Here is a 56,365-nt window from a genome sequence, read left to right as displayed (position 1 = left end):
TCTATCAATGCTCAATCAATTTCAGATGCTTTAGGTGTTTAAACTCCGTTATTGAATGGCATGCTCAAGGAGTTAACCTACATCACTTTGCTAACTTCAAAGAATTCTCTTGGTGTGAGTTATCTATTAAGGGATATTCCTTTGCTTCAATCACATAGATAGAATGTAAAAATGAAGCTACCGTGGCATTTTTTTGCGATGACTTATCGAAGCTAAAATTACTGACGGAACCCATCAAGAACGGAATTACCTAGCAAGCTATTTAACAAAGACGTCGTGAGGCTACATGAAATTTAGGTACTTTAGAGATCCAGAAAACTTTGCGTTTAAAGTTGATGAAATATCAAAATGCACAATCTGCGATAAAGAAGGTTTGTGGTTTTATGCAGGCGGCTATTATGGTCCCAATGAAATAGATTGCATATGCGATACCTGCCTTTCCGAGGGCAAACTCAAGAAACTTGAAATTAAAACAAACGAGGCCACTCAAGGTAGCGTAGAAGAAATAGAGACAATTGTGTACAAGACACCGAGTCTACCAACCTGGCAAGATCTAGATTGGCCATTTATTAACAATCAATATTGTGTCTTCGAGTGCTTAGCTTCAAAACAAGATTTTGAAAATAAAGATGAGTTCATAAGTTCATTTATGGATTTTGATATAGAAAATACAGATTTTGATTGGCTTTGGGATGTTCTTCCTGAGAAGAAAATTATCAACCACAAAGAAGGCAACTATGATGTTTCAGTTTACTTGTTCACTTCTAATGGCAAAAAATATTGCACTTGGGATGCGAATTAAAATCACTGCACACGATTGCCGCAAGCTGTCATGTTTTTTGTGGAACAAGAGCAGAATATGCGCTACTTGCTACGCAAGTTGGAATTTTAAAGAGCGTGATCGTGCCTATATGCCAGAGGAGTTACGGTGAAATACTTTTTGTGCGTGATGTGTTTGATTTCATTCGTTGCACTGTGTGAGCAGCCAAGTCATGTTTCATTCACTGTATCTTCTTTTAGTTTTAAAGAGCCTTGGGAACACTACAAGGCTTCAATTTTTAGTGATGGAACGACATTTCTGATAATCGAAGACGATGCTGCTATAAGCCGAGCGTACAAAATCGAAAACAAGTCAGAGACTTTTTCAGAAGTACTGCGGATCTTGGACAATCATCAATTCACAGAATTTTCAGATAGCTATGGCATGAATCCAGACGGCGTGGACCCACAGTGTAAAGAACTATGGAGCCATAATGGTTACAGTTTTCTAACGCTTCAATATGTGGGTCAGCAGAAAACAGTGCGCATAAATCATGGCTGTAAGGGGTTCAAAAGAGAGGAGGAATTTAAGGCTCTTTCCAGCAAAGTAAAAAATATAATGGGTTTAATGAGCTATGTTGGCACATAACAGAACAAAAAGACGTCAGAGTCGATTAAACTACTGCATGTCTCAAGGAATGAATGGAATTCACAGTAAGTAGAAAAAAAATCCCACTGTATTGGGTAGTCAGTAGCTTAGTCGTCACTTTGGTAGTGTCTACTATTTCTATGCTCTATTGGAATTACACTTATGTACCCCAGCCAAATGTCGATTGGCGCCCAATCGATGATTTGTTTGGCATGATAACTATTTTGCCCATCGGCTTTCTATTTTCGATTGCTTTGCCGTGGGGATGGGCTAGCACTCTAGGTATGGCTCTATCATTTTGGTTAAGCGACACAAGGCCACTCTTAATCTCAATAATAAGTTGTTTCGTTTTTGGCCTGTATTGGCCAAAATGGTATGTAACTCTGATGGGGGTATAAACAAATTAACACACTCGCTTCGCGTACTGGGACGCAAACGCAATACCACATCGCCATTTTCGCAGCAAAGACTCACCCGTTATCGGGATTTTATAAACCAAAAGGATGATTTTTACTTATGGATGACGCTCCTAATTTTGAAAACTATTCATATGATGAATTGCTTGAAGCCAAACTAAACATCGACAAACAACGGTACCCTGATAGGTACAACATAATCAGCGAGCTGTTATCAAATTTCGACGAGCAAAATGGCACTAGTTCTGAAGAAACTCTCTCTAACGCTGACCGCTATTCAACGTTTTGGCCTCGATGTTGGGCAGCTTTTATCGACGGGATTCTATTTGCATTTGTTATTTACATAGAATGCCTAGTTTTTGGCGTTGAGTACGCTAGAGAAAATAGTCTCATACAAGCGTTAAATGGCGTGCAGTTGTCTGTTTACTTCATCATCATGCATGGGGTGTATGGTCAAACTCTAGGAAAAATGCTAGTTGGCGTCCAAGTCCTAAACTACAAAGACGAAGGAAGAATTCACATTCCTCAGGCATTTAAAAGAGAGTCAGTCAATCTAGCTCTGAACAGTTTTTGGGCGATTTTAGTCGTCGCCATCACTATTGAAATGAGTATGCACAATGCGATTTCACAACCGCTTGTTTTTTCTTCTATTCTCTTGGGGATATTCTCATTTTTATGGACGCTATCTGAGTTTGTAACGATGTTGTTCAATAAGAAGCGTAGAGCTCTTCATGACCTAATAGGAGGTACTGTAGTTGTGCGTACATGAAGAGTCACTCAAGCTCGTTCGTAAACTCTCAGGGCCAATTAACAAAGTTTTAAGTTTGCGTATTACCCACAAAAAGTGGCTGAGAGGTTGCCCTGGTTGTTAGTGTTATACGATCACTTGGATATAAGTTGTTGTGAATAATTGGAGCAAACAAACTTTCCAACCGCCCCCAAACTCAATAGTTTGGGCCGTTTTAAAAAGGCGATAGGCTTCACTGTGATTTTAGATTCCCGCAGTCCTCTTACTATTTTTTCAATCGTAATATTAATGTTATTACTTGTTGGCATTTGGGTAATTGGATATTCAATCAGTGAAAGCGAAAGGAAAAATGACACACTTAAACTGAACGTGCAAAAGTGGGTTTCAAATCAGCCTTCGCTATACCGCTATAAAGTTTCATCTGGTTGTATGTGGATACACTCATACAGAATTGAAAAAACTGAATTAGGCTTAGTTTCAACACCAGCGGAAAAATCCCCTGTTATTAAACCAATAAGCATAGATGACTTATTTGACGAAGTCAGAAAGGCAAATCTAATGTCGCACAAGGTGTCCATTGAGTATCATCCATTTTTTGGCTTCCCCACCATTATTAACGTAGACTGGGAAAAAGAAGTCATCGACGATGAGTGCTTTATACAAGTCAGTGAGTTTGAAGTTTTAAACAGTAGTAGAGATTAACAAAACGCTCATTTCGCAACACGCTGCGTGGAGAGCTAAGCATATAGCACAGATAATCATAACAACTTACCCAGAGTCATTAGAAAAAGACGTGATTCAAGTAACACTTATCTACGGTTACGATATTGGTATTACATCTAATTGGAACAGTTTTAACCACGTATTTAATCCTCAAGATCTCAATGCTTTGGAGTAGTCGCGAGCATCGAACGATTTCAGGTGTAAATATTCAAGATACCAAAAAGGAAGTTTTATGAGATATTCAAAAGAAGAGATGGAAGCGGCACTGCAAGAGCTCAATCAAAAGCAAAAACCAGTTTTCGGTTTGCTCGGGGCGCTTATCGGTGCTTTTGTTGGTTTTGTAATATATATGCTGATCGCTGAGATGGGAGTCGCAATCATATTGATGCTTGCCGTTCCCCCCGCTGCAGTTGGTTTTATTGCGCGCTTCACAGGCCAAATGTTTAAGTTAAAGTACCGGCTTCCTGTGGGCATTATCGGTGGCGTGTTACATATCATCGGCTGCTATATGCTCGGGCTTAATCCCCTTTTCTATCTTTTTACACCTGTCGCATTTGGTATTGCGATAACACTAAGTAAAATAACATTGGAACGGATTCATGTGTTGGCAATTACCCAACAAGAAATGGGCAAACTCAATATTGAATAATGTTGTCACTGTGCTTCGACCACATAAACCAGACTTCTTTAACGATTCTCTGCGAGTACTATCGTGCATTTTGCACTTTCATTGCTATAAAGGTACATCTTGAAATTCAGCTCACCCATTCAAGCTAGAACATTTTTAAAATCACTCGGGGCTTGTGACCGACTTATTACACATTTGCTGTTAGTTGGTGAAGCAGCCGAGGAATTGATCACCTTTTTGTCGTCGTACCCCTTAGATCTGGATTACGATTTTATAAAGATTGGTGTAGCAATACACGATGCAGGTAAAATTGAGTTCACGAATGAACTCGATGGACCGGGCAGTGAACATGAACCTGCTGGAGAACAACTGCTTCTCAAACACGGTATCGATAGCAAAATTGCCCGTTGCTGTTTATCACATGCTAGGTACAACGAACTTGAGTGTTCGCTCGAGGAGCTGCTAATTGCACTTTCAGACAAGCTGTGGAAAGGCAAAAGAATCGAACCGTTAGAAACGCGAATAATTCGGCTCATTGCAGGCAAGCTCGGTAAAGACTACTGGGATATATATTTAGACTTCGACAGCTGCTTTGAAACAATTGCCCTAGGAGGCGATGCCAGATTGGCTCGTAGCCGCTAAAAATAGTTAACCATTCATCACGGAATACCTGTTTTTAGTCACTAACCCATAGAGAATATGCTGGAATATCGGCCAAGGAGAGAGAATGTCGGGCTCAAAGATCGAGTCATTCCCATCAGAGGTTATCAGTAAACTTCAATATTACGTCTATCGATTAATCGACCCGCGGAATGGAGAAACCTTTTATATTGGTAAGGGGCAAGGAAATAGAGTTTTTACCCATGCCGCAGGAAACTCAGCAAATAACGAATTAAGCGACAAGCTTGCAAGAATTCGTGAAATACAATTGGCCGGGTTTGAGGTATCCCATGTTATTCATCGACACGGTCTATCCGAGGAGACCGCTTTTGAAGTGGAAGCGGCACTAATAGACGCTTATCCTGGCATTACCAACATAGTGAGTGGGCATGGCAGTAACGACTACGGTGCCGCACATGCTGCTGAAATCATAAAAAAATACGCAGCCGAGGCTGCAGAGTTTCATCACAAAGCGTTAATTATTTCAATCAACCGAACTGCGCTAGAAACTTCAGTTTATGAGGCCACACGGTACGCTTGGCGTATCAGTGTAAACAAAGCCTGCGAAGCTGAGGTTGTCCTTGCTTCAGTCCGCGGAGTCATAGTCGACGCCTTTGTCGTGAAAAACTGGATGCCAGCCAATTCGGAAAACTTTCCTGGCAGAGAACCCGTCGAAGGGCGCTATGGATTTATCGGAGAAAATGCTCCACCGCAGTTGAAGGCAATGTATGTGGGCAAAAGACTACCAGATACACTTCGAAAAAAAGGTTCATCAAACCCAATAAAGTACACTTGGTAACAGTTCAGAGGTGCAAATCATTGCGCCCGGCCAATTGTCATTGAGAAAATCACCAAATCACAATAAGGAAGCGTGTTTTAGCATGGAAAGATTCAACGGATTCGTAAAGTTAAGACCGTCATCACGAACAGCCATGCCGTTGGCATTCTTTTTATTGTCGTTTTATAGCTCGGCCATCAGCGCTCAAAACCTGTGCCCGCTCAATGACAATGTGGCAGAAGATATGAGAATTGAGGAATCAGAATTCAACAAACACAACGCCGAGCAAGCCGCGCTCTACTTATTACGCATCGTTCAAGATGAGAACACACCACACGAGTGGTTTTCCATCCCCAATGCAACAAAATTCATTCGTGGCTACGCCCTGAGGCGAAAAGCAATATTAGTTGATGCTCCATCTTTAACAATTGACCAATTTTGTCAGTTTTATGCCGAAGAAGGCTGGTACTATGACTAAGTGTTGGGTATAACCAATAACTTGCTAGTTGTGCCAAGGATGCGCAAAACCCATGTTCAAATTTGTATTTTTCATTACCGCACTTTTATCAATCACTTGTTTTGCAGGAGAATATGCGGAGCAAGCAAACGAAAATCCATTCATGAATGGCGAACTTAACCCCTTGTACGAAGGTGAACTCACGGCGTTAGGTGGCACAGTCATAACCCATATTGAGTTCGAAAGTAATCATTTTTATCAACTCGACCTCAAAATCGAAGGCATCGAGCCGATCTGGGTAACGAGTTTCATACAACCTGCGGGTAAGCCAGTAATTGAAAAAAATGATCGCGTGGTATTCAAAGGATACATCTCAAAATCAGCCAGCCTAGACTCCACGGGAAACCTAGGTGAGACTATTAAATCGAAAACCCTATTGTTAGCAATATATGTCCAGAACCAAGGACCCGAATAAACAATATGACAATGGAACACTTGTGGCATGGATTTCCAGCAGGTTGTTTACCCACTTTGATAGTAAGCTACCTATACACTCACTAACCATTCTTTATTAAAAGGACTTTGATGAAACAACTTACCAGGCTTATCCTCTTGCCTCTCCTATGCGTCACGACACACGTTTATTCCGCAGTTAGCAGTGGAGAGTTTAATATTTCTTCTGTTGAAGTCACTGACACCTTCTTTACTGTTTACTCTGCGTCTGGGCCGGTTTCTAGCGACAACTGTGAAGACAATGCAAAAATCGTTTTTTGGCGCGATGACTATCCAAACGGATATGACTCGATGTTGAGTAGTGTGCTAGCGGCACACATGGGCGACAAAAAAGTGAGTATGTGGCTAAATGGCTGTAAGTCAGGGCCATGGGGTAAGACACTTCCTCATGCCGAGTCAGTTGTTGTGACAAAAAACTAGAGTAAACCCGGGTCATATGCGGAGCCCAAATTACAACAAAACGGCAACTAAAATGGCGCTAGACATAATCTTCAGTGGCTATTTAACATCAAAACCGAAAACTACAACGATAACAAAGAGAGCTTATGATCATGGATAGAAAGTTAATTTTAGGTAGTCTAAGTGCGTTACTGCTCACCGCCTGCAACTCTACACCCCAAAGTACGGTAACTCACTATGAGGCAGATGAAAATTTAGCGTCTTCTCAACAAATTGAATGTGTTCCTGTCACTGAGCTTTCGAATACGAGCAATCCGGTTGATATATTCGGAGGGCTAAATAGTTGTTTAAACCAACAAGACTACAGCAACGCTGCACAACTTTATTTTGCTGGTATGTCATATGGTTTTTTTGACACTAAACGCGTTTCAGACAAGACGGCTCATCAAGCCATCAGTGTGCTGCGAATGAACGTATTTGGAGCACAATCTCAGGATACGTTGGCCTCATTTCAGGCCGCACTTGAAAATGTAACGAGTGACAACAGTAACATTTGCCAGCGCCTCGCTGAATTAGGTCCACCAGCTTACAAGCCTACCTACATGATTCAGCATGGAATGGCGGCGTTCACTGGCCAAACGACCAAAGACGGATTAGTAGAAAATTTTGACTCGAATACAGCATGGCAAGACACATTAAACACCGTTTTGAAGTGTCTCGACAATGACTAGGCTCGCCTAATAACTGTGTCGTCGAGTCCGATGAAGCGCACGCAACCTCACCTACACGAATGCCTGTGCTGAAGATAAGAAGCCTTATTGGAAACGTAAATGAACTGACATAGGCTTTAGCGATAACGAGATATATTGATGAGTGACCGCAATAGATGAGTTTGAATCAGCAAGGCATTGAAAATGTTTCGGAGAGTGTTGTACTTGTCGAAAACGAATACTACGACGGCCCTCGTACAGGAATAACTATATTGCACAACACACCATACAGGTTCATTTCTGATTTTGACAATAACATTGGTTATCTCGATACTTTTAGTTTAATTCCAATATCGAACTCAGAATTGGAATTAGAAATAGAACAGTGGCGAATCTTCGTAGACTGGAATAATGACTACGAAAGCGGGAAAGTGGCATCAACTTCCCATCCTGGACATGGAGGAATTTCACCAAGGTGGGATGAGATTGAAAAGTGCTTACAGCGACCGAGAAAAGATAGAAATGGGCTAACTCTCAAAGCTACAGCTGAATTCAAACATAATGGACAAGCAAAAAGGTATGATCACGGCGGGCCCTGTTACACCGCTTCATGGACTTTTTTGCACGACTAACCTCACTACTACGTTATTAATAACATTTGGAAAAAACATGGACAGTTTTAACAAACACGCGAATACACTTTTACTCTCTGCTTGCATGGTCTTGGCTTTGATTGGCTATGGCTCGTCGATATTTTTGGCAGGATTCGAAGAGGTTTTCACAAAGTTCGAAGTAGACTTCCCATTTTGGCTAGCTTGGGTTATGCCCTCTTTTCATTACTGGCCACTCACGGCAATTATCTACCTTGCACTGTTTATCATTTCATTTGTTGCGCCACTTAAAAGCTCAAAGGCATTTAATCGGTTCTCTGTAGGTTTTTCGATAATGGGCTTTATGCTGTCAGTATTGCTGGTGCTATTTACTATGCTCACCATCTATTGGCCTTTAGCCAGTAATACTCAATAGCGCTAAATCTAAAGAGCATGTTGCTGTCCATTCAGGCTTCAGAACACATCATAAAAGGAGAATCATGGACTCTTTTGAATACCAGATTGTAAAAATTAACGGGTTATTTAAGTTTCGCGCAACAAAAACATTGGAAATCGAAACCGCTTGTACTGAACTCGGTGCGGAAGGATGGGAATTGGTTTGTGTAAACTACGATTGGCTTTTAGTGTCTTACCAACTCTTTTTCAAACGGAAAATAAACAACTCTTCGGAAACTTTCTCGCCGCTAACAAGAGACGAGGAAAGTGTCGTTTTTAATTAAACTGGCAAATTGAGGATACGGTCAATGCAAGATAAAACTCGGTGCGAATCGTGAATTTAGTATTGTTACCAGGCATGGATGGTACGGGCGAACTATTCGAGCCCTTTACTGACATTCTACCTTCAAGTGTGAATGCCCTTGTTGTTCCGCTACTGCAGGAAATAGGGGCATCTTATCAAGCGCAAGCCCGATATGTAGCACCAAAGATACATGGCCCGTCCATCATAGTAGCCGAGTCCTATTCTGGTATGGTGGCTTTAGCGTTAGTGAAAGAGTTTCCAGAAAAAGTAGAGAAAATCGTATTTGTTGCGAGTTTCTTGAGTTCGCCTTCTCGGCTATCCAAGCTGGCTGGCAACATACCACAGCCGTTAATCAAGCTTGCAAAAGAGCCGAACTGGTTGCTAGAAAAACTGTTATTTGGACGGGGCGATAAGCAGTACTTACGAGAGAAATTTAAGCAGGTGATGTCTTCTATTTCTCCAGCTCTGATACAGTTCCGGCTTAGACAAATTTCGAGTATTGGTGCGCCGGAGGTTGAATCGACAGTGCCGAGCCTCTACCTTTTGGCTAATCAAGATACATTGGTGTCGAAAAGCGTTGTAGCCATATTTATCGACACGTTCAAAAACGTTATCGTCAAAGAACTTGATGGGACGCATTTTTTGCTTCAAACCAATCCCAAAGGAGCGTGGCATGCAATACAAGCTTTCGTGGAAACGCCGGAATAAATTAACGTCACTACCTCTCCTGCTTGGTTGTACAGTCACCTTGAAACAGCCAACGTTATAGCGCAGTTTGTTATGATCTCAAGTGGAATGTCTCAGCCGAGAACCCAAAAGTGCACTCGATGTGGTATGCATTACAATGAGGATGACATTGCTTGCCCGTATTGCGTCGGTATGACCAATGAAGAAATCATTAGCCAAGTCCATATCAAAAACGCGACTGAAAGAGAAAAACACGCAAAAATCGGCAAATATTTTGTTGTCGCCGCAATTGTCATCGCTATGCTAATGCTAGTACTGCGCTGGGCGATAGCTGGCAGTATTTGAATGGGCAAACATGCCCACAATACTGGGTTGATGGGTGTATTGTGGGCAAGGTGTATTCGGTCTATTCAATTGCGTTTTAGGTATTTGCCTAGACGTCATATTTTTTCGAATATTGTTTGAACAAAAAACCAACGTAAACCGGCAGTGTCCAAAACGGCGCCAACATCATGAAAGCCAGTATTGGCCCAACTTTTTTCGGTTCTGGCGTCAACGCCGAGATGATGCCGTATCCGAATAAATAAGGCACGGTTAAAAATGCTAGGGCGAACAAACTAAAGACCCAGGCTGAGGGTTGGCTATTTTTCAAGTATAAGTATGTACTAGCGGCAAACACCATGGCCCACAGGATAGCCGGGATGTTGATAAACATACCGAATTCCAAATGTTTAATACCACTTTCATGCCAAGCTAACTGCCAGAATTCACTGTTAAACACAATCGTGTGAATCTCACCGTCCAATAACAACTGCCACAAGTATTCAGAGGGTTCACTGACATTCGATAGCCACCCTACAAATACAATAATTGTTGGCAGTAACATCAAACAAAATATGATACTCAGCGCCTTTAGAAATTGCGTTGTTTTCACCATGGCTTTTTGTCCATCCCAGATTGCTGAGGCAGTTTGGCGTAGTAACCAAGCTGAAGTTTGTAAGCCCGCTTGCGATCGGTCTTGATATTCCTCTTCCATATCACCTATTAACTCTTCGCGATATGCGGGATTGCTGAGGCGCGATAAGAGCCACACCGCAATTTTGGGTAGGGTTCCCATCGGTTCGGCTTGCGTATTTAAATTATGCATAACAATTGCCCTCGACTTTAAGCGCAACACCTTCCCACATTGTATCCATGGCTTGCTTTGTGTGTTTGAGAGCGGCTTTGCCTTCGGCAGTAACAGTGAAAAAGCGTTTTGGTCGGCCACCGCGTTGTGAAGTCGCATCACCAAGTTTAGACACAACCAGCCCTTTTTTCTCCATGCGTTCCAATGTTGAGTAAAGCGCGCCTAGCGCCACATCTCTAGCAATATCCGACAGCAATAATTGGCGTATCGCCGCACCATAAGCGTTGGAGTCTAATTTCAATAATGCGAGCAAAACGATATGTTCAAACTCGCCTAGTGATTTTGGGTTCATCGTGACCTCCTTAATTTTCCTACAATGTAGTTATTGATAGATATAGTTGCAACGTCTATTACTACATTGTAGGAATTTATAGGTATACGAACGTATGTAAATTCATAACCAAATGGGATGGTATAAGATCAGTGCATTGTCATGCTAGTCGGCGCGTTTACCGTTTTGTACCGCAGCCATACCCAACCGAAGTCCTTCACTCTGATCGATGGTAAACTCGCTGAGTTCGTGAGTTTCACCATTCGTCCCTGTACTGCGAAACACCACTGACAGCATCACATCTTCCACTACGTCTTTGGTATGTGGAAACCTCGCATCGATAAAGTACTCACACTTCTTCGCATTGATATCGACGATGAACTGATTGTGTTCTCTTATAGTGATTTCTGGCATCAACCCCGTTTTGCCTGTGGCATCGAGAGTTTCACTGGACGCGATGTATTCCCCCACCAGTTCATTCACCGCGGCTTTGAACAAGCTTTGATTGTGCTCAGTGTCGCAATTCAGGTGAGAGGTCCCACAACCTGTCAGCGCCAGCGCTCCTGCACAACACAACAACACGTTTAAGGAGCGAATAGAGTGTACTGACATGTGAAAACCTCTTAAAAAACTGAAAAATAAGACAATAGAAGATGATAACCGACACAAAGACTACCACAGCGGCGTCACGGCTTTGAGCAAAATAGATTAAGCAGTGTTTTATCAACGGACAAAAGATAGCGAGAGCCAACAGCCCTCGCCGCCTTTTACCCTTGCATCACTTTACCCGCCGTCCAATCGCAAAGCCACCGCAGAGGATCAATAGCCAATACTCTAGGCTACCACCAGAACTTGAAGGCGGAGGATCCACAGGCGGTATTGGCGGGGCAACAACCTCATTAATCTGTATGCTTACCGTAGTATTCGCACTTAGCTCACCGTCTGTAGCGGTAAGCTCAAAACTGTAACTACCCGCCGTATCCACGCTACCCGAAAGCTCGGCACCATCACCGAGTACAAGTCCAGAAGGCAAACCCGAGGCCGAATAGGTTAACGTATCGAGATTCCTATCAATGAACAAATCGGCCAGCGTTACCGCGAGTGCTTCACCTTCATTAAGGTCAATACTTACGCTCTCACCGACAAATTGTGGTGCTATGTTCTCATCATCCGACAACGTCAGCTTGAATGCGCCTCGTCCATAGGTGAAAGCAAACAAGGTGGTTTGTCTGTTTTGTCTCACTCTAACGAGTTTTTCTACGGGTGTATTTGGAAAACCAGCACCAAACGGTTGCCACGTTTGTCCTAAATCTCGACTCACATACACCCCCAAATCCGAAGCAACATATAATGTCGATTCATCTTCAGGCGCTTTGATTACATCGTGAGCTGGGATATCCGGAAAGCCATTGTCTCCCACACTGTCGATATTCTGCCAGCTGACGCCGTTATTGTTACTGTACAGCACGTGTGGTTCGCCAAAGGTTGACACCGTGGCAAAGGCGACTTGCGCGTCGAACAGATGGTAGTGGATAGATGATATAAACCCGTCAGACACCTTTTCTCTTGCCATTTCGTAGGTCGCGTCTGCGTTTAACGCCGCATCGTGCCGATAAACAAACCCATCACTACTACCCGCTAAAACGTAATTAGAGTCATTCGGTTGTACCGCAATGGCTGACAACCAATCCAGCACGACATTGTCGTAATTCGCTGTCGATATTGGCTGCCATTGTTGCCCCCGATTATCCGTTCGCCACAATGACGAGGCTGACAAAAACAAGCGTTCGCCTTCGTTGGGATCCACCAGATAAGGCGTGATAAACGGCGCTCGTTCAGTAATCGTAGCGTTAACATCCGTCGTTGTTAGGTCATCAAGATTTAAACGGTTGATGTTGGCAAACTGTGAGGAAATATACACTTGTCTAGAATCGGTTGGATCAAACGCCACATAAGCGCCGTCACCTCCACCAATTGGCTGCCACGCTTCACCATTAACACTCATGTAAGTACCGTTATCTTGCATACCGCCAATCACGATACTGCCATCAGGCGACACATCGCCATGGTAAAACTGGTTTACTGCGTAATCATTGTTAGTATTACGCCACACGATATCGCTGCTTAGCGGATCACAGGCCGCTTGGGATGTTGTGGCATTGGGGTTAGACGTAACAAACAAACCACCGTCGTTGGCATTGAACATCCGGGTTTCAGTCACACCATCATAATTGGGATGAAACACCACTAAGTGATGATCAGCGTGCACGTAACTTGGTGTTGTCGTACCTCCAAATTGTGGGTTAGCCCACCAGTAAGATGCAATACCAAACGTCTCGCCACCGTCATCCGAACGCATCAAGTCCAATGCCCCTACCCACAAACGCTCGTGGTCAATTGGGTCTATGGTCAGTAAGCTGCTGAACCAACCTTGACCAAAAATACGCTGTTGGTCGAACTCATTCGCAGGGCAATTAAACGCCGTAAGTGGCATGGATAGTAACAAACGGCTAATGAGATTTGGCGAATTCAAATCCGTGACTAAACGGAAATTTTCGCCACCATCGTCAGAGCGGTACAAGCCTTTTAAAGCATGCGGAATCGCTCCCAATTCGTTTTGCGCAGCTAACATGTAAACCGTATCTGGTTGTGATGGTGCAAAAGCGATTAACGTGCGGCCTTGGTCTTCGTCGGCCAACACTTCCTGCCATGTATCTCCGCCATCGATACTTCTAAACACGGCTGATGCTTGGAAACTACCGCAAGAGGCCATAATGACATTTTGTTCATCTGGCTTGACCTCAATTTCGAGACAACCACCCACTCGGTCGCGTTGGTCAAGGACATTTTGCCAGCTCGTCCCCAAATCCGTGGAACGCCAGATACCTGATCCTGTTGCTGCCAAGATATGGCTGCTTTGACCCACTCGAATTCGGTTCACAAATCGAAAATCAGGGTTATCCAAAGTCAATGCGATGGCTGACCAAGATGCTCCTGCGTCGTCACTGACGAAAATTCCATTACCCTCAACCCCTCTGCTTCTGGTTATCGGCCTGCCGACATACTGCCCTTCTCCGGTGCCCGCAAAAATCATGTCAGGGAAATCGCTGGGGATGGCTAACGTCACTACGGCTAAGTTTTCGATATCGTCAGTCACGGGACGCCACGAGGCACCCGCGTCTTCAGACTTAAATACACCACCAGAGACACCTGCAGCAAACATGATGTCGGGATTATCAGGCTTAAATGTGAGTGCTCGTGTTCGCCCACCTACGTCAAATGGGCCGATTGACTGCCACTGTTCCATGGCCACATTTTTGGCTTGCTGTGCAGAGAAAAAGCGCCGCTTTCTTGCCACGGCTTCTGTTATTGCCGGCTGAGGGAGAACCTCTTTATTGAGGTTGACTCGCTTGGCAGAGTAAAAGTACCCAGCGCCTTTAGGTGACAGCCCTATTGGTTCTTTTGAGAATGCGGTGTGATTATCTGAGTCAGTCCCTTGATATTGAAACAACGCTATCAAAGCCGTGACGATGACAATACCCGTCGACATAATGTATTTCTTTGAAGGTAGCAGCATGGCAATCCCGTTTGCACCAAGAAGTCGTGCAAATAGATATACAGGATTTGTCAGTTGAGATCATCACAGCGGCTGTGACAGTAAAATATTAATGTAAAGATTTGCGAAATTGCCCAGGCGTACAGCCAACTGATTCTTTGAAGGAACGGGTAAAAGGCCCCACAGAAGCAAACCCACTTTCTAACCCTACGACTAACACCGACCAGTGAGACTTGTCCGAATCTTTTAGCAGTGATTTGGCATGAGCAATACGAAACTGATTGACGTATTGATTAAAATTCTTCGCGTCGAGTTGGGAGGTCAGAACTCGGCTAACCCGATATTCAGATACGCCCAATTCCCGTGCGACATCGGCAACTTTCAAATTGGCTTGCAGATAATGCTTTTGATCGATGAGCCACGCTTTCAGATCGGATGCGAGTTTTATGTCTTCCTGATTAATGGCTTGCTCGACGACGGGACTATCTTCGGCTTTCACTGTATTCGAATCAGTGCCCCGGGTACGCAAAAAGATTAGGATTTGCGCCACCAGCATCATAAACAATGCAGCGTAACAGGACAGCCAAACCCGCAAATTTCCATCGAACAGCTCGGCAGGTAGCTGCGGCGCTATCAAGGACACAGAACTCACCGCTAGCGCAAAGGCTGAGAGGTAAAAGCCCCGCTGCATCTTATCTCGAGGCGAAGCCGTTGACCAGCCACGGCAGCCTTCCCAAAAGCTCAATACGATGATGGTGGAGGAAAGCAGCGTTAACACCTCTTGGATAAAGCCTTTGGCAAAAACCAAGCTGTCACTTGTAATGGCGTAGTTCGCCATTGTGAAACTCAAGCCTTGGCGGCTAATCAAAAGCACCGCAATTAACGCAGCAATCAGGACGTGAATTTTGTTGATAGGGTTGTCGGTGCGAAACAGAGCGCGAGTGATAAGCCAAGAACCATTGCACGTTACACACGCACCCATGCCGATTAAATAGTGATAGTGGCCAATGGCGTCAACACTCAATCGCTGTGCCGCAGTCATTGCAATTGAGCCACAGAAGATAGCGAACAAAATATGGACAAGCTGTTTTTGCTTCACCATCAATTGGCCAATCATCAAGCCCAAACTGACGCACAACAGCAATAAGTTACTTTCGGTTAAGCCCATAACGGAATCTCCTCAATCACGCCGCTATCTTAGCAATGACAATTGCTGCTAACCAAATCAACAAATGTATCGGTTTGTTACAGCATTTTTGTGCGCCGAATTCTGAATTCGGCGCGTTTCGGCCTTGTTTTATCAGCACTATGGAGAAATACACGAAAGAATGTACAAGGAAAAATTATGTCATCTATTGCGGTTACTCCACTGCGTGCGCTGAACATCAGTGTGAAGCTGTGGTTTCTTTTTGCCTTAACCGGGCAGCTAATGTTTGCGATATACATTGCATTTCGTTACGGGCTACCGGTGATCACTGGTCACTTAGAGCAGATGAATTTATCCACCCATATTACCGGTTATGTGGACGGTGATACTTCAGGTAATGGTATGTTGCTGATGCACATTTTCGGCGCTGCCATTCTGAGTACTTCAGGTATGTTGCAGCTAGTGCCATCATTGCGAACGCGCTATCCCAACGTGCACAAAATCAACGGCCGACTGTTTATGGCTTTAGGCTTGCTCGGCGCACTTAGTGGTTTGTATTTGACTTGGCTTAGAGGGACTAGACTAAGCGATATTGGTGCTATTGGAATTTCACTTAACGGAGTACTTATTATAGTAGCGATTTATTATGCTTGGCGTTACGCCATACAAAAGAATATCGCTCAACATATGCGCTGGGCAGTGCACGCCTTCTTTTTGGTCAATGCCGTATGGACACTGCGTTTGTTCTTGATGGCGTGGTATCTTACCACCCAAGGGCTGGGCAATAACCGAACACTTGATGGGCCTGCTGATATTGGACTGTCCTTCGCTTGCTACCTTTTACCGATGGGTTTAGCCGAGTTGTATTTTTGGGCAAAACGCCAACATGACTCTAGGCGACAATGGTGGGTTGTAGGCGCAATGAGTCTGGGGGCGATTATCACGTTAGTGGGCGTAACGGCAGCCATCACTGTCATGTGGTTACCGAGAATAGGTGTGGCAATCAACGCCTTATCAGCATAGCCATCATCGCTCGTTATCAGTAACGCTCAACTAATGGTTGGGCGTTAATCCTTTAACATTCTGATTAACGCCTTGCCCAAGCGCACATTCAGTGCGCCTGCCGCAACCGCTTCTGCTGAATTCTCGACAAGTTTAGCGCTGATTGAACCGCTGATTTGATTGGTAATTTCATCGGTAGCAATATCGAAAATACTTTGCGCCGCCACATTTTGTGCTAGTACTTTTAGCAAAGTCCAATTGCCTAGCGTCGCTGGCCTTAAACCAAACACCAGGGCTACTCTGCGAATGGTACGTAAGCTCACCCATACGATAGACAGTGTTTGTATCAACGCATTAGGGCTGATAAAGCTTACCGTACCTGCCATCATGGATTCTTTTTTCAAGACTTCATTCGCTTTTCTTTCGACACCCTGAAGCACTTGGGTTTGATACAACCCCATGATCTCTGTGGCAGACATATCTCGGTTGAGCGACGATTCAAACTGGGTATAACATCGATAAGCGTAACTGTTTTGGGTAAAACGTCCTGCGTGTTGTTTCAGCGCTTGGCGCAACGCTTGGCTATCACTGATTTTCTCGATGCTGGCGATAGACTGTTTCGGGCTAACAAATGTTTTTACTTGGAAATAGCCTTTCACTTCACGAGTCATCAACGCTAACAAGCTGGCAACGAAACCCGCTAAGACCGTACCTAAAAGAGACGCCGCAATAGGGTATTGGGCAAACCCTGTGACTATGCTTTGTACCGCGCTAAAAATCATGTACCCAAACAGGAATACCATCCCCAATGACAATGTTGCCCCCCACAATCCCATGCCAGTTTGGCGCTGTTCGTACTGCCAAGGTTCATCGGGTAACTTGGCGGGCATAGCCACGCTTTCGGGTTGTTGCTCGACGGGCGTTTGGGTAATTTTGGCGCGATAAGGTGATTCTGTCTGGTTGTGCATTTTTGCCTCCTAGTTCGCCAGCAAAAATTGAAATAAACGGTCCAAGCCTCGACCGTTTAACATACGGGCAAGGTGGTCTTTGGGTACATGCGCATCGAGGGTGGGAAAGTGCTCATCAGCGGCCATGTCTTGAAGCGTTGCGGGGATAGACTCAAACTCCGCTTCGATGTATTGCCCTTGTGACGATACAAATCGCAAGGCATTTTCATTGCTGCCTTTGTCCGTAGCTTGTATTGCCGATACCAAGAAATGTTCAAATTCAACAGATTGTTCTGCGAATTTTGCCCTTGCGCCTTCGGTGAGTTGAGTCAATAGCGATAGCATATTGCGCTTTTGGCTATGAGGCAGTAAATCCATTTTAGTGCCAACAAATGCCACTTTCGCAATCGCATTTTTGCGCAAAATTTTGCGACTAAACCAGTTTGGATTGCCATAAACAAACGTATCGGCTAGATGGCTTAAGGTCTCTTTCAGCTGATACAGGTGCTGCTTACTGTGATTGAGCCCCGCAAACAAGTCGACCAAGATAATCTGTTTGTCACACTCTTTAAAAACATCTCGTTTCAATGTCGTTAGCCACTCATTTTGAAAAGCTTGATATCGAGCTTGAAACGCCACTAACCAAGGATGAGACACGTCACTGGTCACTTTTGCCGGCAAGGGCGTAAAGCCACCAGCGCCCCAGTCAAAACCACTGTTCTCAAGTAAAAAGCTACCCGGCTGTAAAAGCGATAAACCCGCCTGCTTGGCATTGATTAAATACCCTCGATAACACTCTACCAACGCTTGAATCGCAGCTTCTGTCGGTGCTTGCTCAAAATCAAATTGCCGCGCAAATTCATGCCATGGCTGGGCAAAAGCAAGTTGTGGGTCACTCGCCTGTTGAGCCCACGCCGAATCAGACCACTGTTCATACGTTTTATTTAACATGGGTAAATCGGTGATCCACTCGCCAGGGTAGTCAACAAATTCGAACACCACATCGGTATAGGGCAGCACATACTGTTTTAGTCGATTGGTTTGTTTTAGCCTGACGATCAACTTAAACCCAAAAATGTGTTCAGTAGGTGAAGGCCACTGCCCTGCTTCCAACATAGCCAAATGCTCATCCAACGGAAACGCTTGATGTCCCTCTAAAGCTTCTATTCGCATCGACTCAACAAGTTCAACAGGTAAATATTCCAAAAGAGGGAGGCAGTTATAATTGTGTTCGCTGCGATACTTTAAAATTGTCATCAAACTCGTAAACAGCATAGATTTACCACTTCGACTCAGCCCTGTGATAGTAAACCTGTGTGTTTCTTTCAAAAACCAGTCATCCAATTGAGCCACGCCGAGGCGCGCCAACTTTTTTACCGGTTTTTTCATTTTGTTCAGCAATTGACTCATATCTCAGTTAACTAAGGCTATTTAGGTTTGACCAATAAACTAGACATAGTCATTAACACAGTCAAAAACAACTCGTGTTTACGGTTTGTTACACCTTTATCCAGTTTCTCTGGCTGAGTATTTACCAAAACTATTGACCTTGAACGCGCAATAACGGTCAATAGACAAGAGCGCTCAAATGAGCATGGAAAACAAGGACAGGCAATGAATACCGAAACGCGTCAGGCGTTAATTGATACCAGCTGGGATATGCACAGTAAAGTGGAAGAAAACTATCTGGCCAACCTCGCCAAAAAGGGCGACCCGCAATGGTTGGAGAAGCAACGCCTTTTGTTGGCAGATATGGCACTGCACTTATTGCAAACAGCGCTCAAGCCCGACGACATTGACACGTCAAAACTCGCCAATAACGTACATGCTATTTTAACGATTTCCGACCATTTTTTACCTCATGCAGAACTGCGTGAGGCGACAAAAAAACTCTATAAGGATGCGCCATGATAGTGGTCTATGGCATTGATAGCCATCTCAACCCAATAAAGGCGCAGTTATCGGATGCGATACACCATTGTATGCAAAAGGTGTTGGGCATGCCCGAAGACAAACGAGCGCATCGTTTTTTTCCTATGTCCAAGGACGATTTTTATTACCCAGGAGGTCGAAGCGACGCGTACACTGTTATTGAAATCAACATGATGGCAGGCCGTGAGCCCGACACGCAAAAGCGATTAATTAAAGCCCTATTTGAACATATAGAAAAGACACTTAACATCTCACCTGTTGATATTGAGATCACGATACAAGAGCAGGCCCCGTATCAATGGGGATTTCGGGGTATGACAGGCGATGAAGCGAATGACCTAACCTATAAGATCAAGGTCTGAAAAACACGTATCAAACCTGCGACCTTAATAACCGACACACAAACAAGGTTAGCCATGGGAGCCAAGCTCCCGTAAGCAAATTTGAGAGAGATAACAACCATGAAGCATGCCTATTTACGCTACGTATTTTCTGCGCTGATAATGGTATCGACCTATACCAGTGCGACTGCAAAACCCAACCTTTTGGACGAGCTTGAAAACTACCAAGTTAACTCGCCTCGAATGATAAGTTCTGGCTTGCCTACCAATGACCAATTTGCGCTATTGAAAGCCAATGGCGTCACATCTGTCATCGATCTAATCCCAGGCGATAGGAGTGCAGAAGCTGACTTTTTGCGGCAATTAAACCTCAATTACGTCAATATCCCCGTAGATTGGCACAATCCAACCCTAGCGAACTTTCAACAGTATGTCGCTGCGATGCAAGCCAGTTTTAATGAGCCTACTGGTATTACATTGACACACTGCAAATTGAATTGGCGTGGTGCGGTCTTTACCTATCTCTATCGCACCACTCAACTAGGCGTTGATGAACAAGAGGCAAAACAAGACTTGCTTGCGATTTGGCAACCCGATGAAACATGGCAAGCGTTTATCGATAAAGTAAAATCCCACTATACGCCCTAAGTCTTAGAGGTTGAGACGCCCCGTTCGACTAAGATGAAGGAATGATGTCTTCAATTTGAGCAGGATTAGCAATGTCACTTACCCTCGCTTTCGACGTTTACGGCACGCTGATTAACACGCACGGCGTGGTAGCGGCGTTATCGTCCATGGTCGGTACTGATGCCAACGCATTTTCGACACAATGGCGTGACAAGCAACTAGAATATGCCTTTCGTCGAGGTTTGATGAATCAATATGTCAGCTTTGCTCAGTGTACTGAGCAAGCCTTAGACTTCACATGCCAGCATTTTAAAACCCCGTTATCGCCATCCCAGCGCCGTGAGTTAATGGCGAGTTATCAAACACTGCCACCGTTTGACGATGTACGCCCAGCATTGAAAACGCTGCAGACCAGAGGAGTCACGCTATGTGCCTTCTCCAATGGCACAGCAGAGGCCGTCGAACAATTGCTTAATCATGCTCAGATCCTTGAGTTTTTTGACGATATTATCAGCGTTGATGATGTGCGGACCTTTAAGCCGAGTCCGGACGTGTATCACTATCTCATGCGTCGACGTGATAGCGTTGCCGACAATACATGGTTAATTTCGAGCAACCCCTTTGACGTCATTGGTGCCAACGCCTGTAATATTCAGACCGTTTGGGTAAAGCGGTCTGAATCTCAAGTGTTTGACCCTTGGGGGGTCAATCCCACCAAAATCGTTTCATCACTGGCGGGCATCGCCTCTATCAATTCGCCAATAACGTAGCGTTGAACTCTAGCCGGTTTTTTAAAGTCCCGGCTTTATCGACCAACTCAGTTTGAGAAATATCGCCTTGTTGATATTGAATCTCAAAGCGAATCAACGCGGCAATTTGTTCAAGAACTTTGATATAAAGTGCTGGATGCGATCGTGAACGATGCAGATTGATAACGAGTTCATTTAGATCACTCAAGGTACTTTCCGAAAGATTTTTGCTCACGATATTTTGAGTCAGCAAACTATCGATATACACCGGATATGGCGGAGGATTCTTGCTGTAAAATTGTGGCTTTAAAGCGTCCTTGTCATCGAGCTCCTGATAGAATTCGACCAACGCCTCGCTGTATTGATGACAGGTCTCGATAGACGCAATAGAAGCGTGCAACAACTTCACTACATCAGCCGTCTCTTTTTTGGCTTGCTCATAGTTTGAAATCAAAATAGCGATTAACACGCCAACGAGTGTCGCGATAAGGGTGAGAAAAAAATTCACCCCAAGGCTATAGCGCTCAGTGACGGTACGAAACCTCGGTAAAAAAACAAATGCACTGACAACAATTAGGCCAATGGTAATCAAGGCATAAAACATCTAAATCTCTTTATTCTTAATTGAAAACAACATGTTACGTAATGAAGAATACCAGTCTTTGAAATGGAAACCCACAATACTGTGTATAGAGGCCGAGTTTGCCTGTGATTTAACGAGCTTTTGCTATAGTAAAAGTAGGGCCGTGAACTAGGTGAGAGGCAATGTATCAAGAAGACGCAGCTGAATTTATTGAAAATGCCTCTGTGGGTGTCCATGCGGTGTCACCTGAAGGCATTGTGGTGTACGCCAATCAATGTGAGCTCGAGACGATGGGCTTTAACAAGGATGAATATGTGGGCCATCACGTTTCGGAGTTTCAGTTGGACAAAGAATGTCTTCAAGAAATGATGGAGCGATTGACTGAACTGGAAACACTGAAAAATTACCCAGCCATCGTACAGACCAAAAACGGCATCAAATACATTATTTATAACTCGAGCGTGTATTCGGAACACGGAGAGTTCATTCATACTCGGTGCTACGGTACGGAAGTGGAAAAAGAAATTTACGACGCGTATTACAAACTGTGGAAAGAAGCGCGGCAGTGTGGATAGCCGAGTGAAAAAGCAGGCTTCTGGAAGCCTGCTTTTCGGTTTTACACGGTTCGAGTTGCTATCGCAGGGGCAATACTGGCGGCTTTTTTGGCTGGGCCAAATGCGGCAAAAAGACCAACCAACCACAGCACAATCATCCCCACAGGGATGTATGTCCAATCAATGGTGTCCATTTCAAAGTTATTCACCAGGATGATGTTGAGTCCGACCGTCATAGCCGCCCCCAACAAAACGCCAACTGAAGTGATCATAAAGTTTTCAATCAAGAAGTAACGCACGATATCAGTTTGGCTTGCACCCAACGCGCGACGCGTGCCGATTTGTTTCTTGCGACGACTGACGCTGAAACTCGCTAAGCCAACGATACCCAACCCCGTCACTATGGTTAAAATCACCATCACCGTGGTGAGGATTTTAATCATGGCACTGTGCTGACGGTAACTGCGCTCGCGAGTCTCTTCAACCGAGTTCATATTGCGAATGATGCGGTCTTTGTTCCCTGACGCCAACGTATCTTCGATTTGCGGCATGAGTTTGTCACGCATACCCGGTTCCGTGCGAATATAATAGCGTGTCGACGTAAAGTTCATAAGCTCTGGGGCAAGCATCGCCTGTTCAAGGCTGCTCCACCCTACCCAAGGTGCCTGCAATTTGTCGATAACGCCTTTCACCAAAATGGGCTGTACTTCGCTAATATAAATGGTTTTACCCACAACTTGTTGGAAGGGAATATCGGGAAACAACGCTTCTGCCAGTGCTTGCGTGATAATAGCCGTGCTCGCCCACTTACTGTCTGAGGGCTCACGCCAGCGCACGTCTGTGGGTAAAAAGTTGTCCCCTGCCAACAATTCTACATCCAATGCTTCAAGGCCGTGCTCATCCACCATGTAGATAGCAGCACTTTGATCGTCTTTCCCTTCACCGGGTTCTACTTGCAAGCTCATTGACCAACCACCACCACTGATCGGAATGGCATTGATTTGCACAGCATCTTTAACGCCCGGGGTTTGACGAATCGTATTTAGGTCTTCTTGAACCACGGTTTTCGCATTGAAATCCGTAGCAAAACCAGTACTTGTGAGATAAAAGCTATTGGCTTCGTCAACGCCACTTGCACGGCCCATTAACTCGCTTCTCTCATTAATGATAAAAATGGCATTAACGATAATTGTCATGGTCACAGCAATCTGGATTGCTATGAGTATGGCACCCACTTTGTTTCGCGTCATCGCTCGCAAAATAGGGCCAATTTCTAATCGACTAAACATACCTTACACTCCCTATTGCGTTTTGAGTTGGCTGGCAGGTGCAATGTTACATGCTCGCCATGTTGGATAGAGGCCTGCGGCAATACTGGAAACTAACGCCAAACCGAACGCTATCATGACCAACGTGATATCCAAGCCGACTAAGTTCTGAACAAACTCACCATATAAGCTCTTAATCCCTTCAAGCCCCAGCATAGCTAGTCCAAGGCCAGCAATTCCGCCAGCTAAACCTATACATGCCGTTTCGATGAGATATTGAATAAAGATGTCTTGCTTGGATGCGCCAACGGCACGTCGCAGCCCGATTTCCGACGCTTTTCCATTAAACTTAGCTAGCAATAACCCTATGGTATTGAGCAAACAAACAATCAAAAACATAAAGGATAGCCACAGCATAATCTGGGCATCATCGGCCACTACGTTTTCATATTCCAACCAGGCCATGACGTCTGAAAGACGGTTGTTGAGCGGCCGCGGGAAACGTCCGAGAGACTTTTGCTCGTTGACATAATTGTCGAGAAAATTCATGTATGCCAAACGGTCACTGTCTGACGGTAATTCCACCCAAAACTGATAGTTCACACATTCAGAATTTAAAAATGCCTCGAACCCCTCACCTTCTGGCGTTTTCCAGCAATTAACGTTACCACCTGAATTAAGTTCTAACGGCTTTTTCAATTTGAAAGGCATGAAGACGTCTTCGGTTTCATCGAATGCGCCCGTGGTGACGTCATAGAATCGCGGCACTAATACCCACTCATCTAAAACGCCGACGACAGTAAAAGTGCGGCCGACAATTTTAATACTGCGACCTACCGAGTTTTCACCGCCAAATACTCTGTCGTTAATACGTTTACTCAACACTACTACTTGGCTGAGGTTATCGTCGTCTTCGCTCGACCAACCCGAACCATATAATAAAGGCGCGTCAAACATTGGGAAAAAGTCCGCGAACGCAAGACGAATACTGGCCATAAAAGGCTTTGCATCTGGGTCGTCGGGTTCGATAACACCACCTGATGATGAAATTGCCGTTTGACGAAACGCCGACTTGGCCGCCATTAGATTGTTCGCTTCGGTCCAGGTGACTTGGTCTGGCGGATCGTTGGGATCGCGAGCCGCATCGTGAGGGCTCCAGCTATCTAACTGAACATAGTACAAACGATCACTCTTTTGTGGGATCGGATCCGCTGACATCAAATAGGTCACTGTAATTGTGGTCATGCACGCACCGATACCAAGCGCAATCGCCGTCACCATCAGCGTCGACAAGATGGCATTGCGCTTAATGCTTTTCAGCGCGAGTCGCAAATAGTATGCAAACATATTGCCCCCTAGCCGTTCGCCAATTGTTGAATCGGTGCGTCAGATTGATCACTGACTTGGCCATCTCGCACAAAGATATTGCGTTTACATTGCTGGGCCAATTCGGGATCGTGGGTGACCATGACTATGGTTGTGCCCTGCTCATTAATCGATTGTAAAAGGCCCATAACGCTGTGGGCCATTTTAGTATCGAGATTCCCTGTAGGTTCGTCAGCCAGCAGAAAACGTGGTTCGCCTGCCAGTGCGCGAGCGATGGCCACCCTTTGCTGTTGTCCACCCGATAGCTGCGACGGTAAGTGTTTCATTCGATTGGCTAAGCCCACGACATCTAAGCTGTGTTCAATGCGCTCTTTGCGCTCGGCTCGACTGAATCCGCGATAGCGCAACGGGACATCAACATTGTCAAACAAGTTCAGGTCGGGGATCAGGTTGAAACTTTGAAAGATGAATCCAATTTTTTCATTTCTGACTTTGCTTCTGGCTTTATCTGACAAATGGCTCACACACTGGCCATCTAATTCATACTTGCCACCATCAAACGTTTCCAATAGCCCAGCAATATTCAAGAAAGTCGTTTTTCCTGAGCCCGATGGGCCGGTAACCGCAACGAAGTCGCCTTCGTCGACTTGTAAGTTAAAGTCTTTGAGCGCATGAGTTTCGACAAGATCTGTGCGAAACACTTTTTTAATGTTCGACATAGTAAACATGGAGTTCTCCTGGTCAGGGCGTTGTGCCAATGACATTGTTAGTTTTATTGAGTGATTAGCACTTGTTCAGCGCCTTTGAACTGGTCGGTCGCAGAAACCACTATGGTGTCACCAGCCGCTAAGCCGGCTACAACCTCGACATTGGCGAGACTGCGAGCACCCGTTTTTATTGCGGTTCGATAGGCGATATTGTCGCGAATGACATAGGCAATTCGGCCGCTGCCGCTTTCGAGGAACTGCCCGCGTTGTACCATGAGTACGTCGGCTTTATTTTCCATCAAAATACGGGTGGTCAAACGCTGGTTTTGACGTAATCCGGTGGGAGCTACTATCGGTAATCCATTTTCATCGAGGGTGGCAAAACGCACCCGACCGGTAACTTGATTGTTTTCGATCTCAGGCGAAATAGTTACCAGTTTAGCGAGGTGCGGTTTGCCATTGAGGGTGACATCAGCATCCATTCCTATAGACAGGTCATCGGCGTAACTCTCTGGGATCTGGACTTCTAATTCGAACTCAGATAAATCCACTACGCTCAGAATTGGTTGATTTTGCGTTACTTGGTTTTTTTGCTCTACGGTCAAATTACCGACCAAACCAGTAACAGGTGAGGTCACCGTAAGTTCGTTGACTTTGCGGGTCAGCTCTTCGACTAACAAAGATTGGCGTTGAGCTTGTAACTCACGAGTTTGCACTTCAAACGCTAAACTCTCTTTGTTGAGCTGTGCGTCTTGCTCGGCGTGTTGATGAACAAGTTTGGCATTTTCAAGGTCATCTTGAGCCTTTTCATAGTCTATTTGGCTGATGGATTTACTCTCATAGGCCTTATCCGCTCGACGCTTTTCTCGTTCTGCCGCTATCAGTGCAACCTTGGCCAAATCCACGGCTTTTTGGTCCTCAAGACGTTGTTTTTTGGACTTAATCTTCTCCCTATCTAGTGCCATTTTCAGCTCTTCAAAGCTCGCGCGCTCTTGCTTGAGCTGATTGGTGAGTTCTGGGCTTTCAATGGTTGCTAGTACTTGCCCTATCTCAACGGCATCGCCCGCATCCACCCTATACGTAATGGTGCCTTGAGCAGGGCTATACAGACGCGGGCTCACAGCCGCAACCACACGGCCTTGTACCGACAAGTCTCGTATGAAGTCACCACGCTCCACACTGGCAACGAGTAGCCGATCTCTTGCAACAGACATGTCGGCGCTAGACCAATTGGTTACAGCTGGCGCCAGTGTGGCAAACAACACCCCAGCAGCAACGACCAATGCGCCAACCAGAATAATGGGTTTATTATTTTTCGGACGAGCAAGAACGGTATCTTGCCCACTTGTATCTTCAATTTTCATGACAAATCCCTGAGATAAAAACAATCAGAGATCTAGTCGCAGCAAACAACAAAAGAGTTTAAAGGCTGTACAATATTTTTTATGCCGTTACACTTTTACGTCGCCAGACGAGGTAAAAAATCAGTATTTATACAAATAAATCATACAGTTAATGTAGTGCAGTTTTTTTCAGAAAAAAGTGTAACAACAGGGACACATCTTCGACTTAACAGGGACAACCATGCGTCAATTCATACTACTCATCGCTTTTTTAGCCTTTTCAAAGGCAAGTTTTTCAGACCCACGTGTTAGCGAAGATCTTCCTTCGACAATCAATGCCAACGATAAATTTTTGTTTTACTCTCATGGTTTCATTGTTGAGGGCACCAATACTAACCCTGTACACCCTCGATGGGGTGAGTATGACTTTCCAGCCATCAAAACTCACTTTTTATCATCAAGCTACCACCTTCTTGCCCGACACAGACCAAGTGGTATTGCTCCGAAACGCTACGCGGCAAAATTGGCCGCTGAAATTCAGCAGTTGCTTGATAATGGGGTACCTCCACAGCATATCGCAGTGATGGGCTTTTCACGTGGTGGGGCATTGTCAATATTAGCGACAGATATTGTCGCCAATAGCGACATCAACTTAATCGTGCTGGCGGGATGTGCTGGCCTTATCTCACAGAATCCCGACGTCGCACTCCGTGCAAACGTGCTTTCCATTTATGAAACCTCTGATCAAGTGGGCTCTTGCGAGTTTGTCAGACAGCGACAGTCAGTAGAATCCGCTTTTACCGAACATGCTATTAGCACCGGAAAAGAACACGGTGCTTTTTACCAACCTTATGATGCATGGACAAGTATTGTGAAAGCGTGGCTCGAACAGCAAGGCATCATGCCATAGTATCGCTTTTGTATATGTTGAGTGAATGACCTATGAGCAATAATCAGCACATTGCCAAGCTGAAAACTTGGTTTTCAGAAAACTTTATCCTGGTGTTTATTTACTTGTTTGCTTTGGTATTCATAGGCCTGTTTCTATTCGCACCCAGTTCGAGCCAACAGATGCGGATTTTAGAAGAAGAATTACGCGTGTATTTTCATTCTAACCAGCCCGATACCCCCGATGCAGGCCTACTGTTAACAGAAGCAAGGTATTATGACAGGTCGGCCGTTCTTAACTTCGAATATCGGCGCCCATCGGCACTGGCCGAAGACTTTGACAGAAAACTCTTAGCCATGCATTTTAAGGATTCACTTATAAGCAAAATATGCAGCAACCCTGTATTTGAGGACGCCTTAAATCAACCTTCGTTTAAGTACATTTCGGTAAACGTGAAAGACGTCACCAATGCCACATTCCCTCTGCAATTGACCAATATCAAAATCAGGAAAAAGCGTTGCGTTGATTGGTCGCCGCCCATAAGATAAATCGCATACTTGATGCATCGTCAAGTCAATCTATACTTAGGGTAATCCTGAATCCTCAAGGATGAGATATGCAGTTCACTCAAACACAAGCATTAGACGCTTACCACGCGTTGCATCACAAGCAAAACGCCCTACTTACAGCGGTTGGCGCACTTTGCGGATCCATTCCTGCGGGCTTTTTGTTTTATTGGTTCTCGTCTCTTGGGGGAGCCTTCATCATTTTACTGGTAGTGCCAAGTTTACTAATTGGGCTTTTCGCAAGGTTTATTGGCCACCCCTATGAACTTGCACCTCGGATTCCCGTAGCGTCGTTTGCGGCGGTAATGCATTGTATCGGTGTGATCGCTTTTGGTCTTCAACCTATGGTGTTGATTTTAGCGCCATGTTGTTTTCTGGTCGCATTAGGCACATCTAAAACGGGTATGAGCCCGCTAGAGCGATTTGCCGTAACTCAAGTAGAATTGGGTTATCTCTCGCTCAAGTCTGCACCGCAAAAAACAACGAAATAAAAGCAACCAACATTAAAATAAGAATGGTCTACACTGATAGCTCGGTAAATTTCGGGTCAAGGCAATGTTCGAACACGTTTTGGATTTTTGGTTTCGAGAGTTAACTACACAACAGTGGTGGGCAAAGGACCAAGCACTGGACGCAGTCATTACTGAGCGCTTCGGTCATTTACATTCAAAAGCGGCAAAAGGTGAGTTGTTTCACTGGCGTCATTCGGCTAAAGGGAGTCTCGCTGAGATTATCTTGCTCGACCAGTTTTCTCGTAATATGTATCGCGACACCCCACAAGCTTTCGCTTTCGATACCATTGCGCTGACACTGGCACAGCACGCCGTCGATAAAGGATTGGATTATGAGCTGTCTCAAGACGAGTGCTATTTTCTCTACATGCCATACATGCACAGTGAATCAACAGTAATACACGAACACGCTTTGACGCTGTTTGCAGCGTTAGGCGATCCAAACGGCCTCGAGTTTGAGCAAAAACACAAAGCCATTATTGACCGATTCGGGCGCTACCCACACCGCAATGATATCTTAGGTCGGCCTTCTACGGATGAAGAAAAGGCCTTTTTGCAGCAGCCAAATTCAGGTTTTTAATCCGATGTGGCGACAGACCGGAATTTGGGTTGATTGATAGCGATGGCTATCACGCCAAACGCCAATATCAGCATTGGATACCAACAATACGGCGAAATAGCCAACGGCGATATGCCTGCAATTGCAGCAGCACTGAGCAGCTGCGCACCATAAGGCACCAAACCTTGAAACCCACAAGAGAATACATCTAGCAAGCTAGCCGTGCGACGTGGGTCTACCTGGTACTCCTCATTTAAGTCTTTGGCAATGGGGCCCGCGGCGACAATAGCGATGGTATTGTTTGCTGTCGACACATCGAGAAAACTCACCAAGCCGGCAATACTAAACTCGGCGCCACGGCGGCTTTTTACCCGCTTAGTAAGCGTGTTAATCAGCCAGGTCATTCCGCCATATCGATGCATCAAGGCTACGATTCCACCAATGGTAATCGCGATCATAGCGAGTTCCTGCATCCATCCCATACCCTTTTGAATACTTTGCAGCATCGTTAAAAAGGTAAATACCCCCTCAAAGACGCCGACCGTCGCAGCGCTGGCAATGCCTAACGCCAATACCGCAATGACGTTAAGCCCCGCTAGGGCTGAAACGATGATAACGAGGTAAGGAAGAATACGAGAAAACTCGTAACTGGTGGTTTGGATAGATTCAGCGTTGTTCACATCCACAAATAACAACATACCGAGGGTGATAACCGAAGCCGGTATTGCGATACTCAAGTTAGCTTTGAATTTATCCGTGAGTTTGACGCCCTGACTGCGAGTTGCGGCAATCGTAGTATCCGAGACAAACGATAAGTTGTCGCCAAACATGGCTCCCCCTACCACAATCCCCAAAGCCAAAGGAATCGGAATACCTAAACTTTCTGCCAGTCCCACCCCTATGGGTGATAGGGAAGTAATAGTCCCCATGGAGGTTCCCATCGCGAAAGAGATAAAGCAGCAAATCAAAAATAGGCCGGGTAAAATCAAACTCGTAGGTACAAATTGCAACGCCATATTCACCGTGGCATCACGTGCACCGATATCGATAGTTAACGCGTAAAAAGCCCCTGCCAATAAAAAAATAAATACCAATAAAATGATGTTCTTTTCGCCGCCACCTTGGCAAAACAGTTGGATTTTCTCACTTGTTGACAGTTTTTCCCCTTTCGGATTAAGCAATAATGCAAAACCGGCACTGATGAAAAACGCCACCAGTATGGGCATGGCGGTAATCGTATCGGTAATGAAGCCCGTGGCTACAACCAGGCAGACAAACAATAATATCGGGGTCAATCCCCAAAAATTAGCACTGGATGTGTTCTCCACTTTAACTCCTTACCCAAAGTTTTTTTATAATAAAACGTGCAGCTTAATGACTAATGCAGTGATTACAAGAATTTATATTGCAACCACATTAAGAGCGAAGCAACTTGCCAATTTGTTGTAGTGGCGTAAAGTCATGATGATGACAGCTATAACCAGAAGGAACAAAGGCAAACTATGTCAGATGCATTATTCGTATACGGTACATTAGGGCCAGGCAAACCCAATGAACACATCATGTTAGCCATCGGTGGTGAATGGTTTGCGGGTCGAGTAAAAGGCCATCTTGTCAATGAAGGTTGGGGTGCAGAACAAGGCTGTCCCGCCATTATCCCCGCCCAGGATGGAGAATGGGTTGAAGGGCACATCTTTGTTTCAAACAACCTCAGCGCGCATTGGCAACAACTCGATGATTTTGAGGGTAGCGAATATACGCGCACATTGGTCGAAGTAGATATGGAAAACGCAGATAATTACCAAGCTTATATTTACGCACTGAATCGCTAATGCGGTAAGGCCTGAGCTATGATCTCTTTGAGACAGTATGTAAAAAGACGCAACGGCGTACCGCTGGGGGATAATCGATCTCTGCCAAATATGCTGCGCTATTCGCTGGGTGCGGGTACATTTGCCGAGTTCTGGCTGTATTGGAATCCCATTTGGGGTTATTACCTTGCCCGTTACATTCAGCGGCCACTACTCAAACTCCTTCCTCCCTCGGTAGCACTGATATTGACATTCGTTGTCAGTGGCGCCCTTCATGATTTGGCAATTTCTTTGGTTAAGCAAACTGTCTATGTGGTCTTCACACCTTGGTTCGGTGTAATGGCATTGGTGATTGTGTTAACACAAGCTCTCAAGCTATCGTATAGCGCTTTGCCGTGGCTATTCAGAGCAATCATTAATTCAGTCTTAATTGGTGCGTCTTTGGAAGCAGTTTTGGTTGTGAGTCAGTAGTACCAGTGGTAGCCTACCGCCAGAATGATTATCCCATCGAATAGGAGACAGGAGTGGAAGCAGCATTTTGGCAGCATAGGTGGCAGGTCAATCAAATCGGGTTTCATTTACCCAGCGCCAATCCACTCTTAACCAACAATTTCTCACACTTGAACATTGCCACTGGCTCACGGGTATTTGTGCCTATGTGTGGCAAAACCATCGACATTCACTGGCTACTAGCAAAGGGGTATTATGTAGTCGGGGTTGAATTAGTTGAAGACGCTATCGTTCAACTGTTTGAAGAGCTCGACATTACTCCCACCGTGACTGAACACAGCGAAATGCGTTTGTACCAGGGCCCAAACATCGATATATGGGTAGGTGATATTTTTCAATTGCCCATCGCTGAGATAGGCAGTATTGCCGCTGTCTACGACCGTGCCGCTTTGGTAGCACTTCCTGTAGATATGCGCTTAGATTATGTGAGTCTTATGACCAAGGTTTGCTCCGACTATCAATGCCCGCAACTATTAGTTACGTTCGAATATGATCAACGCCTAGCGGGTGGGCCACCCTTTTCAATCTCGCAAACTGACGTCGCCCAATACTATGACAATCGCTTTTCCATAGCCTTACTGCAAACCGCAGATGTAGAGGGTGGAATGAAAGGGAAATGCCCAGCACAAGAGTGTGTTTTCGCACTCATGCCGTTGTAGCGAGCGCCTCACGGTTACTCTCTCCTCTATGGAGCAAGTCCTTCAAGATACATTCAATACACAAGTGAGTGACGCCAGATATCGCACTGCCACGCTTGAGGTCGCAGTGCTCTCTAGCAGGTTATTCGCTCATATGGATTACGCTTCTGATACTTTTTCCTTCGTGCATCAGGTCAAAAGCCTCGTTGATATCCTTTAACCCCATTGTATGGGTAATGAACTCTTGTAAGCCAAATTCACCTGCCATATAGCGCTCTACGATTTCAGGCAGCTGTGAACGTCCTTTTACACCGCCGAAAGCACTTCCACGCCATACGCGGCCCGTAACAAGTTGGAACGGTCGAGTGGAAATTTCCTGTCCGGCACCCGCGACACCGATAATGACGGATTCTCCCCAACCTTTGTGACAACATTCTAACGCTTGACGCATGACATTCACGTTGCCGATACATTCAAACGAATAGTCCACCCCACCGTCTGTCATTTCAACAATCACATCTTGAATGGGTTTATCAGCGAGTTGAGGATTAATTAAATCTGTCGCACCAAGCTGCCGTGCAAGCTCAAATTTACTTTCGTTAATGTCTATACCTATGATGCGACTTGCGCCTGCCATACGCGCGCCAATAATGGCAGAAAGGCCAATACCGCCTAAACCAAAGATCGCGACCGTATCGCCAGCCTTGACCTTCGCCGTATTCAGCACGGCTCCCATGCCCGTTGTTACACCACACCCCAAAAGGCAAATTTCTTCGAGTGGAGCATCTTTACTCACTTTCGCCAACGAAATCTCTGGTAGCACGGTGAACTCAGAGAAAGTAGAACATCCCATATAGTGATAAATTGGTTTGCCATCCTTGTAAAAACGCGTGGTTCCATCTGGCATTAAACCTTTACCTTGGGTCTCACGAACGGCTTGGCAGAGATTCGTTTTCCCAGATTTACAAAACTTACATTCGCCACATTCTGCGGTGTAAAGGGGAATAACGTGATCGCCAACTTCAACACTTGTCACACCTTCTCCGACCATTTCAACAATCCCACCACCTTCATGGCCCAAAATAGCAGGAAAAATCCCCTCAGGGTCATCACCAGACAATGTGAAAGCATCAGTATGACAAACACCTGTGGCAACAATACGTACTAGCACTTCTCCCTTTTTCGGTAGTTGCACCTCTACCTCTTCCATTTTCAGAGGCTCGCCAGCAGCCCATGCTACCGCCGCTTTTGACTTGATGAACTCTTGGTCAGGTTTAATATCGAGTGACACCGCTTTTTCCTTTTTGGTTTTTCCGAACAATCAAACATGACTGAATCGGGAAAGTTGGAGATTGGATCTTGTTGGCGTCAAGTGTAGCGCCGTTACACATGATTGATAATCCAAGCATTTTGAAATACAGTTTTACATATATGTAATAATGTAGAAGACACTATCGCAGTGCGCTTTCAACAATCGTAAATGAGGCCATTCAATCGCATGGGAAATTGGGAAGGAGTAACCGAGTTTGTCGCCGTAGTTGACTCCCAGTCTTTCACCAAAGCGGCAAAAAAGCTCGATACTTCGGTCGCACAAGTTAGCCGGCGGGTGTCTGCGCTAGAGGATAGGCTAGCACTGAAGTTACTGCAAAGAACAACGAGAAAAGTGTCTGTTACTGAAGCGGGGCAGCTTTACTACCAACACTGCCGTAGCCTGGTGGAAGGGCTGGAAACTGCTGAACTGGCAGTAACCCAAATGCAAGCAACGCCCAAAGGGCTATTAAAGTTAACCGCGCCTGTGGCATATGGCGAGTCTCACATTGTGCCTTTGGTTAACCATTTTCTAGAATTGTACCCTCACGTAGATTTGGACTTAAATCTAACCAATCAAACCGTTGATTTACTTGAATCTGGTATTGATGTTGCCATTCGATTAGGACGACTGAACGATTCTGGACTGATTGCAAAGCGCCTTTCTTCACGACAATCATTTGTCTGCGCCACACCCAATTACTTACAAAAATATGGTACGCCGACAACGTTATCCGAACTCGAAAATTACAATTGTTTAGTCGGTGCTTCAGGTTATTGGCGCTTTAAAATCGACAACACTGAAACGTCCGTCAGAGTATCGGGCCGCATCAATTGTAACTCTGGCTATGCGCTACTGGACGCAGCGAAACGTGGTTTAGGATTGGTTCAATTACCGGAATACTATTTCACCGATGAGTTGACGTCGGGCGAACTAGTGGAAGTGCTCAGCGAATACCGAGATGAAAAAGAGGGAATTTTTGCGATTTATCCTCACAATAGACACCTTTCACCGAAAGTCAGACTACTGATTGATTTCTTGGCAGAAAAGTTAGAATAACGAAGATATGCAAAGCCAGCATAAACACTCAGTCTAGCGGTATTGGTAATTAACGTGTAATACACCTATACACTGGCGTGACTGTTATTGCTATTAGACGCTTACACGCAGAAACCAGAGCCACTTAATGCGTAGATTCATTATCTTATGGAATTGCAAAAACAAAAAATAACCCCACCCGCCTATTGAAAGTCACCCTTCCCCTTGAGTTTGCGCGTTTCCCCCTTAAGTTAACCCTAACGCACGGTAAAAAACGCCAACACTACAAGGACAGCAAATGACAACAACTAAACGGCTCTCAATAACGGAGCGGATTTCAAAAATTAATCAGTATCTTTTTTTGCTCGGTGCAATGCTATTGCTGTCCATTGCAGGCAAGGAGATATACAAAGACATCACTCGAGCAGGGTATGAACCACCGAAAATTGCATTGGTGGAAACAACAAGTGAGAACAAGGTTGTTGATATCAACTACTCAAAGCTTTTTAAAAGAAAAATCAACGACGTTTACGTTTTTTCAATCAAATCCGACAAAATAGTCCAGCCTGATCCAGGCGAAAATGACAGCACAGAAATAGTCAATATGTTCAGCGGCTCGACACAAAACGACATGATGACGGTTAATTTATTGTTTGCTCGAGAACAACAACGTCCAACACTGCTTTTCGAACACCACACCGTGATAACTGACTACTTTTTGTATGAAGACGCCCCCGACACGTATCAGTACGCGCTGGCAAAAAATGGCTACTTAATTGTTGATGACGACACCAATCAAGACGGCTATTTGAGCAGCGATGATCATCAAAATTTTTATATTTCAAACTATGACGGCTCGGCATTAACTCTCGTATTGAGTAATGTAGATTCTATGAATGTTGAAAACGACAACCTAGTGCACTTAAAACAAGGAACGGGTGTTGATGCCATAATCTACTTTTATCAAGTCGACATTGGCAAGTTAATCAAACTGGATACCAATTTGAGTGAAACAGTAGCAAAGTTGCGCTAAATGCGTCAAAAAGGTGCACTTGTTACAGGATTGCAACAGGCTGTTTACGCTGGAGAAAAATAGCGTAAAGCTAGCGCTACCATCCGTGTAAAACGGTTAAAACCACCAGCCCACGCACGAGTGCGAAGGGACAGTAACAGGACTATAATCGCGCCGTGTTCAATTGGCGGCCCGATTCATGCCTAAAAATTCTCATAGTGTTATCGAAGATGTCTTTGCGCTTCTGTGTGCAGGCCTGTTCGTTTCTTTTGGTATTTACTTGTTCAAAGCACAAGACCTGATGGTTGGCGGTGCTGCGGGTATGGCGTTGCTTGGTACTTATGTCAGTGATCTTAGCTTTGGTACCCTGTTCTTTTTGATCAATCTACCATTTTATGCGCTGGCTTGGACTCAAGTTGGCAAACGCTTTACGCTAAATACCTTCATTTCTGTCGCCACAGTCTCAGTGCTATCTGAATACGTGCACCTTTTCGTCGACATCACAGCGATCAACCCTATTTTTGCGGCCATCTTTGGCGGCTTGTTAATTGGTGTTGGCATGTTGATCATGTTTAGACATGCCTCTAGTCTGGGTGGTATCGGTATTATGGCTGTCTATCTTCAAGGCCGATTCGGTATAAAAGCGGGTGTGTTTCAGTTAACGGTTGATACCACTATTCTACTGTGCTCAGCGCTATTCGTGTCTTGGTACTTAGTACTCATCTCCGTATTAGCGGCCTTCTTTCTGAATATGGTTATCTCGTTAAACCACCGACCAGAACGTTACACTTTGCCAGCACGACCCGTATCCGACGACTCTCATGCTGACAGCCTTCAACCCCAAAACTAAGGCGCATTGACCTTCGCTACGCAATTTTGCATTGGTTTGAATGTCGTTTAGGCCACGCAGAGCGCCTGATACGCTGTTAGTCCTAATACACAACAGAAATGAAAAAGCCCGGCATTGCCGGGCTTGTCAAATACGTTAGCGCAAGAGTAGCGCATTACTCTGCTGGCTTGGGCGCCGGCTTTTGTGCGGGTCGGTTGACCACTGCACCTCGGTTAACTCTTGGTCTCGAGTAAGATGTACGCATCACAAAACTCCTATGTTGGTAACCTCTCCATTACAAGTTAACTCTGTCCGTATCCTTAGGACTGATGAGACTCTAGCGCACTGGTCGGACTTTGTCTTCTTTAGCTTGTGTATAACATCCTGCAATTACTGAGGGAAAGCTGTGGATAAGATCATTATACATTTCAAAAACATAAACTTAAAAATGCTTAGAATAAATTGTTAAGCAACTGTCATAAATATGTATAAAAACTGCATAAACACCGACATTATTGCTGGGTAATCTGGCGAATTGTTTGCTCAAGTTCATCGTAATGTGGATTCCATGTGAGGCGAGCAACTGGGTCGTCCTCATGCTGAGCGCCCCAAGCACCGTACCAAACACTTTCGGCCGATTCACATGCCTCTACTTTTGATTTAGACACGGTGTTTTCGCAATAGCGCTTTTCACCGAATCGTCCGTAGTAAGTGTTTGTCTCCGAAAATAACACGCTCATGTGAGACGCAGAAACGATACGCTGTTCGGGAATTGATGCAGGAAAAACCAACACTGAATCGCTTTTTGGTGACTCATCGCCATACCACACCATAGATGTACTCGGGTGAGTAAAATACGTATCCATTAGCTCAAAGGTCGATTGTGCATCGATGACGCTGTCGTCCTCGCTCATCACGACTAATGCTGGAACGGAGACGCCGTGTTGCTTGATTCGCTCTCTGACAGCAATGGCACTCTTCACATAGGCATCAGCGCCATTGGTTGCCGAAGATTGATAGCGTGCTAAATTATTTTCTTCTCCACGCCAGCCCCAATCGCGAACACTGGCGACCAACGGAGACAATCGTTCTAACACAGGTACTTTGGAGCGAAACCCCGGAGAAAAGAGTAACAACCCATCAATTGATGCATCGCCAATGGCATGATGAGTAACTAAATTAGCCCCAGTAGAAAACCCTCCCAACCACACGGTATCGTACTGTTCGCTCAACTTTGCTGCATAGTGATCAACGATCGTTTGCCAGTCTTGGTAGGTCGGTAACATCATGTCTTCAGGCTTACTACCGTGCCCGGGTAACAATAGGACTTCAACGTAGAACCCCATCTCGACAAGACTTGGAGCAATATCAGAAAACGAGTACGGTGAGTCAGCAAGTCCATGAACGAGCAATATGGCTTTTTCACTCGATTTATCCCCAAGCGCATAAGGTGCATTCATTGCCAATTCTTTGGCCGTATCATCGGTAATAAAGCGGCGATGTGTTTTCAGCCAATCATAAGTGACTTGCTGATATGCCTCGAAAGAAGGTTGAATATAGTCGTAATACTGTGGGCTTTGATTGAGCGGCATATTTGGCGCATTGATACTGCATGCACTCAACACTGAAAATAAAACAACAAGAAAAACTGAGCGCATGGCATCCCCAATATCGATAATTGGGGAGATTATAATCTATCGAGCTAAAAAGTAAACCAGCCAGTATACTTTATGCCGTGATTCGGGGAACCCTTGGCGATACGCGCGTCATGAGTTCATATGAAATCGTGCCGGCACATTGCGCTACTCGGTCGATACTGATGTGCTGCCCCCATAACTCAACACTGTCGCCAATGTTAACCTTATCTACCTGAGTGACATCCACTGTAATCATATCCATCGATACCCTGCCGACGAGTGGGCATTCAACGCCATTGACTAAAACGGGGGTGCCATTCGGACAATGACGAGGATAGCCGTCGGCGTAACCTATCCCAACGGTAGCAATGACTGATTCAGATTCTGCTCGCCAAACTTGACCATAACCTACCCCTTCACCCTTGGCTATTGTGCGAACGGCAAGCACCGATGAAGTTAACGTCATCGCGGGCAACAAGGGAATATCGCGTAATTGGTTATCCAGCATAGGTTCACCGCCGTAAACAGCAACGCCTACCCGATTCCAATCGCCATGGCTACAAGGCCACCCAATTGTCGCCGGTGAATTGGCAACACTGACTGGCATCTGCAAGCTATCCACCACGGATTTAAAGCGCGCTATTTGTTGTTGCGAAAATTCATTGTCGGTATCGTCTGCACAGGCTAGGTGCGTGACAAGCACAGAATCTCCGGTGAGCAAGTGAGCAAAATCCTTAGCCATTGCCAAGGTTTCACTGGGCGTAAAGCCCAATCGGTGCATACCACTATCCACCTTTAACCAAACAATAGGGGCGGTATCGCATTGCGAAGCCCATTCGAGCTGCTCGCGACAATGACAAACGAGAATACAGTTATTTTGCGAGGCTAGCTCGCAATCCGCTTGATCATGAGGCCCCTCGAGCACGACAACCGGACTATCGATTCCCGCATTGCGCAGTTCCATGGCTTCTTCTGTGATCGCCACCGCGTACATTTCAGACAAGCCTTGTAATGCCTTTGCCACCGCGACGGCGCCATGACCATAAGCATCAGCCTTGATCACAGCCATAGTTTTTCCGACCGTAGACAGACCCTGTAAACGGCGAAAATTCTCTTGAATTGCTGACGTATGAATGATGGCGTGGGTTTGTCTACTCACTCGACAATGGTACCTGAAGAAAAACGTCAGTGTACCACGGTTTCGATGTATTCACGCAATGCTAGATACGTTAGGTGTGAGGTTGTGTACAATGAAGCTAACTCTCACTGTGATTTGTTAGCGATGACCACCTCAAACACCCAAACCCTGCTCAATGAGCTCAAGCATCTCGTTTCCGAAGGGCGCAACCCTGAAACAATGAATATCGATCAGCTCTCAACGATCGACATGCTCAAAGCGATTAATCAACAAGATGCCTTGGTCGCGGGCGCAGTACACAACGCCCTGCCTCATATCGCCGACGCGGTTGATGCGATCACAAACGCGATTCAATCTGGCGGTAGATTAATCTACATGGGCGCAGGAACCAGCGGACGCCTTGGTATTCTCGATGCCGTTGAATGTCGCCCAACATTCTCTGTACCCGATGAGATGGTAGTTGGTTTAATCGCAGGTGGCGAAAAAGCAATACAACACGCCGTTGAAGGCGCAGAAGACGACACCACTATGGCGGTAAATGATCTAAAAAACATCAACCTAAGTGCTAAGGATGCACTCGTCGGGTTAACTGCCAGTGGCCGAACCCCCTACGTTATTGCTGGTCTTGAGTACGCCAAGTCACTCGGCTGTTTTACTGCATCAGTTGCCTGTAACCCGAATACCGCCGTCCTCACCCTCGCTGATGTTGGAATTTGCGCACAAGTAGGCCCTGAGTGTATTACTGGCTCTACTCGAATGAAATCAGGCACCGCTCAAAAGTTGGTGTTAAACATGCTCAGTAGTACGTGCATGATTAAATTGGGTAAGGTGTATCAAAATTTGATGGTTGATGTTAACGCAACAAATCACAAGCTAAGAGCCAGAGCGGTGCGCATTGTCATGCAAGCAACGCAATGTGATGACAAGACCGCGACCCAAGCCTTAAGTGAGGCCGACAATCAAGCTAAGCTAGCGATACTTATGATTTTAACTAACTTAGGTGTTGAAGAGGCAAGGTCTTTACTCACCGCCAATCAAGGCTATTTACAACGGGCACAGGATGCCACTAAAGCATGAGATTCATCACACTACTCATCCTAGTTTTTTCGAGCTTTCAAGCGTTGTCGATGACTGTCGGCGCCGATAGAAAAGAACGCTATTTACCGTGGTTGGCCGGCAAACGCGTCGCCCTCGTGGTCAACAGTACATCAATGACATCATCAGGGCACTTAGTCGACGCCTTGTTGGCTGAAAACATCAAGGTCACTAAGGTCTTTGCGCCTGAGCACGGCTTTCGAATTGACCAAGGTGCAGGCGCCACAATCAATGACAATATCGATAAACAAACAGGCTTGCCGATTGTATCCCTGTATGGGAAGACGAAAAAACCAACCCAAGACATGCTTCGTGATGTTGATGTCATTGTTTTTGATATTCAAGATGTGGGTGTGCGCTTCTATACCTATATCAGCACTATGCATTTAGTCATGGAAGCCGCCGCGCAATTTGACAAAACGGTCGTGGTATTGGACCGGCCTAACCCCAACGGGCCCTATGTTGACGGCCCAGTTCTCGAAGCGCCTTTTCGTTCTTTTGTGGGTAAACACCCCATCCCTGTATTACACGGCCTAACCGTCGGTGAGCTTGCCTTGATGATTAAAGGCGAAAATTGGATTAACCAGAGCGCATCTCTCGACCTCAAAGTGGTCCCCATTGCTGATTACACCAAAGCGATGCCTTACTCGCTACCGATTGCGCCAAGCCCTAACTTACCCGACGATCAAGCGATCGCACTCTACCCCTCTTTGTGCTTTTTTGAAGCTACAGCTGTCAGTGTTGGTAGAGGAACGCCAACCCCCTTTCGCATTTTTGGCCATGACACCGTGCCGCTTGGTACGTTTGCGTTTACCCCAAAAAGCATCCCGGGAAAATCACTCCACCCTAAGTTAAAAGGGAAGCAAGCACTGGGTAAAGATCTATCCCAATACCCAGCAAAGGGCTTAACACTGCGATGGCTGATTGAGGCGCAAAAGGCATTCAGTGAGCAACAGAAAACGCTTTTTACTCGGCCTGACTTTATGGACTTGCTCGCTGGCACAGACAAACTCCGAAAGGACATCGAATCAGGCCTGAGTGAATCGGCTATTCGAGCCAGCTGGAAGCAGCCCCTCTCCCAGTATCGAGAGCAAAGAAAACCGTATCTTCTTTACCCAGAGCAGTGATTGCGAGTTCAGTTTAAGGAAACCGGAAGCTGACCCTGCGCAGGCATTTTGCCCAGCAATACTCGAGCAAGGGCATGAAACGACGGACCTTCAATTTTGCCAGATTGGCCATTATTCACATTGTAGGAATAAGTCGCCAAACTGAGATCGACAAGCGATTCAAAGTCTTTCAACACGTAAGGTGTTCGCAGCGCAACCATGGTCTTTGTTACCGCGTTTGACGAGAAATGTGCTAGAACTTGCTTAAAGTAATGGTGCTGCTGTTTTAAGTTGGAGCGGCGTAGACCTGCTAAATCATCCATCCCTCCCATTTCCACCGCACTGTGAAGTGGAGAAATGTCACCGATAATAATGTGCTTCACCCCTTCCATCGAACTGATATCAGGCCAACTCGCTACCTTCGCCATACTTGTGCACTGTATATGGCCTGAGTCTTGATTTTGTGCCTCAATACCGAGAATGAACGCACGACATCTCGCTTCATCCGGCATCAACACCCACCACTGACCTTGGCTATCCAGTGGCAAATGTGGTTTCCCTTTAACAACAGTCATCGCGTCGTTTGCCAAAGCTTGTTCGAGCTGCTTGTTGTGCGGTGCTGGCAGCATTTGGGTCGCAATGGCTTTGCGTTTATCAACTGGCTCAGACGCAAATTCTGCCATGTTATAGCGCTGTTTTAACGACGCTATACGGGCAAGCGACGAACGCCATTCTTGAGTATTGGTGCGAGTAAGTTTGGCCGCAACACTATCGAGAAAACGGCTGAATCCAGTAATGTCCTGCTTAGAGCGAATCGTGTAAGGCATTAAAGCGATATCAGCGCCCGCGTTAAATGTCTGAACCACGGCATCATCTTGTGCAAAGTAGTGAGCGATACCCGCCATGTCTAATGCATCAGTGACAATAATACCCTGGTAATTCAATTGTTGTCGCAACATGTCTTGCAATATACGGCGAGACAAAGTTGCAGGTAAAACCTGCTCAATACCTTGCCTATCTTTAATAACCGAATTGTCTAATGCTGGGTATTGTATATGCGCAGTCATGACCATTTCTGGTGGTGTCTGAGACGCTATCAAAGTGCCAAAGGGCAACACTTCGTTCTGAAAAATATGGCGCTTAGGATGCAAAACTTGAGGTAAGCCAGTATGGCTATCGACGCTGGTATCTCCGTGCCCCGGAAAATGTTTGATAGCACTTACTATGCCTTGAGACTGCATAGATTCTGTCATTGCCTCGCCCAACTCGGCAACTCTTTTGGGAGAATCTGAAAATGACCTTACATTGATAACTGGGTTTTTAGGGTTGTTATTGATATCCAAACTTGGAGCAAAGTTCGTATTAAACCCAAGTGTTTTGAGCGCCTGAGCCATACCTGTCGCCACTTTATTGGCATAAGTCACCCCGTGCTTTTCATACGTTGCCCCGATTGCCATATTGCCGACAAACCGCGTGGCGATATCGTCGGCGAGCCTCGCAACTCTACCTCCTTCTTGGTCGACGGCGATGATAAACGGCGGTTTTCCATACTGCTGTGCTAACGCTTGCAAACTGTGATTCAGGGCAACAACTTGAGGGGCAGATACCAGATTTTCCGCAAACAAAATCACCCCGCCTATGTTTTCATTAATCAGCATTGTAGCTAGCTCATCTGGCAGCCGAGTGACGGGTTCTCTGCATTGACCATTGTCGGGTAAAGTCTCGCAGTAAAAGCGAATATCCAGAATCAGTTTTTGCCCGAGTTGCTGCCGAAGAGAAGGTGTCGTGTCTTGTGCTTGGCAAACGCTCAGAAAGGAAAAGGAGAAAACCAATGCCACCATGGCAGACTTAACGATACGAGAAAAAATCAAAGATACACTCTACTTTTGAAGTTTAGTTCCAACATCAAAGATACGTGCCCTACACCTTGGTTGCAACGCATGAGTAAAATTGCGCCTGAAATCAGTTCGATACCTTGATACTATGAGCATTGTATAACGATAACAAAAACAGGAACATTCTCATGGATTGGCTATCGGTCGTTCCCCCACTGATTGCAATTGCTATCGTCTTTTGGAAAAAAGAAGTCATTCTCGCACTCGCCATGGCCATTTTGAGTGCCGAACTACTCATTCTGTTTAATGACCCTCAGGGTGCTTGGATATTGGCTCCCATCGAAGCGACAGAGCGTGTTATCAACGTTGCTTCCAGTGCGGGCAATACTCGTATATTACTCTTCAGCTTGCTGGTAGGGGCGTTATTGGCCTTTATTCGCGATTCGGGTGGTGTTGCAGCAACCGTGGATAAATTAGTAAGCGGTGGTATAGCCAAGAGCAAACGCCGTGTCGGCGGCGCGACGTTTTTAACGGGTATTGCCGTTTTTATCGAGTCGAACCTAAGCGTATTAACCGCAGGTATCTTTGCTCGCGGTTTATTTGATAAATACAAAATGAGCCGTGCCCGTTTGGCGTACATCATCGATAGCACGTGTGCCCCTATTTGTATCCTGATTTTATTGAATGGCTGGGGAGCCTTTGTCCTGAGTTTGCTCAATGGATATGAATTAGCAGAAAGTAGTGCCAGCATTCTTTGGGGAACGGTACCTCTCAATTTTTATGCACTGATCACCTTGGCATTGGTTATTTACACTATCGTCACCGACAAGGTTCACGGGCCGATGAAAGCCGAAGATCAAGCCATGAGCCATACGGAAACCGCACTGGATACTGCACCAGCGACAAAAGCTCGCTTCATGTTAGTTCCTTTGCTCACCATGATAATCAGTATGTTTGGTTTTATGTATTGGACAGGTGGTGGTGTGCTTGCCGAAGGTAGCGGTAGCAAATCGGTATTGTATGCGACGGTTGTCGGGACTGCTGTGGCCTACCTGCTCCTGCTGTCTCACAAACGCTTTACCCATCAAGAGGCCGTATCTATCGGCTTCAAAGGCATGGGTGAACTTTTACCTCTTGTCACCATCGTCTTGTTATCACTGAGTCTTGGCGCGAGTTTGAAAGCACTGGGAACAGGTATCTTTGTTTCCGGTATTGTCGGAGAATACTTACCCGCCTTCATGATCGTCCCCATGTTGTTTATCGCGGGAGCTATCATGTCGTTTACAACGGGTACGTCTTGGGGAACATTCGCCATTCTTATCCCGATCGGTGTGCCACTGATTCAGTCCCTTGGCTTGCCACCATCATTGGTCATCGCTGCAATATTAGGTGGCGGGATATTCGGTGATCATTGCTCACCAATTTCAGACACTTCAGCGGTATCATCACTGGCAGCGGGCTGTGACTTGTTAACCCACGTCAAAACCCAACTGCCTTACGCGTTGTTTGCTGGAGGCCTTACGGTCGTTGCCTATACTGTCGCCAGCATAGTGATGCTGGCCTAGCGTGAATGGCTTCTAAGGGCTATTGCGTAGCAAACAACTTATCCATGTCGGCAAAGCCTTTGAATTCAAGGGCATTGCCGCTCGGGTCATAGAAAAAGAGCGTGCCTTGCTCACCAGCCTGACCTTCAAATCGAATGTAAGGTTCAATAGCAAACTCGACGTTTGCCGATGTGAGTCGCTGTGCTAACCGTCGCCAATCAGACATAGATAACACCACACCGAAATGGGGAACAGGTACCGCGTGATTATCGACGTCATTGTGTTGTGCCGCACCAGGCATTGCCGCCACTAAATGGGTCACTAATTGATGACCAAAGAAATCCCAATCTATCCACGCGTCAGAATAACGACCTTGCTCGCAGCCCAAAAGCTCGCCGTAAAACGCCTTCGCAGCCGTAAGATCAGTAACAGGAATAGCAAGGTGAAAAGGTTGAGGCATATTGACACTCCTTATTTGTCTGCATTGCCGATGCAATACGATAAACACTGTTATACCTTGCTCGAGTCACAACGGGTAGTGATTTGGGTGAAAACAATCAAGATACTGAACATTCACGTATTCATTGAATTAAAGGTACTCGAAACCGTCTATTTTTACTTTCGAACAACGTGCAATAGTTGCAATGGTAAATCCGTCTGCGTATAAATGCAGTAACTGGTAATACCACATAAAAAAAAGGTGCCTTATGTCGTCAATGTACCCACACATGTTAGAGCCATTGGACCTTGGCTTTACGACGCTAAAAAACCGAGTATTAATGGGCTCGATGCATTTGGGGTTGGAAGAAGCCAAACGCGGCCATGAAAAGTTAGCAGCGTTTTACGCGGCACGAGCGAGAGGCGGTGTCGGCCTTATCGTCACAGGTGGGATCAGCCCGAACATTGAAGGCTGGGGCGCCCCTTTTATGAGCCGATTAAGTCGTCGCAGTCATACTAAAGGCCACAAACCAATCACTCAGGCCGTGCACGACGAAGGTGGCAAAATTTGTATGCAAATCCTGCATACTGGGCGCTATGGTTATCACCCTTTGTCAGTATCAGCTTCTGCGTTAAAAGCGCCGATAACACCGTTTAAGCCAAGAGCGTTGAGTCGTCGAGGCATAGCGAGGACGATCAATGATTACGCCAAATGTGCCTACTTAGCAAGAGAAGCTGGGTACGATGGTGTAGAAATTATGGGGTCAGAGGGCTACTTCATTAACCAGTTTTTCTCACCAAGAACCAACCATCGCGAAGATGAATGGGGAGGCAGTGTAGAAAATCGAGCCCGCTTAGCCATTGAAATTGTGCGTCAAACCCGAAAAGAGTGCGGCCCGGATTTTATCATTATATTCCGCTTATCGATGTTGGACTTGGTAGAAGGCGGCGCCAGTTGGGAAGATGTCGTTTATCTCGGTAAAGCCATCCAGGAAGCGGGCGCCACTATCATCAATACCGGTATTGGCTGGCATGAGTCTCGCGTTCCGACTATCGCGACCTCTGTACCAAGGGGGGCGTTTACTTGGGTAACGGAAAAAATTCGCCCACACATCACCATTCCTTTGATTGCCACTAACCGCATCAACACGCCCGAAATTGCTGAGCAAGTCATTGCCAGTGGACAAGCGGATATGGTATCCATGGCTCGCCCGTTTTTAGCTGATCCCGACTTTGTCAACAAAGCTGCAGCCGGTAAGCCTCAAGCTATCAATACGTGTATCGCCTGTAATCAGGCTTGCCTTGATCATATTTTTAAACGCCAAAGAGTGAGCTGTTTGGTCAATCCAGAAGCGTGTTTCGAGACCGAGATGAGCTTTCCACCTGCAGCAACCAAGAAAAAAGTCGCAGTTGTGGGTGCAGGACCCGCGGGCTTGTCTATCTCTACTTACGCCGCCGCTCGCGGCCATGAGGTCCATTTGTTTGACAAAGCCGATAAAGTGGGCGGCCAGTTCAACTTGGCAAAGCAGATTCCTGGAAAAGACGAGTTTGAGGAAACCCTTCGCTATTTCCGTTATAAAATCGAAGAAACGGGTGTAAACCTGCACTTGAATACGCCCGTTACGGTAGACAGTATCGGCACTGACTTCGATGAAATCGTACTGGCAACGGGCATTTCACCGAGAACCCCCGCGATTGAAGGGATCGAACACGATAAGGTATTGAGCTATATCGACGTACTGAAAGATCACAAACCCGTTGGGGAAAAAGTGGCCATCATCGGTGCAGGAGGCATCGGTTTTGACGTTGCTGAATACCTACTAGAATCTCAAGAAGCTGCATTGGACAAAGCGCATTGGATGCAGTTCTGGGGTATAGACCAATCCGTTGAAGCAGGTGGTATCGCGCTTAACTTACAGCCTGTCACACCAAAACGCCAAGTCACATTGTTACAGCGAAAAGAGGGCAAGGTTGGCGCTGGATTGGGAAAAACAACTGGGTGGATACACCGTACTACGCTGCAAAAACACGGTGTTCAAATGATGAACCAAGTCACATATCAACGCATTGACGACGACGGATTGCACATCCTCGTTGGTGATAAGCCTCACACCTTAGATGTCGATAACGTGATTGTCTGTGCAGGACAAGAACCCCTTCGCGCCCTGCAACAAGGCCTAGAGAACAAAGGCTTATCTGTGCATTTAATCGGTGGGGCTGACGTAGCGGCAGAACTTGATGCCAAGCGAGCGATTCGCCAAGGTGCAGAATTGGCAGCCAAGCTATAGGCTTACCAACGGCCAATTTTCAGAGACAAAAAAGCCCGCAACCGCGGGCTTTTTCATGATTCGCTTGGTTAAGCGTCGTAAGGGTGACGCAATACCATAGTCTCACTGCGATCAGGGCCAGTAGAAACAATATCCACTGGTACACCTGTGATAGCTTCAAGGCGGCTAATATAGTCTTTCGCCGCTTGAGGTAAGTTGTCGAAATCAGTCACACCAAACGTGTTATCCGACCAACCAGGCATTTCTTCGTAAACAGGAGTAACCAGATCGTAACCATCGGCAGCCATCGGAGGGACGTCAGACACATTGCCATCGGCATCTTTATAACCAACACAGATTTGCAATGTTTCAAGGCCGTCTAACACGTCAAGTTTGGTCAGACAGAAGCCCGTGATAGAGTTAATTTGTACAGCGCGCTTCATCGCTACTGCATCAAACCAACCTGTACGGCGCTTACGCCCTGTTGTCGCACCAAATTCATGGCCTTTCACACCAAGGTGCTCACCCACTTCACAGTCAAGTTCAGTTGGGAATGGACCAGAACCTACGCGAGTGGTGTATGCTTTCACGATACCCAACACGTAGTCGAGTTTCAGTGGGCCAAAACCTGCACCCGTTGCCACGCCGCCCACTGTCGTGTTTGACGACGTTACATAAGGGTAAGTACCATGGTCAATATCCAGTAAAGTGCCCTGTGCACCTTCGAACATAATTGGCAAACCCGCTTTGTCGGCTTTGTCCAATTCGTCGGTCACGTCAACTACCATCGATTTCAAAATATCTGCAACGGCCATTGCACCTTTGAGCGTTTCGTCAAAATCAACTGCCGGCTCGCCGTAATACTGAGTCAATGTAAAGTTGTGAACATCGAGTACTTCTTTCAACTTAGCAGCGAAATCGTCAGCGTTGAACAAATCGCCGACACGCAAACCGCGTCGAGAGACTTTATCTTCGTATGCTGGACCGATACCACGACCAGTTGTGCCAATTGCTTTACTGCCACGTGCTTTCTCACGCGCCACATCCAAAGCGATGTGATAAGGCAAAATAAGAGGACATGCTTCAGAGATTTTTAGACGCTCCCGCACAGGCACGCCGCGTTCTTCAAGCATGGTAATTTCTTTCATCAGAGCGTCTGGGCTAAGTACTACGCCATTACCAATAATACAGGTAACGTTATCGCGAAGAATACCAGAAGGAATCAAGTGAAGAACGGTCTTCTCACCATCGATAACCAAAGTGTGACCTGCGTTGTGCCCGCCTTGATAGCGAACTACATATTTAGCGCGATCTGTTAATAGGTCTACGACCTTACCTTTACCCTCGTCACCCCATTGAGTGCCGAGCACCACTACGTTCTGTGCCATTGAATCTAATGCGTAAGAAAATTAGGCGTGGATTCTAACAAAAATCCGAAGTGATTTTCACCTGTTTTAGCCCAAAAATGCAGCAAAAATAGCGGTTTTATCACAAAGGGTTGTTTCAGCTTGAAATCTAGTCACTCACGGGCGTCATTTTTGACTGAATTAGGTCAGATACGCTAAGCAAACTACGCCAACCACAACAAGAACACCACCAATTTGCCGCAGCTGATTGGTTGGCTGCTGTGACATATCGAAAAGGTACTTTTGCCATAGTCGAGGAAAGAGTAAGGGACCTATTCCCTCAAAAACCAAAACCATGGCCAATGCAGGCCAAATCCATTCCATACTCCCCCCTGCGGAAATCTGAGTGATGATACAAAAAAGCGGGTTAACAACCCGCTTAGTCGATTATCAATACAGTAAACTGTAAACCTTACGACGATAGGTAGATTTCAATGTGTCACCATCAGGAAGGGCATTGATCACATCGAGCATAATTTTCTTGCCCTCGCCAAAATTAATATCCGTGATCAATACTGAGTAAAGGAGAGAGAGTGCCTCTTCAGCTTTGCTTGCTTGATGTAACTGTACAGCAAGGTCAATTTTAGCCTGTAGATCGTCAGGGTTAGCCGCAACCTTCTCTTGCAACGCTTTAATCTCTGGTGTTTCAGCAGCCTGTTCTGCCAATTCCAGTTTACTGACAAGGGCCTGATATCGCCCGTCTTGGTCAGCCAGGCCAATTGTGCCGATTAACTCCTTTGCTAAACTCACACCACCGGTTTCAATCAGACAATCCGCATACATTAATTTGGCATCGAGATTGTCACTGGCAAGTTCATAGGCTTGCTTCGCCAATACGAACGCGGTCTGATAATCACCTTCAGCGATACTCTGCGCTGCCTTAGCCACAAATTCATCTTCCGGCTTAGGCAAGTATTTGGCTAACATTTCCCTGATTTGAGCTTCAGGTTGAACCCCTGCGAATCCATCAATTGGCTGTCCATCTTTGACGACCATCACCGTAGGCAAGCTCCTGATACCGAACTGACCAGCCACTTCCTGTTGAGCCTCGCAATCCACTTTTGCAAGTAAGAGAGTATCGGGATATTCGCCGGCAATTTTTTCCAATATTGGCATCAGGTCTTTGCATGGCTCACACCAATCAGCCCAAAAATCGACTAGAACCAGTTTTTCTTGTGACGCTTGTAGAAAAACTTGCTGAAAATTCTCTGGCGTGACATCAACGATATTATTTACACCTAAGGTATCCATGGGAATTCGCTCATTTATTTTTGATATACAAGAATATGGGGAATCTACGCGAAATAACAACCTCAAATACGTCTTGCATTTTTACGCTACCTCTTGCTCGGACGAAATGTTAAGGTGTTGTTACAAGGTGTCGACCTTTGGTCAACACGCCCGAATACAGGAGGCATTATGACTGAACCAGAAAACGGCTTTACTCGCTTTAAAGACTTTTACCCCTATTACCTCAGTGAGCATCGTAACCCGACTTGTCGGTTACTCCATTTTATTGGCTCAAGCTTGGTTTTAGTGGTTATTGCGTTTGCTTTAGTTACGAGCCAGTGGATTGCGCTGTGGCTGCTCCCCGTGATTGGCTATGGTTTTGCTTGGGTTGGTCACTTCTTTTATGAACATAACAAACCTGCCACCTTTCGCTATCCGTTCTACAGTTTGATGGGAGATTGGGTAATGTTTAAAGATATATTGACTGGTAAATTGCGATTTAGTCCTTCGGAAAATGAGGCATAAAAAAGGCGTGCTCCGCACGCCTTTTTCAACTACTGCGGTTTGACCCGAACTAGCTTCCCATTGGGAGCATCGGTCAATACATAGACGTAACCATCAGGCCCAACTTTAACGTCGCGAACTCGACTCTCTAGCCCTTTTAGTAATTCTGTTTGTTTCCCCGGCTTGCCATCGTTCATTTTAACATGACGTAAGTGCCTAAATTTTAATGACCCCACCAACAAGTCTCCTTGCCATTCGGGAAACTTGTCTCCGGAATAGAAAGCCATACCACTTGGGGCTATCGATGGATCCCAATACAAAACCGGTTGTTCCATACCCGCCTGTGCCGTTTTGTCTGAAATGATATCGCCGTTGTAATCGATTCCATACGTGATCACAGGCCAACCATAATTGTTGCCACTAGCCAGTAAATTGACCTCATCGCCGCCCTTCGGGCCGTGTTCCATTGCCCACATTTCACCGGTTTCTGGGTGCATCGCTAACCCTTGCACATTGCGGTGACCATAGGTAAAGACTTCTGGTGCTTTGCCTTTGACAAAAGGGTTGCTGGCAACCGCTGATCCGTCTTTATTGATACGCACGATCTTACCGAAGTGGTTATCGGTATTTTGCGCCTCTTTCATGTACTTGTAGCGGTCGCCTAGGGTCACGTAAAGGTGCTGTTGTTGATCGAATCCCAATCTACAGCCAAAGTGAAACCCATTATCTACAAGGGGAGTCGATACAAAAATCACTTCGACATCTTTTAAACCCGTGTTGGTCAGTTCGGCTTTAGCAACACTGCTACTACTGCCGCCTTCACCTGCTCGGCTAAAGCAAAAATACAAGGTATTGTTTTTAGAGAACTCAGGGTCAACCGCAATACCGAGCATCCCACCTTGATTCTGTGCGACGACATCGGGCACACCATTCAAAGGAGCACTTAGTCCATCGCTTTCAGAGTAGCGACGTATACCACCACTTCTCTCAGTGATGACCATAGTGCCATCAGGCAAAAACGCCATACTCCATGGATGAGTGAGCCCTTCAGCGAGTATTTCGCTTTGTACCTGAGTGGCTGCCATACTGTGGCCAGCAAGTGATACACTCAGCGCTAGAGCGACAGTTTTTAGTGAAGACAAAACCCGTAGTTTCATGTTGGTGTCCTATTTCTTTTTTATTGTGGCAAAGACGCTCTTAACATCCAGGCAGTTTTTTCGTGTACCACCATTCGGTCGGAAGCCAACGACGCAGTTGATTCATCATCGGCGTCTTGGGCCAACTTGAGAACGGCACGACAGGTTTTAATGACTTGTTCGTGGGCTTTTGTTAACAGGGTTACCATTTCTGTTGCTGAGGGTACACCATCCACTTCTTCGATAGCACTCAACGCTGAAAATGCCTTATACGTACCTGGCGCGGCAACACCAAGTGCTCGAATACGTTCTGCAATGTCGTCAACCGCGGTAGAAAGCTCGGTGTAGTGCTCCTCAAACATAAGGTGTAGCTCTCTAAACTGAGGCCCTGTCACATTCCAGTGAAAATTATGCGTTTGTAAATACAGAGTATAGGAGTCGGCAAGCAGTTTACTCAACCCTTCGGCAACGGCCAATCTGTCTTGTTCGCTAATACCAATATCTATTGTTGTCATAGTGTTACCCTAATTTGCTATTTAACTTAATGATGGTGATGATGATGGCCGCCATCTTTCATATCGACGATATTGGCGGTAACCTCTTGGTTAGTGTCATCACTAAAGTGAAGCGTTAGCGTGACCGTCTGCCCTTTTTCCAATGGCCCAGTCAGACCAAGCAACATAATGTGTTCTTTACCGGGCGCCATTTCCAATGTACTGCCAGAAGCAATAACCAACCCGCCCTTGAGCTCTTGCATACGCAACATGTCATCGGCCATTACTGTGGTGTGAATCTGTGCTTCTTGCGCCACTTTGTCTGTTACCGATACGGACATCAAGCTGACATCAGCATCAGAGGGGTTTGAAAGCGTCAGGTATACCGCTCCCGTTTTGGCTAAAGCAAACGTGGATCGCGCCTTAGCTTGCGTCACTTCGACACTAAACGCATTCATTGCCACCGCGACTAATACCAACAGTGCACTTAACTTTTTAATCATTGCCATCCCTTTATTTACTACTTTCAATACGCACGACAAGCATACTTCGTTTACTGCGTTTTGAGAATGACTCAGATCACACTAACAAACTGCATTGGGTATGTCGCAGCTAGCGAGACAAATCACCAGCAATATGTGGCGAATCACGAGTCTTCATAACGGCATTGGCTATTTTCTGTATCTAATAATGCGAGTTTTGTTACTTTGAACTAGGCTTTATATATAAGAGAAATCTAAACGAATAGTGCCGCTCCGAGGGATTTCACCCAACCCAATGCAGAGTACTAGCATCTGGTTGTAGGAGCGGTTCAGCAGGCAAGATGTACCCAAGGAAACCGTCTGTGAAATCTGAATCTTCAGTATCAAGCACGGCCGTCACCAAGACGCGACAACATGACGATATCTTGTTTGATATTAGTCCTGAACTATCTTTACTCGACAAGCTCGTGAGTGCAGTATGGTTATACGATATTGAAAACTACTGTATCTTATGGGCAAACAAAGCGGGCCTTGCCCATTGGGAGAGTGATTCTCTCAACGAACTATTAAGTCGCGATTTCAAACCTGGCGCATCCGACGCGGTACAACAGACCCTTGTAGATTTTCAGCAAATATTCAAATCAGGGAAATTTGTTTCACGAATTTGGCGCTACTCTCCCAAAGGTATATTGAAAGAAGTGTACTGCCAAATGTCAGGTTATCCCTTGAAAGATGGCCGCATTGCCTTGCTGACAGAAGCGATAAACGTTGATCTGGTTAGGAACAACAGTGACACCAGCTCAGTGATTACCTTGTCCACCTATACCACCGATGGCCAGTTTATTTCCGGTAACCCTCCTTTTATCGAGGGGCAAAGTGCTCACTACGATCATCTTCAATCACTGTTTGTATTCGAAGAGGATTATCAAAAAGTTCGAAATACGTTAGATAATACAGGGCGCTTTGAAGGCGACGTACAAATATACAGCCATCAAGAAGCGCTATGGCACAGATTGTTAGTCAGCGTTTGCCCCCATGAAAATCTAGACGACAGTCTTCTGGTACAGCAATTTAATATCGACCAGCGCAAGCGCAAGGAAATAGCCCTAGAAAAAGAAGTGATTACAGACCCGCTCACGGGTTTACTCAATCGCCGTGGGCTAAAAAACCTCATCGTCGGTAAAACCGTATTCACGCTTTTTTATATCGACCTAGATGGTTTCAAGCTGGTGAATGACTCACTAGGCCACGCTACAGGAGATCAATTACTCAAATATCTCAGTGCAAAACTCACCTCAGGGCCTTTTGAAAATGGTATTGCCTGCAGGTGCGGCGGTGACGAGTTTATTTGGTTAGTCGAGCATAACGACCTATTTGACTCTGTCGACACACTAGCTCAACAGCTGATTAAAACCATGAGTGAACCGTTTTTCGATGATATGCAACGCCCGATAAACGTATCAGCCAGTATAGGTGTCGCACAATATCCCGGTGATGATACGGACTTCGAAGAACTCATCGTTAAAGCCGACGCTGCGATGTACGAGGCGAAAAAACAGGGTAAACATCGATGGATACGTTATCGTCAAGGTATGGAAACGACACTACAACGTCACAGTAAACTCGCTCAATATTTGTATCGGGCGTTGGAAAATGGAGAGTTCGAACTGTATTACCAACCTATCTACGACATAAGCCAGAACAAGGTTTTCGCCTTGGAAGCACTGTTGCGATGGGACAACCCTGTATTGGGTAAAGTGCCGACTGACCAGTGTCTGGAAGTTGCAGAAGAGATGGGAATACTACTAGATATTGAGCAATGGGTACTGAAAACTGCCATCGCTAGTATCAAACCATTGCAACAGTGCTTTAATCAGCAAATCAGCGTAGCCGTTAACATCTCGGGACAATACTTCTCTGATGCCAACTTTATCCCGCTATTGACGTCAGAGCTAGACAAGCATCAACTGCCCTACTCATCTCTTCACATTGAGTTAACGGAAACAACCTTGATCAACGATATTAGCCTCGGCCAAAAGACTGCGAATATACTGCGTGAGCACGACATCGCGATCAGCATAGACGATTTCGGCACGGGCTTTTCCTCTTTGGCGTATCTCAACCAAATCCCAGCGACCTATATTAAAATCGACCGATCGTTTACTCAGCAAATCACGCTGGAAACAACATTAATCAGCAGTATTCATCAACTGATTAAGTCATTGCATTTTCAAACGATCATCGAAGGAGTCGAAACCGCAGCCCAATCGACATTACTGCAAAAGATGGGTATGAACCTGCAGCAGGGCTTTGGCTTGGGCCTTCCCCAACCACTGAGTTACTATCAAAAGTCCGAAAAGACAAAAGCCGGCAAAGGATAGTTTGCAACAAAAAATACATGCGGCATTGCCGATTAGGGCGAGGGATGCCTTAAGGGTTTTAAAGGATACACATAAACGTATGTTTAGCCTCTCACTTAGCAAATTAGTTCGCGCGTAGAGTGAGCATGAAGTAGACTGAAACCACTATCATAAAAATTAGAACTATAAAACAATGCCTTACAAGATAGACGTGCTCGAAGAATCGGAGATTATAGAAGTTATCTATTCTGGTGACATTACCTTGGATGAACGGATAACGGTGGTACATATACTGTGTTGTGAATTCAATCTCTTTGATAGATTCAAATTACTGATCAACTCAACTAAAACCAAACAGAAAATGAGCGCCGTTGAGCAAGAGATTTTTGGCAAGTTCATCGCCACTAAAGAGGAATTTAAAGGTGCGCGAGTAGCGGTACTACAGCCGCAAAAAATGGAGATACTCCTAGATGAAGCACAAAAGTATGGCTATCAGATAAGAAACTTTGTTAGTTATGACGATGCTCTAAACTGGCTCAATCAATAGACACACCGACGAGTAAACTTCCACCTGTAGTGTAGCGGTGAGTATCATGGATGATACGAACAATCGAGCTGGGAACCAGTTCGTGCTGAATATCTACTGTGTGCTGGAATTTCGATTTTCTCGGGGGGAGAAAATGGTGCCGACTGCCGGACTAGCGTGTCTGGAACACGGTAGGACAGCTTTAGCTGGCCGCGTAGCGGTGAGTATCATGGATGATACGAACAATCGAGCTGGGAACCAGGTCGTGCTGAATATCTACTGCGTGCGGGAATTTCGATTTTCTCGGGGGGAGAAAATGGTGCCGACTGCCGGACTAGCGTGTCTGGAACACGGTAGGACAGCTTTAGCTGGCCGCGTAGCGGTGAGTATCATGGATGATACGAACAATCGAGCTGGGAACCAGTTCGTACTGAATATTTATTGTGTGCTGGAATTTCGATTTTCTCGGGGGGAGAAA

At 45.7% G+C, this 56,365-nt stretch carries 63 protein-coding genes; 39 read left to right on the top strand and 24 right to left on the bottom strand.

All coding sequences use genetic code 11. The features are described 5' to 3' along the window. The first annotated feature begins 286 nt into the window (after positions 1-286). From AC27G9_RS16620 to AC27G9_RS16545, 16 genes are all read left to right on the top strand, one after another. Positions 287-802 carry a CbrC family protein gene (locus tag AC27G9_RS16620; protein ID WP_487075594.1) on the top strand — a complete coding sequence of 172 codons (516 nt, stop codon included), beginning with the start codon at positions 287-289 and terminating at the stop codon, positions 800-802. 126 nt (positions 803-928) lie between these two features. Further along, the gene (locus AC27G9_RS16615; protein ID WP_487075593.1) at positions 929-1,408 is read left to right on the top strand and encodes a hypothetical protein; all 480 of its coding nucleotides are present in this window, start codon (positions 929-931) and stop codon (positions 1,406-1,408) included. Positions 1,409-1,924: 516 nt separating this feature from the next. Then, positions 1,925-2,593: an RDD family protein gene (locus AC27G9_RS16610; RefSeq protein WP_487075592.1), complete on the top strand. Its 669-nt coding sequence runs from the start codon at positions 1,925-1,927 to the stop codon at positions 2,591-2,593. A gap of 141 nt (positions 2,594-2,734) precedes the next feature. Next, positions 2,735-3,274, top strand: coding sequence for a DUF6174 domain-containing protein (locus tag AC27G9_RS16605; RefSeq protein ID WP_487075591.1), 540 nt, complete (start codon positions 2,735-2,737; stop codon positions 3,272-3,274). 253 nt (positions 3,275-3,527) lie between these two features. After that, positions 3,528-3,944 (top strand): hypothetical protein, encoded by a 417-nt coding sequence (locus tag AC27G9_RS16600; protein ID WP_487075590.1) that lies wholly within the window; start codon positions 3,528-3,530, stop codon positions 3,942-3,944. Positions 3,945-4,043: 99 nt separating this feature from the next. After that, the gene (locus AC27G9_RS16595) at positions 4,044-4,565 is read left to right on the top strand and encodes an HD domain-containing protein (RefSeq protein ID WP_487075589.1); all 522 of its coding nucleotides are present in this window, start codon (positions 4,044-4,046) and stop codon (positions 4,563-4,565) included. Positions 4,566-4,650: 85 nt separating this feature from the next. Next, positions 4,651-5,382: an LEM-3-like GIY-YIG domain-containing protein gene (locus AC27G9_RS16590; RefSeq protein WP_487075588.1), complete on the top strand. Its 732-nt coding sequence runs from the start codon at positions 4,651-4,653 to the stop codon at positions 5,380-5,382. A gap of 82 nt (positions 5,383-5,464) precedes the next feature. Then, the gene (locus AC27G9_RS16585; protein ID WP_487075587.1) at positions 5,465-5,839 is read left to right on the top strand and encodes a hypothetical protein; all 375 of its coding nucleotides are present in this window, start codon (positions 5,465-5,467) and stop codon (positions 5,837-5,839) included. 52 nt (positions 5,840-5,891) lie between these two features. Next, entirely contained in the window at positions 5,892-6,293 is a 402-nt protein-coding gene (locus tag AC27G9_RS16580) for a hypothetical protein (protein WP_487075585.1), read from the top strand. 110 nt (positions 6,294-6,403) lie between these two features. After that, positions 6,404-6,751: a hypothetical protein gene (locus tag AC27G9_RS16575; RefSeq protein ID WP_487075584.1), complete on the top strand. Its 348-nt coding sequence runs from the start codon at positions 6,404-6,406 to the stop codon at positions 6,749-6,751. Positions 6,752-6,882: 131 nt separating this feature from the next. Beyond that, positions 6,883-7,461, top strand: coding sequence for a hypothetical protein (locus AC27G9_RS16570; protein ID WP_487075583.1), 579 nt, complete (start codon positions 6,883-6,885; stop codon positions 7,459-7,461). Positions 7,462-7,616: 155 nt separating this feature from the next. Next, the gene (locus AC27G9_RS16565; RefSeq protein ID WP_487075582.1) at positions 7,617-8,072 is read left to right on the top strand and encodes a hypothetical protein; all 456 of its coding nucleotides are present in this window, start codon (positions 7,617-7,619) and stop codon (positions 8,070-8,072) included. A 37-nt stretch (positions 8,073-8,109) separates the two neighbouring features. After that, on the top strand, positions 8,110-8,466 hold the full coding sequence (locus tag AC27G9_RS16560) for a hypothetical protein (protein ID WP_487075581.1): 357 nt from the start codon (positions 8,110-8,112) through the stop codon (positions 8,464-8,466). A gap of 64 nt (positions 8,467-8,530) precedes the next feature. Then, positions 8,531-8,770 carry a hypothetical protein gene (locus AC27G9_RS16555; protein ID WP_487075580.1) on the top strand — a complete coding sequence of 80 codons (240 nt, stop codon included), beginning with the start codon at positions 8,531-8,533 and terminating at the stop codon, positions 8,768-8,770. 50 nt (positions 8,771-8,820) lie between these two features. After that, positions 8,821-9,498 carry an alpha/beta fold hydrolase gene (locus tag AC27G9_RS16550; RefSeq protein WP_487075579.1) on the top strand — a complete coding sequence of 226 codons (678 nt, stop codon included), beginning with the start codon at positions 8,821-8,823 and terminating at the stop codon, positions 9,496-9,498. Positions 9,499-9,570: 72 nt separating this feature from the next. Next, positions 9,571-9,822, top strand: a complete 252-nt coding sequence (locus AC27G9_RS16545; RefSeq protein ID WP_487075578.1) for a hypothetical protein — start codon at positions 9,571-9,573, stop codon at positions 9,820-9,822. Between the two features lie 88 nt (positions 9,823-9,910). On the opposite strand, the gene AC27G9_RS16540 is transcribed toward AC27G9_RS16545, so the two are convergent. The 5 genes from AC27G9_RS16540 to AC27G9_RS16520 all read right to left on the bottom strand — a co-directional run bounded on the left by AC27G9_RS16540 (position 9,911) and on the right by AC27G9_RS16520 (position 15,658). Beyond that, entirely contained in the window at positions 9,911-10,624 is a 714-nt protein-coding gene (locus AC27G9_RS16540; protein WP_487075577.1) for a hypothetical protein, read from the bottom strand. Further along, the gene (locus tag AC27G9_RS16535) at positions 10,617-10,955 is read right to left on the bottom strand and encodes a PadR family transcriptional regulator (protein WP_487075576.1); all 339 of its coding nucleotides are present in this window, start codon (positions 10,953-10,955) and stop codon (positions 10,617-10,619) included. The genes AC27G9_RS16540 and AC27G9_RS16535 overlap by 8 nt, the downstream gene beginning before the upstream one ends. 144 nt (positions 10,956-11,099) lie before the next feature. Then, on the bottom strand, positions 11,100-11,546 hold the full coding sequence (locus AC27G9_RS16530) for a hypothetical protein (protein ID WP_487075575.1): 447 nt from the start codon (positions 11,544-11,546) through the stop codon (positions 11,100-11,102). A gap of 166 nt (positions 11,547-11,712) precedes the next feature. Beyond that, positions 11,713-14,484, bottom strand: coding sequence for a putative Ig domain-containing protein (locus AC27G9_RS16525; protein ID WP_487075574.1), 2,772 nt, complete (start codon positions 14,482-14,484; stop codon positions 11,713-11,715). Positions 14,485-14,599: 115 nt separating this feature from the next. Then, positions 14,600-15,658 (bottom strand): helix-turn-helix domain-containing protein, encoded by a 1,059-nt coding sequence (locus AC27G9_RS16520; protein WP_487075573.1) that lies wholly within the window; start codon positions 15,656-15,658, stop codon positions 14,600-14,602. 177 nt (positions 15,659-15,835) lie between these two features. Here AC27G9_RS16520 and AC27G9_RS16515 point away from each other — a divergent pair, with 177 nt between their 5' ends. Beyond that, on the top strand, positions 15,836-16,660 hold the full coding sequence (locus AC27G9_RS16515; RefSeq protein ID WP_487075572.1) for a DUF2306 domain-containing protein: 825 nt from the start codon (positions 15,836-15,838) through the stop codon (positions 16,658-16,660). A 44-nt stretch (positions 16,661-16,704) separates the two neighbouring features. Here the strand turns inward: AC27G9_RS16515 and AC27G9_RS16510 are convergent, their stop codons facing one another. Both AC27G9_RS16510 and AC27G9_RS16505 read right to left on the bottom strand, forming a co-directional pair. Beyond that, positions 16,705-17,607 (bottom strand): DUF697 domain-containing protein, encoded by a 903-nt coding sequence (locus AC27G9_RS16510; RefSeq protein ID WP_487075571.1) that lies wholly within the window; start codon positions 17,605-17,607, stop codon positions 16,705-16,707. A 9-nt stretch (positions 17,608-17,616) separates the two neighbouring features. Next, positions 17,617-18,975 carry a YcjX family protein gene (locus AC27G9_RS16505; protein ID WP_487075570.1) on the bottom strand — a complete coding sequence of 453 codons (1,359 nt, stop codon included), beginning with the start codon at positions 18,973-18,975 and terminating at the stop codon, positions 17,617-17,619. Between the two features lie 225 nt (positions 18,976-19,200). On the opposite strand from AC27G9_RS16505, the gene AC27G9_RS16500 reads away from it, so the two are divergent. The 4 genes from AC27G9_RS16500 (at position 19,201) to AC27G9_RS16485 (ending at position 21,256) form a co-directional block, all read left to right on the top strand. After that, complete coding sequence (locus tag AC27G9_RS16500) at positions 19,201-19,497, top strand: hypothetical protein (RefSeq protein ID WP_487075569.1); 297 nt, start codon at positions 19,201-19,203, stop codon at positions 19,495-19,497. Further along, complete coding sequence (locus AC27G9_RS16495) at positions 19,494-19,880, top strand: tautomerase family protein (protein ID WP_487075568.1); 387 nt, start codon at positions 19,494-19,496, stop codon at positions 19,878-19,880. Before AC27G9_RS16500 ends, AC27G9_RS16495 begins: the two co-directional genes overlap by 4 nt. Before the next feature lie 99 nt (positions 19,881-19,979). Continuing rightward, entirely contained in the window at positions 19,980-20,507 is a 528-nt protein-coding gene (locus tag AC27G9_RS16490) for a protein tyrosine phosphatase family protein (protein WP_487075567.1), read from the top strand. A gap of 71 nt (positions 20,508-20,578) precedes the next feature. Continuing rightward, complete coding sequence (locus AC27G9_RS16485; RefSeq protein ID WP_487075566.1) at positions 20,579-21,256, top strand: haloacid dehalogenase type II; 678 nt, start codon at positions 20,579-20,581, stop codon at positions 21,254-21,256. On the opposite strand, the gene AC27G9_RS16480 is transcribed toward AC27G9_RS16485, so the two are convergent. Then, positions 21,237-21,839, bottom strand: coding sequence for a hypothetical protein (locus AC27G9_RS16480; protein ID WP_487075565.1), 603 nt, complete (start codon positions 21,837-21,839; stop codon positions 21,237-21,239). The genes AC27G9_RS16485 and AC27G9_RS16480 overlap by 20 nt on opposite strands. A 161-nt stretch (positions 21,840-22,000) precedes the next feature. Between AC27G9_RS16480 and AC27G9_RS16475 the strand changes: the two genes are divergently transcribed. Beyond that, positions 22,001-22,393 carry a PAS domain-containing protein gene (locus AC27G9_RS16475; RefSeq protein WP_487075564.1) on the top strand — a complete coding sequence of 131 codons (393 nt, stop codon included), beginning with the start codon at positions 22,001-22,003 and terminating at the stop codon, positions 22,391-22,393. A 41-nt stretch (positions 22,394-22,434) separates the two neighbouring features. Here AC27G9_RS16475 and AC27G9_RS16470 read toward each other — a convergent pair whose 3' ends face one another. Genes AC27G9_RS16470 through AC27G9_RS16455 form a run of 4 tightly spaced genes read right to left on the bottom strand, consistent with a single transcriptional unit; the run spans position 22,435 to position 27,037 of the window. Continuing rightward, positions 22,435-23,661 (bottom strand): ABC transporter permease, encoded by a 1,227-nt coding sequence (locus AC27G9_RS16470; RefSeq protein ID WP_487075563.1) that lies wholly within the window; start codon positions 23,659-23,661, stop codon positions 22,435-22,437. Positions 23,662-23,673: 12 nt separating this feature from the next. Beyond that, complete coding sequence (locus AC27G9_RS16465; protein WP_487075562.1) at positions 23,674-24,987, bottom strand: ABC transporter permease; 1,314 nt, start codon at positions 24,985-24,987, stop codon at positions 23,674-23,676. A gap of 8 nt (positions 24,988-24,995) precedes the next feature. Beyond that, positions 24,996-25,694, bottom strand: a complete 699-nt coding sequence (locus tag AC27G9_RS16460) for an ABC transporter ATP-binding protein (protein WP_487075561.1) — start codon at positions 25,692-25,694, stop codon at positions 24,996-24,998. A 44-nt stretch (positions 25,695-25,738) separates the two neighbouring features. Continuing rightward, entirely contained in the window at positions 25,739-27,037 is a 1,299-nt protein-coding gene (locus AC27G9_RS16455) for an efflux RND transporter periplasmic adaptor subunit (protein WP_487075560.1), read from the bottom strand. A 220-nt stretch (positions 27,038-27,257) separates the two neighbouring features. Between AC27G9_RS16455 and AC27G9_RS16450 the strand changes: the two genes are divergently transcribed. The 4 genes from AC27G9_RS16450 to AC27G9_RS16435 all read left to right on the top strand — a co-directional run bounded on the left by AC27G9_RS16450 (position 27,258) and on the right by AC27G9_RS16435 (position 29,563). Then, positions 27,258-27,926, top strand: coding sequence for an alpha/beta hydrolase (locus tag AC27G9_RS16450; protein WP_487075559.1), 669 nt, complete (start codon positions 27,258-27,260; stop codon positions 27,924-27,926). A 32-nt stretch (positions 27,927-27,958) separates the two neighbouring features. Continuing rightward, a complete protein-coding gene (locus tag AC27G9_RS16445; protein ID WP_487075558.1) occupies positions 27,959-28,453 on the top strand; it encodes a hypothetical protein in 495 nt (164 codons plus the stop codon). A 68-nt stretch (positions 28,454-28,521) separates the two neighbouring features. Then, positions 28,522-28,962, top strand: coding sequence for a hypothetical protein (locus AC27G9_RS16440; protein ID WP_487075557.1), 441 nt, complete (start codon positions 28,522-28,524; stop codon positions 28,960-28,962). Between the two features lie 64 nt (positions 28,963-29,026). After that, a complete protein-coding gene (locus AC27G9_RS16435) occupies positions 29,027-29,563 on the top strand; it encodes a DUF924 family protein (protein WP_487075556.1) in 537 nt (178 codons plus the stop codon). On the opposite strand, the gene AC27G9_RS16430 is transcribed toward AC27G9_RS16435, so the two are convergent. Then, a complete protein-coding gene (locus AC27G9_RS16430) occupies positions 29,560-30,870 on the bottom strand; it encodes a Na+/H+ antiporter NhaC family protein (protein ID WP_487075555.1) in 1,311 nt (436 codons plus the stop codon). The two genes, AC27G9_RS16435 and AC27G9_RS16430, sit on opposite strands and share 4 nt — an antisense overlap. Before the next feature lie 174 nt (positions 30,871-31,044). Here AC27G9_RS16430 and AC27G9_RS16425 point away from each other — a divergent pair, with 174 nt between their 5' ends. Genes AC27G9_RS16425 through tmpT form a run of 3 tightly spaced genes read left to right on the top strand, consistent with a single transcriptional unit; the run spans position 31,045 to position 32,522 of the window. Continuing rightward, positions 31,045-31,374, top strand: coding sequence for a gamma-glutamylcyclotransferase family protein (locus AC27G9_RS16425; RefSeq protein WP_487075554.1), 330 nt, complete (start codon positions 31,045-31,047; stop codon positions 31,372-31,374). A gap of 18 nt (positions 31,375-31,392) precedes the next feature. Further along, positions 31,393-31,824, top strand: a complete 432-nt coding sequence (locus AC27G9_RS16420; protein WP_487075553.1) for an acyltransferase — start codon at positions 31,393-31,395, stop codon at positions 31,822-31,824. Between the two features lie 53 nt (positions 31,825-31,877). Next, entirely contained in the window at positions 31,878-32,522 is a 645-nt protein-coding gene (gene tmpT, locus AC27G9_RS16415) for a thiopurine S-methyltransferase (protein WP_487075552.1), read from the top strand. Between the two features lie 121 nt (positions 32,523-32,643). On the opposite strand, the gene AC27G9_RS16410 is transcribed toward tmpT, so the two are convergent. Next, positions 32,644-33,792, bottom strand: a complete 1,149-nt coding sequence (locus AC27G9_RS16410) for an S-(hydroxymethyl)glutathione dehydrogenase/class III alcohol dehydrogenase (protein ID WP_487075551.1) — start codon at positions 33,790-33,792, stop codon at positions 32,644-32,646. A gap of 207 nt (positions 33,793-33,999) precedes the next feature. On the opposite strand from AC27G9_RS16410, the gene AC27G9_RS16405 reads away from it, so the two are divergent. From AC27G9_RS16405 to AC27G9_RS16395, 3 genes are all read left to right on the top strand, one after another. Next, positions 34,000-34,869 carry a LysR family transcriptional regulator gene (locus AC27G9_RS16405; RefSeq protein WP_487075550.1) on the top strand — a complete coding sequence of 290 codons (870 nt, stop codon included), beginning with the start codon at positions 34,000-34,002 and terminating at the stop codon, positions 34,867-34,869. 277 nt (positions 34,870-35,146) lie between these two features. Continuing rightward, positions 35,147-35,881 (top strand): hypothetical protein, encoded by a 735-nt coding sequence (locus tag AC27G9_RS16400; RefSeq protein WP_487075549.1) that lies wholly within the window; start codon positions 35,147-35,149, stop codon positions 35,879-35,881. Between the two features lie 178 nt (positions 35,882-36,059). Continuing rightward, positions 36,060-36,710: a YitT family protein gene (locus AC27G9_RS16395; RefSeq protein WP_487075548.1), complete on the top strand. Its 651-nt coding sequence runs from the start codon at positions 36,060-36,062 to the stop codon at positions 36,708-36,710. Positions 36,711-37,201: 491 nt separating this feature from the next. Here AC27G9_RS16395 and AC27G9_RS16390 read toward each other — a convergent pair whose 3' ends face one another. Further along, positions 37,202-38,347, bottom strand: coding sequence for an alpha/beta hydrolase (locus AC27G9_RS16390; RefSeq protein ID WP_487075547.1), 1,146 nt, complete (start codon positions 38,345-38,347; stop codon positions 37,202-37,204). Between the two features lie 70 nt (positions 38,348-38,417). Beyond that, complete coding sequence (gene alr / locus AC27G9_RS16385) at positions 38,418-39,485, bottom strand: alanine racemase (protein ID WP_487075546.1); 1,068 nt, start codon at positions 39,483-39,485, stop codon at positions 38,418-38,420. Between the two features lie 123 nt (positions 39,486-39,608). Between alr and murQ the strand changes: the two genes are divergently transcribed. Both murQ and AC27G9_RS16375 read left to right on the top strand, forming a co-directional pair. Continuing rightward, a complete protein-coding gene (gene murQ, locus AC27G9_RS16380) occupies positions 39,609-40,541 on the top strand; it encodes an N-acetylmuramic acid 6-phosphate etherase (protein ID WP_487075630.1) in 933 nt (310 codons plus the stop codon). Further along, positions 40,538-41,686 carry an exo-beta-N-acetylmuramidase NamZ family protein gene (locus AC27G9_RS16375; RefSeq protein WP_487075545.1) on the top strand — a complete coding sequence of 383 codons (1,149 nt, stop codon included), beginning with the start codon at positions 40,538-40,540 and terminating at the stop codon, positions 41,684-41,686. The genes murQ and AC27G9_RS16375 overlap by 4 nt, the downstream gene beginning before the upstream one ends. Before the next feature lie 8 nt (positions 41,687-41,694). On the opposite strand, the gene AC27G9_RS16370 is transcribed toward AC27G9_RS16375, so the two are convergent. Further along, the gene (locus tag AC27G9_RS16370) at positions 41,695-43,536 is read right to left on the bottom strand and encodes a glycoside hydrolase family 3 N-terminal domain-containing protein (protein WP_487075544.1); all 1,842 of its coding nucleotides are present in this window, start codon (positions 43,534-43,536) and stop codon (positions 41,695-41,697) included. A gap of 152 nt (positions 43,537-43,688) precedes the next feature. Here AC27G9_RS16370 and AC27G9_RS16365 point away from each other — a divergent pair, with 152 nt between their 5' ends. Beyond that, positions 43,689-45,065, top strand: coding sequence for a Na+/H+ antiporter NhaC family protein (locus AC27G9_RS16365; protein WP_487075543.1), 1,377 nt, complete (start codon positions 43,689-43,691; stop codon positions 45,063-45,065). Between the two features lie 19 nt (positions 45,066-45,084). Here AC27G9_RS16365 and AC27G9_RS16360 read toward each other — a convergent pair whose 3' ends face one another. Next, a complete protein-coding gene (locus AC27G9_RS16360) occupies positions 45,085-45,504 on the bottom strand; it encodes a VOC family protein (protein ID WP_487075542.1) in 420 nt (139 codons plus the stop codon). Between the two features lie 247 nt (positions 45,505-45,751). Between AC27G9_RS16360 and AC27G9_RS16355 the strand changes: the two genes are divergently transcribed. Further along, on the top strand, positions 45,752-47,770 hold the full coding sequence (locus AC27G9_RS16355) for an NADPH-dependent 2,4-dienoyl-CoA reductase (protein ID WP_487075541.1): 2,019 nt from the start codon (positions 45,752-45,754) through the stop codon (positions 47,768-47,770). Positions 47,771-47,838: 68 nt separating this feature from the next. Here AC27G9_RS16355 and AC27G9_RS16350 read toward each other — a convergent pair whose 3' ends face one another. The 3 genes from AC27G9_RS16350 to trxA form a co-directional block, all read right to left on the bottom strand. After that, positions 47,839-49,137: an adenylosuccinate synthase gene (locus AC27G9_RS16350; RefSeq protein WP_487075540.1), complete on the bottom strand. Its 1,299-nt coding sequence runs from the start codon at positions 49,135-49,137 to the stop codon at positions 47,839-47,841. A 159-nt stretch (positions 49,138-49,296) separates the two neighbouring features. After that, positions 49,297-49,479 carry a DUF2065 domain-containing protein gene (locus tag AC27G9_RS16345; protein ID WP_487075539.1) on the bottom strand — a complete coding sequence of 61 codons (183 nt, stop codon included), beginning with the start codon at positions 49,477-49,479 and terminating at the stop codon, positions 49,297-49,299. 66 nt (positions 49,480-49,545) lie between these two features. Further along, the gene (gene trxA / locus AC27G9_RS16340; RefSeq protein ID WP_487075538.1) at positions 49,546-50,406 is read right to left on the bottom strand and encodes a thioredoxin; all 861 of its coding nucleotides are present in this window, start codon (positions 50,404-50,406) and stop codon (positions 49,546-49,548) included. A gap of 168 nt (positions 50,407-50,574) precedes the next feature. Between trxA and AC27G9_RS16335 the strand changes: the two genes are divergently transcribed. After that, positions 50,575-50,910, top strand: a complete 336-nt coding sequence (locus AC27G9_RS16335) for an Mpo1-like protein (RefSeq protein WP_487075537.1) — start codon at positions 50,575-50,577, stop codon at positions 50,908-50,910. 29 nt (positions 50,911-50,939) lie between these two features. Here AC27G9_RS16335 and AC27G9_RS16330 read toward each other — a convergent pair whose 3' ends face one another. The 3 genes from AC27G9_RS16330 to AC27G9_RS16320 are packed head-to-tail and all read right to left on the bottom strand — an operon-like array spanning position 50,940 to position 53,022. Beyond that, positions 50,940-52,046: a PQQ-dependent sugar dehydrogenase gene (locus AC27G9_RS16330; RefSeq protein WP_487075536.1), complete on the bottom strand. Its 1,107-nt coding sequence runs from the start codon at positions 52,044-52,046 to the stop codon at positions 50,940-50,942. A gap of 20 nt (positions 52,047-52,066) precedes the next feature. Further along, positions 52,067-52,540 carry a Dps family protein gene (locus AC27G9_RS16325; RefSeq protein WP_487075535.1) on the bottom strand — a complete coding sequence of 158 codons (474 nt, stop codon included), beginning with the start codon at positions 52,538-52,540 and terminating at the stop codon, positions 52,067-52,069. Positions 52,541-52,566: 26 nt separating this feature from the next. Beyond that, positions 52,567-53,022 carry a copper chaperone PCu(A)C gene (locus AC27G9_RS16320; RefSeq protein ID WP_487075534.1) on the bottom strand — a complete coding sequence of 152 codons (456 nt, stop codon included), beginning with the start codon at positions 53,020-53,022 and terminating at the stop codon, positions 52,567-52,569. Between the two features lie 341 nt (positions 53,023-53,363). Between AC27G9_RS16320 and AC27G9_RS16315 the strand changes: the two genes are divergently transcribed. Continuing rightward, on the top strand, positions 53,364-55,382 hold the full coding sequence (locus tag AC27G9_RS16315) for a putative bifunctional diguanylate cyclase/phosphodiesterase (RefSeq protein ID WP_487075533.1): 2,019 nt from the start codon (positions 53,364-53,366) through the stop codon (positions 55,380-55,382). Between the two features lie 172 nt (positions 55,383-55,554). Continuing rightward, positions 55,555-55,908, top strand: a complete 354-nt coding sequence (locus tag AC27G9_RS16310) for a hypothetical protein (protein WP_487075532.1) — start codon at positions 55,555-55,557, stop codon at positions 55,906-55,908. Positions 55,909-56,365: the final 457 nt, after the last annotated feature.

It is taken from the genome of Alteromonas sp. 5NS40-0096 (genome assembly GCF_057544385.1).
The sequence above is the reverse complement of the archived record's forward strand: the minus strand, read 5'-3'. Positions and strand labels throughout refer to the sequence as shown.

Excerpts from the sequence above, each read along its gene's own strand:
- AC27G9_RS16620 (WP_487075594.1), top strand. The coding sequence starts at position 287 with ATGAAATTTAGGTACTTTAGAGATCCAGAAAACTTTGCGTTTAAAGTT.
- AC27G9_RS16610 (WP_487075592.1), top strand. The coding sequence starts at position 1,925 with ATGGATGACGCTCCTAATTTTGAAAACTATTCATATGATGAATTGCTT.
- AC27G9_RS16600 (WP_487075590.1), top strand. The coding sequence starts at position 3,528 with ATGAGATATTCAAAAGAAGAGATGGAAGCGGCACTGCAAGAGCTCAAT.
- AC27G9_RS16590 (WP_487075588.1), top strand. The coding sequence starts at position 4,651 with ATGTCGGGCTCAAAGATCGAGTCATTCCCATCAGAGGTTATCAGTAAA.
- AC27G9_RS16585 (WP_487075587.1), top strand. The coding sequence starts at position 5,465 with ATGGAAAGATTCAACGGATTCGTAAAGTTAAGACCGTCATCACGAACA.
- AC27G9_RS16580 (WP_487075585.1), top strand. The coding sequence starts at position 5,892 with ATGTTCAAATTTGTATTTTTCATTACCGCACTTTTATCAATCACTTGT.
- AC27G9_RS16575 (WP_487075584.1), top strand. The coding sequence starts at position 6,404 with ATGAAACAACTTACCAGGCTTATCCTCTTGCCTCTCCTATGCGTCACG.
- AC27G9_RS16570 (WP_487075583.1), top strand. The coding sequence starts at position 6,883 with ATGGATAGAAAGTTAATTTTAGGTAGTCTAAGTGCGTTACTGCTCACC.
- AC27G9_RS16565 (WP_487075582.1), top strand. The coding sequence starts at position 7,617 with ATGAGTTTGAATCAGCAAGGCATTGAAAATGTTTCGGAGAGTGTTGTA.
- AC27G9_RS16560 (WP_487075581.1), top strand. The coding sequence starts at position 8,110 with ATGGACAGTTTTAACAAACACGCGAATACACTTTTACTCTCTGCTTGC.
- AC27G9_RS16555 (WP_487075580.1), top strand. The coding sequence starts at position 8,531 with ATGGACTCTTTTGAATACCAGATTGTAAAAATTAACGGGTTATTTAAG.
- AC27G9_RS16545 (WP_487075578.1), top strand. The coding sequence starts at position 9,571 with ATGATCTCAAGTGGAATGTCTCAGCCGAGAACCCAAAAGTGCACTCGA.
- AC27G9_RS16540 (WP_487075577.1), bottom strand. The coding sequence starts at position 10,624 with ATGCATAATTTAAATACGCAAGCCGAACCGATGGGAACCCTACCCAAA.
- AC27G9_RS16535 (WP_487075576.1), bottom strand. The coding sequence starts at position 10,955 with ATGAACCCAAAATCACTAGGCGAGTTTGAACATATCGTTTTGCTCGCA.
- AC27G9_RS16530 (WP_487075575.1), bottom strand. The coding sequence starts at position 11,546 with ATGTCAGTACACTCTATTCGCTCCTTAAACGTGTTGTTGTGTTGTGCA.
- AC27G9_RS16525 (WP_487075574.1), bottom strand. The coding sequence starts at position 14,484 with ATGTCGACGGGTATTGTCATCGTCACGGCTTTGATAGCGTTGTTTCAA.
- AC27G9_RS16520 (WP_487075573.1), bottom strand. The coding sequence starts at position 15,658 with ATGGGCTTAACCGAAAGTAACTTATTGCTGTTGTGCGTCAGTTTGGGC.
- AC27G9_RS16515 (WP_487075572.1), top strand. The coding sequence starts at position 15,836 with ATGTCATCTATTGCGGTTACTCCACTGCGTGCGCTGAACATCAGTGTG.
- AC27G9_RS16510 (WP_487075571.1), bottom strand. The coding sequence starts at position 17,607 with ATGCACAACCAGACAGAATCACCTTATCGCGCCAAAATTACCCAAACG.
- AC27G9_RS16505 (WP_487075570.1), bottom strand. The coding sequence starts at position 18,975 with ATGAAAAAACCGGTAAAAAAGTTGGCGCGCCTCGGCGTGGCTCAATTG.
- AC27G9_RS16500 (WP_487075569.1), top strand. The coding sequence starts at position 19,201 with ATGAATACCGAAACGCGTCAGGCGTTAATTGATACCAGCTGGGATATG.
- AC27G9_RS16495 (WP_487075568.1), top strand. The coding sequence starts at position 19,494 with ATGATAGTGGTCTATGGCATTGATAGCCATCTCAACCCAATAAAGGCG.
- AC27G9_RS16490 (WP_487075567.1), top strand. The coding sequence starts at position 19,980 with ATGAAGCATGCCTATTTACGCTACGTATTTTCTGCGCTGATAATGGTA.
- AC27G9_RS16485 (WP_487075566.1), top strand. The coding sequence starts at position 20,579 with ATGTCACTTACCCTCGCTTTCGACGTTTACGGCACGCTGATTAACACG.
- AC27G9_RS16480 (WP_487075565.1), bottom strand. The coding sequence starts at position 21,839 with ATGTTTTATGCCTTGATTACCATTGGCCTAATTGTTGTCAGTGCATTT.
- AC27G9_RS16475 (WP_487075564.1), top strand. The coding sequence starts at position 22,001 with ATGTATCAAGAAGACGCAGCTGAATTTATTGAAAATGCCTCTGTGGGT.
- AC27G9_RS16470 (WP_487075563.1), bottom strand. The coding sequence starts at position 23,661 with ATGTTTAGTCGATTAGAAATTGGCCCTATTTTGCGAGCGATGACGCGA.
- AC27G9_RS16465 (WP_487075562.1), bottom strand. The coding sequence starts at position 24,987 with ATGTTTGCATACTATTTGCGACTCGCGCTGAAAAGCATTAAGCGCAAT.
- AC27G9_RS16460 (WP_487075561.1), bottom strand. The coding sequence starts at position 25,694 with ATGTTTACTATGTCGAACATTAAAAAAGTGTTTCGCACAGATCTTGTC.
- AC27G9_RS16455 (WP_487075560.1), bottom strand. The coding sequence starts at position 27,037 with ATGAAAATTGAAGATACAAGTGGGCAAGATACCGTTCTTGCTCGTCCG.
- AC27G9_RS16450 (WP_487075559.1), top strand. The coding sequence starts at position 27,258 with ATGCGTCAATTCATACTACTCATCGCTTTTTTAGCCTTTTCAAAGGCA.
- AC27G9_RS16445 (WP_487075558.1), top strand. The coding sequence starts at position 27,959 with ATGAGCAATAATCAGCACATTGCCAAGCTGAAAACTTGGTTTTCAGAA.
- AC27G9_RS16440 (WP_487075557.1), top strand. The coding sequence starts at position 28,522 with ATGCAGTTCACTCAAACACAAGCATTAGACGCTTACCACGCGTTGCAT.
- AC27G9_RS16435 (WP_487075556.1), top strand. The coding sequence starts at position 29,027 with ATGTTCGAACACGTTTTGGATTTTTGGTTTCGAGAGTTAACTACACAA.
- AC27G9_RS16425 (WP_487075554.1), top strand. The coding sequence starts at position 31,045 with ATGTCAGATGCATTATTCGTATACGGTACATTAGGGCCAGGCAAACCC.
- AC27G9_RS16420 (WP_487075553.1), top strand. The coding sequence starts at position 31,393 with ATGATCTCTTTGAGACAGTATGTAAAAAGACGCAACGGCGTACCGCTG.
- AC27G9_RS16405 (WP_487075550.1), top strand. The coding sequence starts at position 34,000 with ATGGGAAATTGGGAAGGAGTAACCGAGTTTGTCGCCGTAGTTGACTCC.
- AC27G9_RS16400 (WP_487075549.1), top strand. The coding sequence starts at position 35,147 with ATGACAACAACTAAACGGCTCTCAATAACGGAGCGGATTTCAAAAATT.
- AC27G9_RS16395 (WP_487075548.1), top strand. The coding sequence starts at position 36,060 with ATGCCTAAAAATTCTCATAGTGTTATCGAAGATGTCTTTGCGCTTCTG.
- AC27G9_RS16390 (WP_487075547.1), bottom strand. The coding sequence starts at position 38,347 with ATGCGCTCAGTTTTTCTTGTTGTTTTATTTTCAGTGTTGAGTGCATGC.
- murQ (WP_487075630.1), top strand. The coding sequence starts at position 39,609 with ATGACCACCTCAAACACCCAAACCCTGCTCAATGAGCTCAAGCATCTC.
- AC27G9_RS16375 (WP_487075545.1), top strand. The coding sequence starts at position 40,538 with ATGAGATTCATCACACTACTCATCCTAGTTTTTTCGAGCTTTCAAGCG.
- AC27G9_RS16365 (WP_487075543.1), top strand. The coding sequence starts at position 43,689 with ATGGATTGGCTATCGGTCGTTCCCCCACTGATTGCAATTGCTATCGTC.
- AC27G9_RS16360 (WP_487075542.1), bottom strand. The coding sequence starts at position 45,504 with ATGCCTCAACCTTTTCACCTTGCTATTCCTGTTACTGATCTTACGGCT.
- AC27G9_RS16355 (WP_487075541.1), top strand. The coding sequence starts at position 45,752 with ATGTCGTCAATGTACCCACACATGTTAGAGCCATTGGACCTTGGCTTT.
- AC27G9_RS16350 (WP_487075540.1), bottom strand. The coding sequence starts at position 49,137 with ATGGCACAGAACGTAGTGGTGCTCGGCACTCAATGGGGTGACGAGGGT.
- AC27G9_RS16345 (WP_487075539.1), bottom strand. The coding sequence starts at position 49,479 with ATGGAATGGATTTGGCCTGCATTGGCCATGGTTTTGGTTTTTGAGGGA.
- trxA (WP_487075538.1), bottom strand. The coding sequence starts at position 50,406 with ATGGATACCTTAGGTGTAAATAATATCGTTGATGTCACGCCAGAGAAT.
- AC27G9_RS16335 (WP_487075537.1), top strand. The coding sequence starts at position 50,575 with ATGACTGAACCAGAAAACGGCTTTACTCGCTTTAAAGACTTTTACCCC.
- AC27G9_RS16330 (WP_487075536.1), bottom strand. The coding sequence starts at position 52,046 with ATGAAACTACGGGTTTTGTCTTCACTAAAAACTGTCGCTCTAGCGCTG.
- AC27G9_RS16325 (WP_487075535.1), bottom strand. The coding sequence starts at position 52,540 with ATGACAACAATAGATATTGGTATTAGCGAACAAGACAGATTGGCCGTT.
- AC27G9_RS16320 (WP_487075534.1), bottom strand. The coding sequence starts at position 53,022 with ATGATTAAAAAGTTAAGTGCACTGTTGGTATTAGTCGCGGTGGCAATG.
- AC27G9_RS16310 (WP_487075532.1), top strand. The coding sequence starts at position 55,555 with ATGCCTTACAAGATAGACGTGCTCGAAGAATCGGAGATTATAGAAGTT.